Annotated in this window: 53 protein-coding genes, 1 tRNA gene and 1 pseudogene (2 of these 55 only partly in view); 26 read left to right on the forward strand and 29 right to left on the reverse strand. The window is 64.1% G+C overall.

What is annotated here, in order from left to right; translation table 11 throughout:
* Positions 1-410 carry the 5' portion of a rhodanese-related sulfurtransferase gene (locus ACQ651_RS14985; RefSeq protein ID WP_430449713.1) on the reverse strand. Its footprint begins 499 nt before the window's first position, so only the first 410 of its 909 coding nucleotides appear in the window; the start codon lies at positions 408-410; its stop codon lies beyond the left edge, outside the window.
* Positions 411-547: 137 nt separating this feature from the next.
* Here ACQ651_RS14985 and pncA point away from each other — a divergent pair, with 137 nt between their 5' ends.
* Complete coding sequence (gene pncA / locus ACQ651_RS14990) at positions 548-1153, forward strand: bifunctional nicotinamidase/pyrazinamidase (RefSeq protein WP_430449714.1); 606 nt, start codon at positions 548-550, stop codon at positions 1151-1153.
* A 66-nt stretch (positions 1154-1219) separates the two neighbouring features.
* A complete protein-coding gene (gene pncB, locus ACQ651_RS14995) occupies positions 1220-2512 on the forward strand; it encodes a nicotinate phosphoribosyltransferase (RefSeq protein WP_430449715.1) in 1293 nt (430 codons plus the stop codon).
* Between the two features lie 13 nt (positions 2513-2525).
* On the opposite strand, the gene ACQ651_RS15000 is transcribed toward pncB, so the two are convergent.
* The 10 genes from ACQ651_RS15000 to dapA form a co-directional block, all read right to left on the reverse strand.
* Positions 2526-3683 (reverse strand): Fic family protein, encoded by a 1158-nt coding sequence (locus ACQ651_RS15000; RefSeq protein WP_430449716.1) that lies wholly within the window; start codon positions 3681-3683, stop codon positions 2526-2528.
* Positions 3684-4091: 408 nt separating this feature from the next.
* Positions 4092-5021: an L-lactate dehydrogenase gene (locus ACQ651_RS15005; RefSeq protein ID WP_375551308.1), complete on the reverse strand. Its 930-nt coding sequence runs from the start codon at positions 5019-5021 to the stop codon at positions 4092-4094.
* Positions 5022-5242: 221 nt separating this feature from the next.
* Positions 5243-5659, reverse strand: coding sequence for an alternative ribosome rescue aminoacyl-tRNA hydrolase ArfB (gene arfB / locus ACQ651_RS15010; protein WP_227285842.1), 417 nt, complete (start codon positions 5657-5659; stop codon positions 5243-5245).
* Positions 5660-5952: 293 nt separating this feature from the next.
* The gene (locus ACQ651_RS15015) at positions 5953-6576 is read right to left on the reverse strand and encodes a queuosine precursor transporter (protein WP_375551307.1); all 624 of its coding nucleotides are present in this window, start codon (positions 6574-6576) and stop codon (positions 5953-5955) included.
* A gap of 148 nt (positions 6577-6724) precedes the next feature.
* Entirely contained in the window at positions 6725-7909 is a 1185-nt protein-coding gene (locus tag ACQ651_RS15020) for an aromatic amino acid transaminase (protein WP_430449717.1), read from the reverse strand.
* Positions 7910-7919: 10 nt separating this feature from the next.
* Positions 7920-8489: a GNAT family N-acetyltransferase gene (locus tag ACQ651_RS15025; RefSeq protein ID WP_430449718.1), complete on the reverse strand. Its 570-nt coding sequence runs from the start codon at positions 8487-8489 to the stop codon at positions 7920-7922.
* A complete protein-coding gene (sseA, locus tag ACQ651_RS15030) occupies positions 8486-9337 on the reverse strand; it encodes a 3-mercaptopyruvate sulfurtransferase (RefSeq protein WP_227285838.1) in 852 nt (283 codons plus the stop codon). Before sseA ends, ACQ651_RS15025 begins: the two co-directional genes overlap by 4 nt.
* A gap of 78 nt (positions 9338-9415) precedes the next feature.
* Entirely contained in the window at positions 9416-9889 is a 474-nt protein-coding gene (gene smpB, locus ACQ651_RS15035) for an SsrA-binding protein SmpB (RefSeq protein WP_227285837.1), read from the reverse strand.
* Positions 9890-9908: 19 nt separating this feature from the next.
* The gene (locus tag ACQ651_RS15040) at positions 9909-10391 is read right to left on the reverse strand and encodes an SAM-dependent methyltransferase (RefSeq protein ID WP_430449719.1); all 483 of its coding nucleotides are present in this window, start codon (positions 10389-10391) and stop codon (positions 9909-9911) included.
* Positions 10384-11265, reverse strand: a complete 882-nt coding sequence (dapA, locus tag ACQ651_RS15045) for a 4-hydroxy-tetrahydrodipicolinate synthase (protein WP_375551301.1) — start codon at positions 11263-11265, stop codon at positions 10384-10386. Before dapA ends, ACQ651_RS15040 begins: the two co-directional genes overlap by 8 nt.
* A gap of 140 nt (positions 11266-11405) precedes the next feature.
* Here dapA and ACQ651_RS15050 point away from each other — a divergent pair, with 140 nt between their 5' ends.
* Positions 11406-13340, forward strand: coding sequence for a lytic transglycosylase domain-containing protein (locus tag ACQ651_RS15050; protein ID WP_227285834.1), 1935 nt, complete (start codon positions 11406-11408; stop codon positions 13338-13340).
* Here ACQ651_RS15050 and ACQ651_RS15055 read toward each other — a convergent pair.
* Both ACQ651_RS15055 and mnmD read right to left on the reverse strand, forming a co-directional pair.
* On the reverse strand, positions 13327-14196 hold the full coding sequence (locus tag ACQ651_RS15055; protein WP_227285833.1) for a DMT family transporter: 870 nt from the start codon (positions 14194-14196) through the stop codon (positions 13327-13329). The genes ACQ651_RS15050 and ACQ651_RS15055 overlap by 14 nt on opposite strands.
* Positions 14193-14861 carry a tRNA (5-methylaminomethyl-2-thiouridine)(34)-methyltransferase MnmD gene (gene mnmD, locus ACQ651_RS15060; RefSeq protein WP_430449720.1) on the reverse strand — a complete coding sequence of 223 codons (669 nt, stop codon included), beginning with the start codon at positions 14859-14861 and terminating at the stop codon, positions 14193-14195. The genes ACQ651_RS15055 and mnmD overlap by 4 nt, the downstream gene beginning before the upstream one ends.
* A 58-nt stretch (positions 14862-14919) precedes the next feature.
* Here mnmD and ACQ651_RS15065 point away from each other — a divergent pair, with 58 nt between their 5' ends.
* Positions 14920-15975: an NAD(P)/FAD-dependent oxidoreductase gene (locus ACQ651_RS15065; RefSeq protein WP_430449721.1), complete on the forward strand. Its 1056-nt coding sequence runs from the start codon at positions 14920-14922 to the stop codon at positions 15973-15975.
* Positions 15976-16006: 31 nt separating this feature from the next.
* Here ACQ651_RS15065 and ACQ651_RS15070 read toward each other — a convergent pair whose 3' ends face one another.
* Positions 16007-16555: an NADPH-dependent FMN reductase gene (locus ACQ651_RS15070; protein ID WP_227285830.1), complete on the reverse strand. Its 549-nt coding sequence runs from the start codon at positions 16553-16555 to the stop codon at positions 16007-16009.
* Positions 16556-16622: 67 nt separating this feature from the next.
* Positions 16623-18014 carry a mechanosensitive ion channel family protein gene (locus ACQ651_RS15075; RefSeq protein ID WP_227285829.1) on the reverse strand — a complete coding sequence of 464 codons (1392 nt, stop codon included), beginning with the start codon at positions 18012-18014 and terminating at the stop codon, positions 16623-16625.
* Positions 18015-18262: 248 nt separating this feature from the next.
* Here ACQ651_RS15075 and leuC point away from each other — a divergent pair, with 248 nt between their 5' ends.
* Positions 18263-19669: a 3-isopropylmalate dehydratase large subunit gene (gene leuC / locus ACQ651_RS15080; RefSeq protein ID WP_227285828.1), complete on the forward strand. Its 1407-nt coding sequence runs from the start codon at positions 18263-18265 to the stop codon at positions 19667-19669.
* 297 nt (positions 19670-19966) lie between these two features.
* Here leuC and ACQ651_RS15085 read toward each other — a convergent pair.
* Both ACQ651_RS15085 and ACQ651_RS15090 read right to left on the reverse strand, forming a co-directional pair.
* Positions 19967-20938, reverse strand: a pseudogene (locus ACQ651_RS15085) (MFS transporter); the annotation flags it as partial.
* A 27-nt stretch (positions 20939-20965) separates the two neighbouring features.
* Positions 20966-22096, reverse strand: coding sequence for a HupE/UreJ family protein (locus tag ACQ651_RS15090; RefSeq protein WP_430449722.1), 1131 nt, complete (start codon positions 22094-22096; stop codon positions 20966-20968).
* Between the two features lie 13 nt (positions 22097-22109).
* On the opposite strand from ACQ651_RS15090, the gene ACQ651_RS15095 reads away from it, so the two are divergent.
* The 4 genes from ACQ651_RS15095 (at position 22110) to ACQ651_RS15110 (ending at position 26028) form a co-directional block, all read left to right on the forward strand.
* A complete protein-coding gene (locus ACQ651_RS15095) occupies positions 22110-22913 on the forward strand; it encodes a DUF4198 domain-containing protein (RefSeq protein ID WP_430449723.1) in 804 nt (267 codons plus the stop codon).
* A 377-nt stretch (positions 22914-23290) separates the two neighbouring features.
* Entirely contained in the window at positions 23291-23896 is a 606-nt protein-coding gene (gene leuD, locus ACQ651_RS15100; protein WP_430449724.1) for a 3-isopropylmalate dehydratase small subunit, read from the forward strand.
* 252 nt (positions 23897-24148) lie between these two features.
* Positions 24149-24991 (forward strand): hypothetical protein, encoded by an 843-nt coding sequence (locus ACQ651_RS15105; RefSeq protein ID WP_430449725.1) that lies wholly within the window; start codon positions 24149-24151, stop codon positions 24989-24991.
* An 11-nt stretch (positions 24992-25002) separates the two neighbouring features.
* Positions 25003-26028 carry an endonuclease/exonuclease/phosphatase family protein gene (locus ACQ651_RS15110; RefSeq protein ID WP_430449726.1) on the forward strand — a complete coding sequence of 342 codons (1026 nt, stop codon included), beginning with the start codon at positions 25003-25005 and terminating at the stop codon, positions 26026-26028.
* On the opposite strand, the gene ACQ651_RS15115 is transcribed toward ACQ651_RS15110, so the two are convergent.
* Positions 25972-26880 carry an epimerase gene (locus ACQ651_RS15115; RefSeq protein WP_430449727.1) on the reverse strand — a complete coding sequence of 303 codons (909 nt, stop codon included), beginning with the start codon at positions 26878-26880 and terminating at the stop codon, positions 25972-25974. The genes ACQ651_RS15110 and ACQ651_RS15115 overlap by 57 nt on opposite strands.
* A gap of 99 nt (positions 26881-26979) precedes the next feature.
* Between ACQ651_RS15115 and ACQ651_RS15120 the strand changes: the two genes are divergently transcribed.
* From ACQ651_RS15120 to ACQ651_RS15135, 4 genes are all read left to right on the forward strand, one after another.
* Entirely contained in the window at positions 26980-27876 is an 897-nt protein-coding gene (locus tag ACQ651_RS15120; protein WP_430449728.1) for a LysR family transcriptional regulator, read from the forward strand.
* A 56-nt stretch (positions 27877-27932) separates the two neighbouring features.
* Positions 27933-29036 carry a 3-isopropylmalate dehydrogenase gene (gene leuB, locus ACQ651_RS15125; RefSeq protein WP_430449729.1) on the forward strand — a complete coding sequence of 368 codons (1104 nt, stop codon included), beginning with the start codon at positions 27933-27935 and terminating at the stop codon, positions 29034-29036.
* A gap of 75 nt (positions 29037-29111) precedes the next feature.
* On the forward strand, positions 29112-30113 hold the full coding sequence (locus ACQ651_RS15130; RefSeq protein ID WP_227285818.1) for a DMT family transporter: 1002 nt from the start codon (positions 29112-29114) through the stop codon (positions 30111-30113).
* A gap of 107 nt (positions 30114-30220) precedes the next feature.
* Positions 30221-30297, forward strand: a tRNA-Pro gene (locus tag ACQ651_RS15135).
* Between the two features lie 142 nt (positions 30298-30439).
* On the opposite strand, the gene ACQ651_RS15140 is transcribed toward ACQ651_RS15135, so the two are convergent.
* From ACQ651_RS15140 to rpsO, 3 genes are all read right to left on the reverse strand, one after another.
* On the reverse strand, positions 30440-31051 hold the full coding sequence (locus ACQ651_RS15140) for a L,D-transpeptidase (RefSeq protein ID WP_227285803.1): 612 nt from the start codon (positions 31049-31051) through the stop codon (positions 30440-30442).
* 161 nt (positions 31052-31212) lie between these two features.
* The gene (pnp, locus tag ACQ651_RS15145) at positions 31213-33348 is read right to left on the reverse strand and encodes a polyribonucleotide nucleotidyltransferase (RefSeq protein ID WP_430449730.1); all 2136 of its coding nucleotides are present in this window, start codon (positions 33346-33348) and stop codon (positions 31213-31215) included.
* Positions 33349-33647: 299 nt separating this feature from the next.
* Complete coding sequence (rpsO, locus tag ACQ651_RS15150) at positions 33648-33917, reverse strand: 30S ribosomal protein S15 (protein WP_227285801.1); 270 nt, start codon at positions 33915-33917, stop codon at positions 33648-33650.
* A 437-nt stretch (positions 33918-34354) separates the two neighbouring features.
* Here rpsO and ACQ651_RS15155 point away from each other — a divergent pair, with 437 nt between their 5' ends.
* On the forward strand, positions 34355-35989 hold the full coding sequence (locus tag ACQ651_RS15155; protein ID WP_430449731.1) for a calcium-binding protein: 1635 nt from the start codon (positions 34355-34357) through the stop codon (positions 35987-35989).
* Between the two features lie 345 nt (positions 35990-36334).
* Positions 36335-38155, forward strand: a complete 1821-nt coding sequence (locus tag ACQ651_RS15160) for a calcium-binding protein (RefSeq protein ID WP_430449732.1) — start codon at positions 36335-36337, stop codon at positions 38153-38155.
* A gap of 85 nt (positions 38156-38240) precedes the next feature.
* Here the strand turns inward: ACQ651_RS15160 and ACQ651_RS15165 are convergent, their stop codons facing one another.
* The 5 genes from ACQ651_RS15165 to rbfA are packed head-to-tail and all read right to left on the reverse strand — an operon-like array spanning position 38241 to position 41776.
* Positions 38241-39134, reverse strand: a complete 894-nt coding sequence (locus ACQ651_RS15165) for an alpha/beta fold hydrolase (protein WP_430449733.1) — start codon at positions 39132-39134, stop codon at positions 38241-38243.
* 48 nt (positions 39135-39182) lie between these two features.
* Positions 39183-39695 (reverse strand): DUF1643 domain-containing protein, encoded by a 513-nt coding sequence (locus ACQ651_RS15170; RefSeq protein WP_227285797.1) that lies wholly within the window; start codon positions 39693-39695, stop codon positions 39183-39185.
* The gene (truB, locus tag ACQ651_RS15175; protein ID WP_430449734.1) at positions 39692-40594 is read right to left on the reverse strand and encodes a tRNA pseudouridine(55) synthase TruB; all 903 of its coding nucleotides are present in this window, start codon (positions 40592-40594) and stop codon (positions 39692-39694) included. Before truB ends, ACQ651_RS15170 begins: the two co-directional genes overlap by 4 nt.
* Positions 40595-40628: 34 nt before the next feature.
* Complete coding sequence (locus ACQ651_RS15180) at positions 40629-41375, reverse strand: phosphodiester glycosidase family protein (RefSeq protein ID WP_227285795.1); 747 nt, start codon at positions 41373-41375, stop codon at positions 40629-40631.
* Positions 41372-41776, reverse strand: a complete 405-nt coding sequence (gene rbfA, locus ACQ651_RS15185) for a 30S ribosome-binding factor RbfA (protein ID WP_121897398.1) — start codon at positions 41774-41776, stop codon at positions 41372-41374. The genes ACQ651_RS15180 and rbfA overlap by 4 nt, the downstream gene beginning before the upstream one ends.
* Positions 41777-41890: 114 nt before the next feature.
* Between rbfA and dapB the strand changes: the two genes are divergently transcribed.
* A complete protein-coding gene (gene dapB / locus ACQ651_RS15190; protein WP_430449735.1) occupies positions 41891-42703 on the forward strand; it encodes a 4-hydroxy-tetrahydrodipicolinate reductase in 813 nt (270 codons plus the stop codon).
* A 57-nt stretch (positions 42704-42760) separates the two neighbouring features.
* The gene (locus ACQ651_RS15195; protein WP_227285793.1) at positions 42761-43114 is read left to right on the forward strand and encodes a dihydrodipicolinate reductase; all 354 of its coding nucleotides are present in this window, start codon (positions 42761-42763) and stop codon (positions 43112-43114) included.
* 217 nt (positions 43115-43331) lie between these two features.
* Here ACQ651_RS15195 and ACQ651_RS15200 read toward each other — a convergent pair whose 3' ends face one another.
* On the reverse strand, positions 43332-43523 hold the full coding sequence (locus ACQ651_RS15200; RefSeq protein ID WP_227285792.1) for a DUF1674 domain-containing protein: 192 nt from the start codon (positions 43521-43523) through the stop codon (positions 43332-43334).
* Positions 43524-43595: 72 nt separating this feature from the next.
* On the opposite strand from ACQ651_RS15200, the gene ACQ651_RS15205 reads away from it, so the two are divergent.
* The 9 genes from ACQ651_RS15205 (at position 43596) to ACQ651_RS15245 (ending at position 55143) form a co-directional block, all read left to right on the forward strand.
* Positions 43596-44846 carry an RsmB/NOP family class I SAM-dependent RNA methyltransferase gene (locus tag ACQ651_RS15205; RefSeq protein ID WP_430449736.1) on the forward strand — a complete coding sequence of 417 codons (1251 nt, stop codon included), beginning with the start codon at positions 43596-43598 and terminating at the stop codon, positions 44844-44846.
* Positions 44847-44905: 59 nt separating this feature from the next.
* Complete coding sequence (locus ACQ651_RS15210; protein WP_430449737.1) at positions 44906-46672, forward strand: heparinase II/III family protein; 1767 nt, start codon at positions 44906-44908, stop codon at positions 46670-46672.
* 16 nt (positions 46673-46688) lie between these two features.
* Positions 46689-48278, forward strand: a complete 1590-nt coding sequence (gene purH, locus ACQ651_RS15215; protein WP_430449738.1) for a bifunctional phosphoribosylaminoimidazolecarboxamide formyltransferase/IMP cyclohydrolase — start codon at positions 46689-46691, stop codon at positions 48276-48278.
* Positions 48279-48299: 21 nt separating this feature from the next.
* Positions 48300-48773 carry a signal peptidase II gene (gene lspA / locus ACQ651_RS15220; RefSeq protein ID WP_430449739.1) on the forward strand — a complete coding sequence of 158 codons (474 nt, stop codon included), beginning with the start codon at positions 48300-48302 and terminating at the stop codon, positions 48771-48773.
* Between the two features lie 44 nt (positions 48774-48817).
* The gene (locus tag ACQ651_RS15225) at positions 48818-49330 is read left to right on the forward strand and encodes a DUF3035 domain-containing protein (RefSeq protein WP_227285787.1); all 513 of its coding nucleotides are present in this window, start codon (positions 48818-48820) and stop codon (positions 49328-49330) included.
* A gap of 96 nt (positions 49331-49426) precedes the next feature.
* Positions 49427-50797 carry a M16 family metallopeptidase gene (locus ACQ651_RS15230; RefSeq protein WP_430449740.1) on the forward strand — a complete coding sequence of 457 codons (1371 nt, stop codon included), beginning with the start codon at positions 49427-49429 and terminating at the stop codon, positions 50795-50797.
* Positions 50794-52104, forward strand: a complete 1311-nt coding sequence (locus tag ACQ651_RS15235) for a M16 family metallopeptidase (RefSeq protein WP_430449741.1) — start codon at positions 50794-50796, stop codon at positions 52102-52104. Before ACQ651_RS15230 ends, ACQ651_RS15235 begins: the two co-directional genes overlap by 4 nt.
* A 46-nt stretch (positions 52105-52150) precedes the next feature.
* Complete coding sequence (mutL, locus tag ACQ651_RS15240) at positions 52151-53980, forward strand: DNA mismatch repair endonuclease MutL (protein WP_430449742.1); 1830 nt, start codon at positions 52151-52153, stop codon at positions 53978-53980.
* Entirely contained in the window at positions 53977-55143 is a 1167-nt protein-coding gene (locus tag ACQ651_RS15245) for a DNA recombination protein RmuC (RefSeq protein ID WP_430449743.1), read from the forward strand. The genes mutL and ACQ651_RS15245 overlap by 4 nt, the downstream gene beginning before the upstream one ends.
* Here the strand turns inward: ACQ651_RS15245 and ACQ651_RS15250 are convergent.
* A complete protein-coding gene (locus ACQ651_RS15250) occupies positions 55140-55592 on the reverse strand; it encodes a GAF domain-containing protein (RefSeq protein ID WP_227285783.1) in 453 nt (150 codons plus the stop codon). The two genes, ACQ651_RS15245 and ACQ651_RS15250, sit on opposite strands and share 4 nt — an antisense overlap.
* Positions 55593-55673: 81 nt before the next feature.
* Positions 55674-56152: the 3' portion of a thiolase family protein gene (locus tag ACQ651_RS15255; RefSeq protein WP_227285782.1), read on the reverse strand. The gene runs 700 nt beyond the window's last position; 479 of the gene's 1179 nt are visible here — the last part of the coding sequence; the start codon falls outside the window, past its right edge — the gene reads right to left on this strand; the stop codon is at positions 55674-55676.

The following is a 56152-nucleotide window of genomic DNA, read 5'->3' on the forward strand; positions in this document are numbered from 1 at the left end:
GCCACTTCATAGGCGTTGCGCGTGTCGATGACCGCCACATCCGGGCTCTGGATCAGCGCGTTCCAGTCAGCGGGCTCCACATAGCGGCCCACCGCGCAGGCCGGGTCCACATCCGGCTGCCCCATCGTCACGATCTCGCGTTTCAGGCGCACCTTCAGCCGCCCGAAGGGCATTTCGGCGGCCGGGCTTTCCTTCCACTCCAGCGTTTCGAACCCGGGCAGGCCACGAATATGGGCCAGCACCGCCTGCACGCCCTCATGCGGCCCCGCGATCGTGCCGTTGATCCCTTCGCGGGCCAGCAGAAGCGAGCCCTTCACGCCGCCGGCCTCGCAGATGCGCCGCAGGGGCGCGCGCAAGCCATCGGGCTCCGCGACCGGTGTGAAATGATAAAGTGCCGCCACAGTGAACATGACCGCCGATGTAGTCTCTCGGTCCCCGCTCTTGCAAGCCGTCATGCAGGGCCGGATGTCGCCGTAGCGCCGTAGCCCGGTGCATTGACCCCGCGCCGCCTGCTCCGTAACCATTCGGCAAGAGCGAAAGGACCCCCATGCACGACGCAACCCACGCCCTGATCGTGATCGATGTCCAGAATGACTTCTGCCCCGGCGGCGCGCTGGCCGTTCCGGGCGGCGACGAAATCGTGCCGGGCATCAACGCGCTGATGGCGGAGTTTCAGGCCGTCATCCTGACGCAGGACTGGCACCCGGCGGGACATTCCAGCTTTGCCTCGCAACATGCCGGGCAGCCCCCCTATTCCGTCGTCGATTTCCCCTACGGCCCGCAGGTTCTCTGGCCCGATCACTGCCTCCAGGGCTCGCCGGGCGCGGCCTTCCACCCCGGGTTGCACACCGATCCGGCCCAGATGATCATCCGCAAGGGCTTCCGCCCCGCCATCGACAGCTATTCGGCCTTTTTCGAGAATGATCACACCACCCCCACTGGCCTTGACGGCGCGCTCAGAAGCCGCGGCATCACCCATCTGACCATGGTGGGCCTCGCCACAGATTTCTGTGTCAATTACTCCGCGCAGGATGCCGCCCGCCTCGGCTTCGCGGTCGAGGTGCGGACCGATCTCTGCCGCGCCATCGATCTGGACGGATCGCTCGGGGCCGCCGAAGACGGCATGCGCGCCGCCGGCGTCACCCTGCGCTAGCCCGGCTGGACTCCCCTCCGCCCGCTTGCTTTAACCCAAAGGACCAGTTGAGGGGAGACCACACGCATGGTCGACATCGCCACCCGCGTCTACAACCACAAATGGAAGATCGACCCGATCGTCCGCTCCCTGATCGACACGGATTTCTACAAGCTCCTGATGTGCCAGTCCGTGTTCCGCAACCGGCCCGACACGCAGGTCACATTCTCGCTCATCAACCGCACCACGCGCATCCCGCTGGCCCGGCTCATCGACGAGGGCGAGCTGCGCGAACAGCTCGACCATATCCGCACCCTGCGCCTGCGCCGGGGCGAAAGCACATGGATGCGCGGCAACACCTTCTACGGCAAGCGGCAGATGTTCTCCCCCGCCTTCATGGAATGGTTCGAGAACCTGCAACTGCCCCCCTACCATCTCGAACGCGTCGGCGACCAGTACGAGCTGACCTTCGAAGGCGCTTGGCCCGAGGTCATGCTCTGGGAAATCCCCGCCCTCGCCGTGCTCATGGAACTGCGGGGCCGCGCCGTGCTCTCCACCATGGGCAAGTTCGAGCTGCAGATCCTCTACGCCCGCGCCATGACCAAGCTCTGGGAGAAGATCGAACGGCTCAAACCCATCGACGGGCTGCGCATCGCCGATTTCGGCACCAGACGCCGCCACTCCTTCCTCTGGCAGGACTGGTGCGTGCAGGCCATGCAGGAGGGGCTGGGCGACGCCTTCCCCGGCACGTCGAACTGCCTCATCGCCAAGAACCGCGACCTTGAGGCGATCGGCACCAATGCCCACGAACTGCCCATGGTCTATGCCGCGCTGGCCGGGGATGACGCGAGCCTCGCCGCCGCCCCCTACGATGTGCTCTCCGACTGGCACGAGGAGCATGACGGCAACCTCCGCGTCATCCTGCCCGACACCTACGGCACCAGGGGCTTTCTCGACCGCGCGCCCGACTGGCTGGCGGGCTGGACCGGCATCCGCATCGATTCAGGTGACCCCGCCAAGGGCGCCGAGATCGCCATCGACTGGTGGAAAAGCCGGGGCGAGGACCCGCGCGAGAAGCTGGTGATCTTCTCCGACGGTCTGGACGTCGACAAGATCGAGACGCTGCACGCCCAGTTCTCCGGCCGTGTCCGGGTGAGCTTCGGCTGGGGCACGCTTTTGACCAATGATTTCAGGGGGCTGGTGAAAGACGACGCGCTGGCGCCCTTCTCTCTGGTCTGCAAGGCCATTGCGGCGAACGGGCGGCCTACGGTAAAACTCAGTGACAACCCGGAAAAGGCGATGGGGCCGGAAGCCGAGATCGAGCGCTACAAGCGGGTGTTCGGGGTGGGTGAGCAGGAACGGGTGGAGGTGGTGGTTTAGCGTTTGCACGGAGTCAGGCGTCGTCCTCCAGTATTCTCAACAAAGAAGGATATGCGTACAATCCGGGTGCTCGACCGGAAGGGGGAACCATTGTTTCAAGTAACCCCTCTCTGACCAAACGCGGAGTAAAATTCCTCAATGTCGATTTAGGCCCGGCGGCCGCGTCGACAAAATGATTGTTCCAGAAGACCGGGTAGTTGAACACATAGTCGACCGCAGAGTGAAAGTATTGTGACCGCAGAACATGGCGAAACTTTTCTTTTGTGTCTTCGTAGTGCGCTTGGATTTTTTCGACCGTGTCCATATTTTTTTCGGCCTGCGCTGCTAACCCCGACAAGAAGAAACCACACCAAGCTGACCAGTCGGCCGTTTTCGAGATTTGGTGCAACATATATACATAAGTATCTTTATTTCTTTCAAAATAATCGCTCACGAAAAAATGCGGCGCGCTGAGAATATCATATTCCCAAAGCAACAGCGGGATGAGCATGCGTCCTACACGCCCGTTCCCGTCTTCAAATGGATGAAGGGCCTCGAATTCTGCATGTGCTATCGCGGTTCGCACCAACGGATGCTGCGAATCGTGCCTGATAAAATCAACGAGGCGTTTCATGCCGTCAGGAAGGTCGTTTGGTGAAATCGGGATGAAATCAACTCGTCGCTGCGCTTTGTCACCGACATAGTTCTGCTCTTCCTTGTATTCTCCCGGTCTTTGCTTGGCATCTCGTCCTGCGCTCAAGAGCGTTCGGTGGGCATTCTTTATGAGCATCTCCGAGATGGGGTGCCCATCGCGTATCTGGCTTTCGGCTTGTCTGAGCGCGCGTGCATACAAAGAAACCTCAAGTGTTTCGTTGCGCGTCGTTCCTTCGCTTCTACCGGCGTTCTCGCTGGCTTCGAGGCGCAGCACCTCTTCAAGCGTCGAGATCGTTCCTTCCATCCGGGACGAGACCACAGCATCACGCTGACGCAGTGGAGCGAGAAGAAGTTCGGAGTTTTGAAGATGTTTTAGCTTTTCGTCGTAACGGGTGAGTTGTTGCAGAGCGCTTGCAAGCGGATCAAAGACCGCTGAGAGGTCTACCGGCTGAGGAGGAAACCCGGCGTAATGGTAGCTGACAGCGTTGGTGCGGTCATATGTTGTGTTGTTGATAACAAGAGTCTGCGCTGTAGCCATAAAGAGTTTTGTATCAAACCTGCAGGAGATAACAAGCTTTGTTGTTGGCAGAACCTGATTCTGTAGACACAAACTAGGTTATGTCCATACTACTCGCATCAAGTGAGGTTGTTACGAGCGGGTGAGTGCTGCCATCGAAACACATCTTGACGTCTTCACTACAGAATTCCCGCTCTAGGAGACCGCTTCGCCGGTCCTTTGGCAAGCAGTGATGAGCAGTGGCCAGTTCCGCTAGCGCCATACAAGACCAAAGCCCCTCATGCCTCCCTTGACGGGATCGCCCGGGCCGGGCCGATCTTCTGCGGGCCCGTGTCATGTCTCCGGCCCGGAGGCCGCCCGGTATCTCAGGTGGAGATACCGGATATATACCGCGGATATACCGGTTCTATATCCCCGGTTTGGGGGGGGTCAGTCGCCCAGTTCCTCCACCGCCGTTTTCAGCAGACGGGCCGAGGCGCGCAGCCCCTCGCGCTCGTCCTCGGACAGTCCGGGCATCAGTTCGGCCACCACGCCCGCGCGCCCCACGACCCGGGGCAGAGAGCAGGCGACCCCTTGAACATCCAGCACATCCGACACGCAGCTGACCGACAGGACCGCCTGTTCGTCCGCCTCGATCGCCGCCACGATCCGGGCCAGCCCCGCGCCGATCCCGTACCATGTGGCGCCCTTGCCCTCGATGATCGTGTAGGCCGCCCGACGGACCCCCTTGTCGATCCGCGCGCGCACGTCAGCCGTCACCGCCGCCGATATTTGTGCCGCGAAATCAGAAAGTTGAAGGGAGCCCACGCGCACGTTCGACCAGGCCAGCACCTCGCTGTCGCCGTGTTCGCCAAGCACGTAGCCATGCACCGAACTCGGCGCGATCCCCAGATGACGCCCCAGAAGCCAGCGGAACCGCGCCGTGTCCAGGATCGTGCCCGAGCCGATCACGCGCCCCGGCGGCAGGCCCGAGATCTGCTGCGTGATCTGCCCCATGATATCCACCGGGTTCGACGCGACCAGCAGGATCGCCTCGGGCGCAACCTCCATCACGCGGGCCACGACCTGCTGGAACACGGCGCGGTTGCGCGTCAGAAGCTGTAGCCGCGTTTCCCCCGGTTTCTGCGACACGCCCGCGGCCAGAATCACAACCTCGGCCCCCCTCAGATCCGCATAATCGCCCGCCTCAACGACCACCGGATGCGCAAACGGCACCGCATGGGCAATATCCTCCGCCTCGGCCCGCGCGCGTTTTTCGTCAAGATCGACAAGCACGATCCGCGATCCGATCCCGCGCATCACCATGGCGAAGGCCGCCGCCGAGCCGACCATGCCAGCACCGACAATTCCGATTTTCATGAGAGCCTCCTGTCCACATATATGCCGTCGGGGCCAGACTTGCCGCAACTCCGGCCCGGCAAAAGAGGACCATAGGTCGCTGAGCGGGAAGGCGGGCGGCGGGCGGCATCAAGCCATGGCGACGCGTAGGCGGTTTCACGCGGGCAAAAGCCTATGTACGCGCCCCCCCGGATTTGGCGGCCCAAAGTCGCCAGCGCGCGCCCTCATAAGCCACGGGCATGTCACTCCACGCGTCCGCGCTTCGCCTTGATCTCGCCCCGGACCTTCTTGGCTTTCAGCCGACGCTCCACCGACCCGCGCGTCGGCTTTGTCGGGCGGCGGCGTTTCGGTACAACCGTCGCCTTGCGTACAAGATCCGCCAGCCGGGTCCGCGCGATCTCCCGGTTGCGGGACTGGGTCCGCGTCTCCTGCACGAAAATCACCACCGCCCCGTCCTTGGTCCAGCGCGATCCCGCCAGCCGCCGCAGCCGCCGTTTCACCGCATCGGGCAGGTTGGGCGAGCGTTCGGCCTCGAACCGCAATTCGACCGCTGTCGAGACCTTGTTTACATTCTGCCCGCCCGGGCCGGACGCACGGACGAAATGCTCGGTCATTTCCCAGTCTTCAATGGTGATCTGGTCGGTGATGGTGAGCGGCATGGGCAGGTCTCGCAAGCACGGGTGTGTGAGGCCTGTGTACAGGATGTGGACGGGCCAGCTCCAACTAAAAAGGGCCGCCCAATGGACGACCCTTTCGAGAAATCAGGAGGTGGGCGCGGTCAGAACCAGCGGCTCACCTGGGATGGGGTTCGCCCCCTAGGATTGCCTAAAGGCGTACCTCCCAAGTTGTCCCGACGCCATTCTCCAATACCTCTCTAGACACTGGATCACCTCCTTTCGATTTGTTGCGATTGAGGAGATGCTGCCACAGATTTTGTGGATGTCAAAAGGTTTTATGCGACATGTGCCAATAACCTCTTCGTGAGGATCCGGAAAGGGACCAGCGCAAGGATTGCCAGAGACAGCTTCACGCCCCAGTCCGCGACAGCCAGCGAGACCCAAAGCGGAACCTCCGGCCCGACGCCCAGAAGCGGAAGGATCTCACCGGCCCAGCTTACGTCATTGCCAGGTTCGATGAAGCTGAGCGAGGCTGAAAAGGCGATGGTGAAGAACAGCGCGGTATCGACCGAAGAGCCGATGATGGTCGAGACGATCGGCGCCTTCCACCAGACGCCATCGCGCATTCTGTCGAAAATCGCCACGTCCAGAAGCTGCGCGGTGAGAAACGCCACACCCGAGCCGATCGCGATACGGAGTGTGACCAACGGGCCGAACTCGCCCATGATCTGCGTACCGATCAGGGAACAGCCGACGCCGACCAGAAAACCCACAAACACCACGCGGCGCGCGGCGGCAACGCCGTAGACGCGATTCATGACATCGGTGACGAGGAAGGCCAGCGGATAGGTGAATGCGCCCCATGTCAGCCATTGGCCGAAGAGGAATTGGACAAGAATGTTCGAGGCGACGACAATGGCCGCCATGGCAAGAATGCCAGGCAAGTGAGTGCGGGTCATATTGGGTTCCGTTTTGACAAGGTGGTCGGAGACTTGGCCCGGATCGGGCGATGGCGCGGGATAGACCCGTTCGCCACGTGAGGCAAGGGCGGAGTTACGGGCCGTGGCGCGGCAGCAGGCCGTCAGCCGGCGCAACCGGGATGTGCGGCTAGGCCAGCACCTCCGCCATGGCTCTTGCCACATGCGGGATCGCATCGGGGGTCAGGCCCGCGACATTCATCCGGCCATCTCTCACGACATAGATCGCATGCTCCTCCCGCAGCCTGTCCACCTGCTCCGGCGTCGCGCCGATCAGCGAAAACATGCCCCGGTGACTGCCCAGAAACCCGAACCTGTCGGAGCCCGTTTCGGTGCGCAGCGCTTCGGCAAGCGCCGCGCGCGTGGCATTCATGCCGTCCCGCATCCCGCGGAGTTCCGTTCGCCAGACATCGGTCAGGATCGGGTCGCCCAGAATCGTCTCGACCACACGCGCGCCGTGGTCGGGGGGAAAAGAGTAATTCTGCCGGTTGAAGTAGGCCAGCATCGCCTGCGCCGCGCCCTGCGCAGTCTCGTCGGATGTCACCGCAATGGCGATCCCCACCCGGTCGCGGTAAAGGCCGAAATTCTTCGAGCAACTGGCCGCGATCAGGGTTTCCGGCAGCATTCCTGCCAGCAGGCGCGTGCCGGCGGCGTCATCCTCAAGACTGTTGCCAAAGCCCTGATAGGCCATATCGATGAAAGGGATCGCGCCGGTGGTCTGCAAGGTCGCGCCGATGGCCTGCCAATCCTGCAGGCCCAGTTCCACCCCCGTCGGATTGTGGCAACATGCATGCAACAGGACCAGATCGCCCGGAGCTGCGGCGGACAGATCGGCCATCATCCCGGCGCGGTCCAAACCGCCGGTTTCCGCGTCGTAATACCGATAGTTGCGAATGGTCAGGCCCAGATAGCGGGCAATGGAGGAATGGTTGGGCCAGGTCGGGTCGCTGAGCCAGACCGCCGCGTCGGGCGTGAGCCGCTTGGTCATCTCAAGGATCTGCCGTATCGCACCGGTGCCCCCCGGGGCCGCCGCCGCCGCAACCCGCCCGGCCGGGACGGCATCGGCCAGCACAAGATCCCGCATCGCGCCGTGAAATGCCGGATCGCCGGCCAGACCGACATAGCTCTTGGTGTCCTGGTTCTGCCAGATCCGTTGCTCGGCCTGTTTCACCGCCGCCATGACCGGGGTGCGCCCATCCGGGGTGCGGTAGACGCCGATGCCGAGATCGACCTTCATCGGCCTGTCATCGGCAGCATAAATCGCCATCAGACGCAGAATCTGGTCGGTTTCGGGAAGGCTGACGGCGTCGAACATGGATCTGGCCTTATGCGGGGAGGCGGGAAGGATCGCGGTCGCGGTGCAACACGCGTGTCCGTGTCTCGGTATCCACCGGGACGAACCCGTGCTTCTGATAAAGTGCAAGCGCCCGGGGGTGATCCAGTTCGCAGGTATTCACGCTCATCATCTTCATGTCCTCCCGCGCCCATGCCCTTGCAATCGCGGCCTTCAGCAATATGCCGCCGAGACCGTGGCCCACAGCCTCGGGCACCATGCCGAAATAGGCCAGATCGCATTCGCCCGGCTCGGTCCAGTCCAGTATGAAGAAGCCTTGCGGCCATCCATGGCGATAGGCGACCCACATTTCGACATCCGGGCTCTCGACAAAGGCCCGAAGCGCATCGGGGTCGTCGATTTCCTGCTGAAACCGGTCACGCCACTCATAATCCCGCCCAACCGCGTCATACACCGCCAGAAAGAACCAGACCGGCGAGCGCAGGGCTTGTTCCAGACGCGTGTCATCCGGAAGAGCCGGGACATCGAAATCCGGCCTGGTCCGCATTTCCAGATAGGTCGTGATGAAGGACACCTCCGTCCCCGCGGGGATCAGGGTCATCCGGTGGCCACCTTCAACTGTTCGAACTGGCCCCACTCCGCCCAGGACCCGTCATACAAGGCCACATCGCGGTGGCCGAGACGTTCCAGACCAAGCATCAGGATCGCCGCCGTCACGCCCGACCCGCAGGTGGTGATCACCCGTTTTTCCAGATCCACGCCCGCGCCTTCGAAGGCCGAGCGCAACGCATCGCCGGATTTCATCGTGCCATCGGGGTTGAGAAGCGTCGCGTAATGCACATTCATCGCGCCGGGGATATGGCCCGCGCGCAGGCCGGGGCGCGCCTCGGGCTCTTCACCCCGGAACCGGGACGGAGAGCGGGCATCGACAATCTGCCAGTCCCCCAGTTTGGAGGCGGACGCCACCTGCGTGACGTCCTTCACCAGATGGGCCTGACGCTGCACGGTGATGTGCCTGTCGCGCAGAACCGGCGGCATGTCCTCGGTCTCGCGCCCTTCGGCCTGCCATTTCGGAAAGCCGCCATCCAGAACCGCGATATCGGTCTTGCCCATCAGCCGGAACAGCCACCAGACCCGCGCCGCCGAAAACAGCCCCAGACCGTCATAGACAACCACCTGATGGCCGTCCCCGATCCCCATCGCCCGCATGCGCGACATGAACTTTTCCACCGGCGGGGCCATGTGCGGCAGCTTGCTGCGATGATCGCTGATTTCGTCTATGTCGAAGAACCGGGCCCCGGGAATATGGGCCGCCTCATACTCGGCGCACGCATCCCTGCCCATATCGGCCAGATAGTAGGAGGCGTCGATCACGCGCAGATCCGGGTCGTTCAGATGCGCCGCCAACCAGTCGGTGGAGACCAGGGTTTTCGGGTCATCTGCGGACATGGACCAAGCCTCGCTCTCGGGATTTCGTATCTAGCACATAGCCCTACGCATATGGTCCTGCGCTGGCAAGAGGCGTGGCTAGCCCTCGCGCAGCAGCCGCGCCTTCTGCCGCTGCCAGTCGCGCTTGGCCTCGGTTGCGCGTTTGTCGTGGTTTTTCTTGCCCTTGGCGATACCGATCTTCATCTTCACCAGACCGCGATGGTTGAAATACATCACCAGCGGCACCAGCGTCATTCCCGCGCGCTGCGTGGCATTCCACAGTTTCGACAATTCCTTGCGGCTGCACAGAAGCTTGCGCCTGCGCCGCTCTTCATGGCCGAAGGTCTTGGCCTGCAGATACGGCGCGATGTAGCTGTTGACCAACCACAATTCTCCGTCATCTACGGTGGCGTAGCTTTCCGCGATGTTCGATCCGCCCGCGCGCAGCGATTTGACCTCGGACCCCTGCAGGACGATCCCGACTTCCAGATCCTCCTCGATGGCATAGTCGTAGCGCGCCCGCCGGTTCTCGGCGATCACCTTGTAGTTCGGGTCTGATTTCGTCTGTGCCATGGGGGCGGGATATAGGGGCTTAACCGTCGCCGCGCCAGCCCGGGGGCACATCGACCGAGGCGATCCAGGGTTTTATGTCCAGCAGGGGCGTTCCGTCATAGGCATCGATGGCGTCGATGCCGACGGTCGCGCCCTCGATCCCGGTGATCACCACGGTGGCCAGCGCGATCGGGTTCGGGCGCACGGGCGAGCGCAGGGCGAAGGTGCCGCGCGGGCCGTCCGCATGGGCCGGGCTTTGCACGATCAGCTCGCGCTCCCCGCGATCGACCCAGTAAAGCACCTGTACCGCCTGACCGACGGAGAGGCCCGCCAAGGCGGGGGCATAAGCCGGGTCCAGCTCAAGGCTTGCCGGCTGGTCGCGCTCGCGCGCCGCCCCGATATTCCTGGGCGCGGTACCTTTCGCCCAGGGGGAGCGGATCCGGCCGATGAAGCAAAGCCCCGCTTCGGCCCGATCTGCCGGATCGAAGGGCAGCGCAATCTCGCCCGCGCGCCGGTCAGCCATGTTGGTCGATCAGCCCGGCATGGCGCATCGCATCGCGGATCGCGGATTTGGTGCGGTCTTCCAGAACGGTCAGCGGCAAGCGGACCTCCTCGGAACACCGGCCCAGAACCGACAGCGCGTATTTCGCGCCCACCAGCCCGGGCTCGATGAAAATCGCCTCGTGAAGCGGCATCAGGCGGTCCTGATAATCCAGCGCCTTGGCGTAATCGCCCGCAAGCATCGCCGCCTGGAACTCCGCGCAAAGCCGGGGCGCCACATTGGCCGTGACAGAGATACAGCCGACCCCGCCATGGGCGTTGAACCCAAGCGCCGAAGCGTCCTCGCCGGACAGTTGGATGAAGTCCGCGCCACAGGTGGCGCGCTGTCTGGACACACGGGTGATATCGCCGGTTGCGTCTTTCACGCCGATGATATTGGGCAGTTTCGCCAGTTCGCCCATGGTCGCGGGCGTCATGTCGATGACCGACCGGGGCGGGATGTTGTAGATCAGGATCGGGATGCCGACCGCGTTCAGCGCGGTGTAATGCGCGATCAGCCCGCGCTGAGTGGGCTTGTTGTAATAGGGCGTGACCACCAGTGCTGCGGCCGCCCCCACATCGCGGGCGTGCTCGACGAAGCGGATCGCCTCCACCGTGTTGTTCGACCCGGCCCCGGCAATCACCGGCACGCGGCCGCGGGCCGCCTCGACCACGCAGGCAATCACCTGCTCGTGCTCCTCGTGGCTCAGGGTCGGGCTTTCGCCGGTCGTGCCGACGGGGACGATCCCGCTGCTGCCCTCGGCCACATGCCAGTCGACGAGTTTCTTCAGCGTGTCGAAATCCACCGCGCCGTTTGCGAACGGCGTGACCAATGCGGGCATCGAGCCTTTGAACATCACACGCTTCCTTATCTGTGGTGGGCCTGGATCGGCGAAATCGCGCGGACCCTATCTCCGCCGACCGGAATTGCCAAGTTCGTGTGTTGCATGACGACCGGCGGCGCCTATCCTTTAGAGGCCTGTGCCCGGAGACACTCATGCGTGCCATATTCCTTTCCGCTCTGCTGGCCCTGAGCCCGCTATCCGCGAACGCCAATTCCGACGCGATCGGCATTGCGCTTGCGGCCATCGGTGCGCAGGATTTCGAGCTTGCAGCCCAGGCCAGAAGCCAGATCGAGGACGATGTGGGCCGCGATGTCGTCACCTGGGCGCAGCTTCGCGCGCGCCAGGGCAGCTTTGCGGAGTATGTGGATTTTCTGGAGCGCAATCCCGACTGGCCGGGCCTGCCCCTGCTGCGCGCGCGGGGGGAACGCAACATTCCTGAGGGCGCGGACCCCGCCACCGTGATCGCGTATTTCGCGCCGCAACCGCCTGAAACCGGCACCGGCAGCCTGCGGCTGGCCGAGGCGCTGAGAGCCCGCGGCGATATCGAGGCCGCCCATGCCGAGATCGTCCGCGCCTGGACCACGATGACGCTGACCAGCAGCCAGTTCGAAACGATGCTCGCCGAATACGGCCCGGTTCTGGCAGATCATCACGTCGCGCGGCTCGACAATCTTCTGTGGCTGGGGGAGCAGGACCGTGCGCGGCAGATGGAGAATTTCGTGCCCGAGGAGTGGCGGGCGCTGTCCGAGGCACGTGTCGCGCTGAGAGAGCGCCGCCCCGGCGTCGATACGCTGATCGAGGCGGTGCCCGACGCTCTGCAATCCGATCCGGGCCTGGCCTATGAGCGATTCCTCTGGCGCGTGCGCTCGGGCTTCTGGGACACCGCGGCGGATCTGATGCTTGCCACCAGCACATCGGCCGAGGCGCTTGGCAGGCCCGCGGCCTGGGGCAGCCGACGCGCGTCGCTCGCGCGCGATGTGCTGCGCGAGGGCGAGTTCGCGCGCGCCTATGCTCTGGCCTCCGGCCACTTCATCGACCCCGATGAAGACTATCTGGATTATGCGGATCTGGAATGGATCGCGGGATATGCGGCGCTGCGGATGGGCAATGCCGATCAGGCCATCACCCATTTCACCAGTTTCCGAAGCGTGGTGTTCAGCCCGATCAGCGTCGGACGGGCAGGGTACTGGCTGGGCCGCGCCCATGAAGCCGCGGGCAATGCCGATCAGGCCGCCGAAGCCTATGCCCTGGGCGCGCAGTTTCAGTCCAGTTTCTACGGACAGCTTGCCGCCGAACGCGGCGGGCTGCCGACGGACCCGCATTTCCTTGGAGACGAGGTGTTTGGCGACTGGCGGACCGCCTCTTTCATGGGGTCGTCCGTCCTGCGGGCGGCGCTGGTGCTCTACGAGGCCGGCCAGACCGAACTGGCCGAACGTTTCATGACCCATCTGACCGAGAGCCTGAGCCGGCAGGAAGCCGGGCAACTGGCCGATCTCGCCTTCGACCTCGGCAATCCGCATATCGCCTTGATGATCGCCAAACGCGCCGCGCAACAGGGATACGAGATCATGCGCGCCTATTATCCCGTGACGGATCTGGCGGAGGCGGAGCTTGCCGCTCCCGCCACCCTCAATCTGTCAATCGCGCGGCGCGAATCGGAATTCGACCCGAACGTGATCAGCTCCGCCGGAGCGGTCGGGCTGATGCAGGTGATGCCCGGCACCGGCCGGGGTCAGGCCGGTCGTCTGGGGATCGAGTTCAGCGAGGCCAGGCTTCTGAGCGACCCGGCCTACAACGCCGTTCTCGGATCCGGATATCTGGCATATCTGACCGAGGAGTTCGGGTCGAATCCGGTTCTGCTGGCGGCGGCCTACAACGCGGGACCAAGCCGGGCGCGCGCCTGGATCGAGCGGTTCGGCGACCCCCGCAGCGAGCGTGTCGACGTGATCGACTGGATCGAGGCAATCCCGTTCACCGAAACACGCAACTACATCATGCGCGTGACCGAGAGCCTTGCGATCTACGACGCGCAGCTGACCGGGGAGCTGGCACCGCCCGCCCTGAGCGAACGGCTCAAGATGCGGTAGCCCGCGCGCGCCAGAGCGTGAAAAGACCCGCGGCAACCACCAGCCCCGCCCCGATCACCACATTGCTGCGCAGCGTCTCGTCGAAAACGATCAGCCCGAGCGCGGAGGCAAAGACCAGTTGCAGATAGGCGAAGGGCTGCACCGCGCTTGCCTCGGACACGTCGTAGACCTTGATCAGCAGCCAGTGACCAAATGCGCCGGTGACGCACAGAGCGGCCATCCAGCCCCAGTCCGGCGCGCTCATGGGTTCCCAATACCAGCTGCCGATCGCCGTCATCACGACCGCGCCCATCGTGCCGGTCCAGAAAAAGCTGGTGGCGGTGCTGTCCTTGCGCGCCGCGTAGCGTGTCAGCAGCCCGTAAAGTGCGAACATCAGCGCGGCCGCCAGCGGCACCAGCGCCTCCACTTCGAACACGCGCACGCCCGGTTGCAGGATGATCAGCACGCCCACGAACCCCACGGCAATCGCGGCCCATCTGCGCCAGCCGACCTTTTCGCCCAGAATGGGGCCGGAAAGCGCCGCGATCAGCAGCGGATAGCAGGCGAAAACCGCATGGCTTTCCACAAGGCCAAGGAGCACGAAAGCGCCCACCATCACGCAGATCTCAAGAGAGAGCAGGATACCGCGGAACGCCTGCAGAACCGGCTGCTTCGTTGCTGCGGCCCGCCGGAGGCCGCCCGCCTGCCGCCCGGCGATGGTGATGACGAAGGCCGCGAAGAACCAATAGCGGATCATCACCACCATCAGCACGTTGTATTCCGCCGCCAGATGCCGGCTGATCCCGTCCTGCATGGCGAAAACGAAGGTGGTGGCCACCATCAGCCAGATACCAAGGCGCGTGTTCTGCTCGGTCATCGCAGCCGCCCGACGGTCATGTGCCGCTTGCGCCCGAACCCCGGAACGCGGGCAACCTCGAACCCCGCATCGCTCAGCGCGCGGCGCACATGGCCCGCCGCCGTGTAGGTCGCGAAACTCCCGTCTTTTGCGGTATGGCGCGCAACCTCCGCCATCAGACCCGGTTCCCACAATTCGGGGTTCTTCGCGGGCGAAAACCCATCCAGAAACCAGGAATCCGCGCGCCCCGGCCAGAGAGGCAGCGTCCGGCGCGCATCGCCATGGATCACGCACAGTTCGAAATCCGCGCCCCTGACCTGTTCAAGGCGCGCGCTCACCGGTCCGGCAAGGACATCCGCCGGCAGGTCGGGAAACCGCGACAGCGCCTTTTTCATCTGCTCTACCGGCATCGGGAAGGCTTCGAAACTGGTGAAATGCAGGATGCCGCCCACAGCGGCGCGCCGAAACGCATCAAGTGCCGTCAGGAAGTTCAGCCCGGTTCCGAAGCCCAGTTCCGCAACCCGGAAACCGGGGGCAAACCGGGCCGGCAGATCATTGCCCGCCAGAAACACATGGCGGGTTTCGGCCAGCCCGTCTTCCAGCGAGTAATACGGGTCGTCAAACAGCGTGGAGACGGGCACATCGCCGTCCCGCCAGTCAACCGCTTCCGTCTGGCCCTCTGTCATAGCCTGCCCTAGAACGATGAAATCGCCCGGACTCTGGGCAAGCCTCAGGGGATTGGCAATGGCAGATGTGACAGTCCACGGGGCGGGTATCTTTGGGCTCACCGTGGCATGGGCCTGCGCGCGGCGCGGTGCCTCCGTCCGGGTGATCGACCCGATGGGCCCGGGTGCGGGGGGCAGCGGCGGGCTGGTGGGCGCGCTTGCCCCGCATGTGCCGGAAAACTGGAACGCCAAGAAACAGCTTCAGTTCGACAGTCTGGTTATGGCCGAAGCGATGTGGGCCGAGGTGGCGCGGCTTGCCGGAACCGACCCCGGCTATGCGCGATCGGGCCGGTTGCAGCCGATACCGGACGAGGCGGCACTTGCCCTTGCGGAGGCCCGCACCGAGACGGCGAGGGAGCTTTGGCAGGGGCGGTTCACTTGGGACATCGTTCCGCAAGACGGGTATGCCCCCTATGCCGCGGCACCCACCGGCCTTCTCATCCGCGACACGCTCAGCGCCCGGCTCCATCCGCGCAGGGCCATCGCGGCGCTGGCACGGGCGCTGGCCAATCTGGGTGTCGAGATCTGCAAGGACGGGGCCGCGACGGGCCGTCAGGTCTGGGCCACCGGCACCGCGGGGCTGGAAGAGATATCGGGCGTCCTCGGCGCGGATGTGGGCAATGGCGTCAAGGGTCAGGCCGCCCTGCTGGATTTCGACGGGCGCACCCTTCCGCAGCTGTTTGCGGACGGTCTTCACATCATCCCGCACGGCGACGGAACGACCGCGATCGGCTCCACGTCCGAGCGGGACTATACCGATCCGGATGGCACGGATGCGCGGCTTGATGCGCTGATCGAAAAGGCGCGCGCCTTGTGCCCGGTTCTGGGCGGGGCGGATGTTCTTGACCGCTGGGCCGGGCTTCGCCCCCGGGCCCGGTCCCGCGCCCCGATGCTCGGGCATCACCCGACCAGACCGGGGGCGTTCATCGCCAATGGCGGCTTCAAGATCGGTTTCGGCATGGCACCGGTGATCGGCGAGATCATGGCCGATCTGGTGCTGGACGGGCGAGACCGGATCCCGGACAGTTTCCGCGCGGCGGGCAGCCTCCCGAAGGAGCGGCCGCCGCAGGAGTGATCTCGCCGATTGCCGCGCGGCAGGGTACGGATCAGGTCTGCGGCAGCCCCGCGGCCACGCGCAGCTCCGCCATCAACTCGTTCAGCGCCTTCAGGTTGAGCTCGTTGACCAGCCTGTCGCCGTCGAACTGTTCGCCGGCCTGCCCGACCATCAGTTCGGGCCCCTGAAGCAGCTTCGGCCGAAACGCCACAAGGCATAGTCGCAGCGCAAACTGCACCCGCTCTCCACCCGCGCGGCCCGCCGCCGCCGACATGATGGCCACCGGCTTGTCACGCCATGGGGCCCCCTTGGTCCGGCTCACCCAATCGAGCGCGTTTTTCAACACACCGGACACGCCTTTGTTGTATTCCGGCGCGGAGATGACGACGGCATCTGCGGCCGCGATCTGATCGGCAAGTTTCTGAACCTCGGCGGGTATCCCCTCCGCCTCCTCCAGATCGCCATCGTAGAGCGGCAGACGCAGATCGCCTACCACGAACTCCGCCGGATCGAAGACCCGCGCCGCCTCATGCATCAGTTTGCGATTGAATGACGCCGCCCGCAGCGACCCCGAAATTCCCAGTAACTTGCCCGATGCCATCCCGGCCCCTTTTGTTCCTAACACTCGATCCGGCCAGACATATGGCGGTTTGCGCCCATGGCAATGCTCAGTCGGCCTGCCGGGTTTCCAGACTCGATCCTTCGAGCACCTTGACCTCGCGTTGCGGGAACGGGATCGAGATGCCGTGTTCGCGGAATGCATCCCACAGGGCCAGATAGACATTGCCGCGGATATTGGTCAGCCCGCCGGTCGGGTCGCGGATCCAGAACCGCAGGATGTAGTCCACGCTGCTGTCTCCGAAGCCAACGATATGGCAAACCGGCGGGCGGAAGCTCAACACCCTGTCCACGCCCCTGGCGGCCTCGATCGCGATCTCGCGGACGCTGTGCGGGTCATCGTGATAGGCGGTGCCGAAATAGATATCGAGGCGGACGAACTCGTTGGAATGCGACCAGTTGACCACCTGATTGGTGATCAGGTCCTCGTTCGGGATCAGGTATTCGCGGCCGTCGCGCGTCACCACGCTGGCATAGCGGGCACCAAGCGTGTTGATCCAGCCGAAGGTGTCGCCAAGGCTGATCACATCGCCGGGCTTGATCGATTTGTCGAGCAGGATGATGACCCCGGAAACGAGGTTGGAGACCACCTTCTGCAGACCGAAACCAAGACCCACGCCGATGGCGCCCGACAGGACCGCAAGCCCGGTCAGATCGACGCCGATCGCGCGCAGCCCGATGAAGAACGCCGCCCCGTAGAGCAACACCTGAACGGCCTTGACGACCAGAACGCGCATCGACGGAGAGATATCCTCGTTCGCCTGCACGCGGGCCGCCGTGGTGCCGGAGATGAACCGCGCGCCGGTCACTAGTGCCGCGAGGATCACGATCCCCTGCACGACCAGCAGGAGCGACAGGCGGACATCGCCCAACTGGAAGCCGACGCTGTCGAGGATCTGCGCCGCTTCGTCCCGGGCATTCAGGATCGCCAGCGTCACGTAAATCCATGCGCCGTACCGGACCAGCGTGCGCATCACCGGCGAGCGGATCAGGCGGGTGACGAAAACCACGAACAGCCATGCGGTCGCGAGTTCGGCGATGATCCCGAGCAGGTAACTTCGGCTTGGCCAGGTGAACTCCCGCATGATCCAGACCGCCAGCCAGATCAGGATGACGAAGAAGATCGGCATCAGGCGGCGGTGGACCACCACCAGAACCCGCATCCGCCATTTCGGCCACCCCTCGCGGGAGGCCATCCAGGCGCGGATGCGTGGACCCAGAAGCCGACGCAGCAAGATCGCGACCAGAACCAGCCCGACCGCGATGCAGAGCTGATAGAAGTTCCATGGCCGCAGCAGGCTGTCGAAGAGGGTCGTGCCCTGTTCGAACAGTTCCTGCCCCAGTTCCAGGGCCTGATTGAGCGCCTCTTCTCCGCCCAGTTCCGGCGGTTCGGGCGGGGCCTCCACCGCGGCTCTGGGATCGTTCTGGTCTGCGGGCTCCATTCCGGTCCTTTCCTTCGGGCTCAGGCCACTCTATCGCCTGTAATGGCTCCGGCAAGGCGCAAGACTTGCGGGTGCCCGCGCCCAAGTGTATCTGGCCTGTCATGACACGGGTTTTCGACATGGATGACCACGCACGCCTGCCCTGGCGGTTCTTTGGGCAGCGCGGTGCGATACGGGCACGTCTGATCGTCATGTGATCCCGTTTCCCGCCTTTCCGATTTTTCCCTCAGACCCGAGGATCGCACGACATGACCGCCCCCAAGACGCTTTACGACAAAATCTGGGATGCCCACCTGGCCCATGAGGCCGAGGACGGGACCTGCCTTCTCTATATCGACCGCCATCTGGTGCATGAGGTCACCAGCCCGCAGGCCTTCGAAGGGTTGCGCATGGCCGGCCGCAAGGTTCACGCCCCCGACAAGACCATCGCGGTACCGGATCACAATGTGCCGACCACGGCAGACCGGCTGAGCGGCGGCATGAACGAAGAAAGCCGGATCCAGGTGGAGGCGCTCGACAAGAACGCGCGTGATTTCGGCATCCACTATTACCCGGTGAGCGATATCCGTCAGGGCATCGTCCATATCGTCGGCCCCGAACAGGGCTGGACCCTGCCGGGCATGACCGTGGTCTGCGGCGACAGCCACACGGCGACCCACGGCGCCTTCGGTGCGCTGGCCCACGGGATCGGCACCTCCGAGGTGGAGCACGTGCTTGCCACGCAGACGCTGATCCAGCGCAAGGGCAAGAACATGAAGGTGGAGATCACCGGCAAACTGCGCCCCGGTGTCACGGCCAAGGACATCACGCTCAGCGTCATCGGCGAAACCGGTACCGCCGGCGGCACCGGCTATGTCATAGAGTATTGCGGCGAGGCGATCCGGGCGCTGTCCATGGAAGGGCGGATGACCGTCTGCAACATGGCGATCGAAGGCGGCGCGCGGGCCGGCCTGATCGCGCCGGACGAGACCACGTTCGACTATGTCATGGGCCGCCCCCACGCCCCGAAAGGCGCCCAATGGGAAGCCGCTCTTGCCTGGTGGAAGACGCTTTACTCCGACGACGATGCGCATTGGGACAAGGTGGTGACGATCCGCGGCGAGGACATCGCCCCGGTCGTCACCTGGGGCACCTCGCCCGAGGATGTCCTGCCGATCACCGGCGCTGTGCCCTCGCCCGAAGACTTCAAGGGCGGCAAGGTCGAAGCGGCGAAGCGCTCGCTCGACTACATGGGCCTGACCCCCGGCACGCCGCTTTCCGAAATCGAGATCGATACGGTCTTCATCGGCTCCTGCACCAATGGGCGGATCGAGGACCTTCGCGCGGCCGCTGCGATCCTGAAAGGCAAGAAGATCAAGGCCGGCCTGCGCGCCATGGTCGTCCCCGGCTCCGGCCTCGTCCGCGCCCAGGCCGAGGAGGAGGGGCTGGCCGACATTTTCAAGGAGGCGGGCTTCGAGTGGCGCCTTGCGGGCTGCTCCATGTGCCTTGCGATGAACCCCGATCAGCTATCTCCGGGCGAACGCTGCGCGGCGACATCGAACCGCAACTTCGAAGGCCGTCAGGGCCGCGGCGGGCGCACCCACCTGATGAGCCCCGCCATGGCCGCCGCGGCGGCGGTGACCGGGCGGCTGACGGATGTGCGCGAGATGATGTAGCGCCCGGCGGTGTCTCCCCCCGGCTGCGGATCGCGCTAAGGGATCGGCACCGAGGGAGACCGCCGCTCCGCCGTCAATCGACGCAGGACGAGGCCCATGGCTGCAGCCAGCAGCAGGCACCACAGCCCCATGGCAATACCCTGATCGGGGAACGGAATGCCCCAGTCGATCAGCGCGCCGGTGATCCCCGGCCCGATCGCGGTGGAAAAGACCATCAGCGCAATCACCATCGAGCGCACCGCCCCCAGATGATTGGTGCCGTAAACCATCGGCAGGAACGCCCCCCCAAAGCGTTCCGACCATGCCTTGGGTAAGCGCCAGAACCGCAAGCGTCAGCATCCAGTGGGCGGGTGTTTCGGCTGGGCCGATCAGAAACATGGACAGGCCCATGGGCACCAGCACGACCGGCAGGAATTTGTCCGCGCCGAACCGGTCCGCTGCCCATCCGGCGATCAGCGACGTGACCACGGTGACGGTGGCGAATACCGGATAGGCCGGGGCCATCTGCGCCAGCGACCAGCCCTTGATTTCCGCGATATGGACCTGATGAAAGAACACCACGGTGCCGATGAAGCCCGGTGTCAGCATGAGCGGGATCAGCGCGGGGAAAAGCCAGTGCCGCAATACCTCGCCTCGGCGCCAGTGACGCCCGCCGAGTCCGGTGCTGCCCACGGCTTCGGTCTGGCCGCTTGGAACGCGGTCCTGCGCAAGCAGCAGCATCAGCACCGGCAGGATCAGCAGACCGATTACCGCCGCCGTGACGCCCCATGTGGCGCGCCACCCGATGCCGCTGATCAGCATCACGACCAGAAAGGGCAGCACCATCTCGCCCATCGGGTAGCCCAGCCCCTTGATCGCAACCGCCTTGCCGCGCGTGGCGACGAACCAGCGGCCCATCGCGGTGGCCGCCACATGGCTGAACATGCCCTGCCCGCAAAACCGCAACAGAAAGACCGCGATGCCCAAAGCCCAGATCGAGCTGCCGAACGCCATCGCCAGCGCCGCGACCGCAAACATGCCCGCAACCAGCGGCACCAGACGCGAGAAGGGGACCGTATCGGCCAGAGACCCGCGGCTGAGCAGCAACACGGCCGAACTGAGCGTGGCAAGCGTGTAGAGCGCCCCCCATTGCCCGTCGGTCAACCCGTATTCCGCACGGATCTCGCCCGCGAACAGCGAAATGAACCAGGTTTGACCGAAGGAGGAGCCGAAGGTCAGCAGCAGCCCGGTTGCCAGCCAACGGCGATTGTCGATGAGAAAGCGGCGCATGAGATCGCCCTTACGCCTGTCTGCGCATCAGAGCAATGTGCGTTCCACAACCCAATAGGCCCCGACCGCGGCAATCGCGAGCGATGCCGGTACGGCGATGAAGGGCCGGTAGAACTCCTTCTTTCCGAACCAGAGCCCGACGGTCAGAAACGCACCGGCGATCACCGCCAGCTGCCCCAGCTCGACCCCGATATTGAACCCGGCAAGCGCCCAGCCAAACCGCTCCGTCGCGATGCCGAAATCCCCCAATACGCTGGCAAATCCAAGCCCGTGCAGAAGACCGAAGGCAAAGACAAGCGCGGTTCTGGCCCGCATGTTGCCGCGCCCAAGCGTATTTTCGATGCCGACATAGACGATCGAGGCCGCGATCAGCGGCTCCACGACGCTGGCGGGAACACTGACCACACCTGTGGAGGCGAGGGCCAGCGTGATCGTATGGGCCAGCGTGAAGGCGGTGACCTGAAACAGCAGCGGGCGTATGTGCATCGAAAAGAAGAACAGCCCCAGCACGAACAGGATATGATCAAGTCCCTTCGGGATGATGTGGTCGAACCCGGCCACGATGTAGCGCAGAAAGACGGCACCGGCGTCTTCGGTCAGAACGTCCCCGCGGGGCAGCGCAGGCGTCAGCTCGCCCCCGTCAAGAAAGCCCTCATATGCATCCTCTCCGCCACCCACCTGGCGAGGTATGAAGGTGCCAAGGGCGGGCGAAAGACCAACCCGCACGCCGGCGTCCCCCGGGGGCAGATCGGCCGCGATGGTCAGGAAACTGTCGCGCAGCAGGTCGGTATCGCCCGTTTCTGGAATGTCGACGCTGACGATTTCAGGGGTCAGCCGTGTCCCATCCACCTCGATGATGAAGCCGTCGGCGATCCGGGGCCACGCCACGCGGAACGCGGCCTCCAGATCCGCAGGCGCCATTGCGCGCAGCCGATCGTAGAGGGCGGCTTCGGGCGCATCGTTGGTGTCACTCACCGCGCCGAGATCGATATCGGCCACCAGCGCCTCCAATGCCAGGCGCAGACTGAGGGTCGCTTCTGTCCGGGTGACGGCGATATCGCCGATCGTCGGGCGGATCTCATGCGCCGCCGCCGGCCATGTCGTGATCACAAGCGCCATTGACACAAGAACAACGCGCAACATGCTGAATGGAGACATGGAAGGATATCCGATGGCGAACTGGTTGGCTTTGGCGACACTCGCCCTGTTTCTCGTGGCAGGCAAGGCCGGGGCACATGAATTCTGGATCGACGCCGAGGACTACGCGGTCGCGCCCGGCGAAACGCTCACGGCACATCTCAGGGTCGGGCAGGCGTTTTCAGGCGGACCCATATCCTATCTGCCGCGCAATTTCGTGCGCTTCGACGTGTTCGCGGGCGGCGACATCCGGCCGGTGGAGGGGCGCTTTGGAGATATCCCTGCGCTGTCGATGGGCGACCTGCCCGGCGGGCTGGCCGTTATCGTCCATCAGACCACCGAAAACCGGCTGACATGGTCCGAATGGGAGCGGTTCCTTGCTTTTGCGGAGCACAAGGATCTGGGCGATGTCACCGCCATGCATGAAACCCGCGACCTCAGCCGGGAGAATGTCCGCGAGATCTATATCCGCTACGCAAAATCCATGGTTGCCGTGGGCGACGGTGTCGGCGCGGACAGCCGTGTGGGGCTGAGGGCCGAGCTTGTGGCGCTGGCCAACCCCTACACCGATGACGTCGGCGGCGGCATGCCCATTCAGCTATGGTATGACGGCGCGCCTCAGGCCGACTACCAGGTGGAACTCTTCGCCCGGGATGCGGCCGACGAGGTGACGATCACCTATCACCGGACCGATGCCAACGGGGTGGTGGTGCTTCCCGTCCGGTCCGGCATGATCTACATGGCGGACGCCGTCTTCCTCGAACCCCTGGAGCCCGAGGCGGAGGGCGATGCGATCTGGGCCACCCATTGGGCGAACATGACCTTTGCCGTGCCGTAGCCGCCGCACCTTGGTAGTGCGGGGGGTATCGCCACTTGTCGCAAAGCGTCCCAAACCATCTTGTCTGCATGCCTCTTGCCGTGGCCCAACACCCCCTTCCATCGATTGCGGTGTCCCGGACCACTGACCCGCATAAACAGCCCGTCGCGACAAGCCTTCCCTGCAAACGCCAAAAGGTAAGGTAGTGGCTGACCGATCTGTTCTACAACGCAGAGGGCGGGGTCGAGCCCTATATCACCGAGGAAACCCGGGTCGTGCATCTGTTCAGCGATCAAATCCGCAAATGTAACAAGAACCGCACCCCGCCGGAGGGTTGTTTCCTGGACCAATATATTAAACAAAGCGGCTTCATACCCTAAGCCCGTTCGGAGCGCCCCATGGACAAGTTCACCAAGCTGATCGGCATCGCCGCCCCCATGCCCCTGATCAATATCGACACCGACATGATCATCCCCAAGCAGTTCCTGAAAACGATCAAACGCTCGGGCCTTGGCGTGAACCTCTTCGATGAGATGCGCTATGACGACGATGGCAACGAGATCCCCGATTTCGTGCTCAACAAGCCCGCCTATCGTGACGCGGAGATCCTCGTGGCAGGCGATAACTTCGGCTGCGGCTCCTCACGCGAACACGCGCCCTGGGCGCTGCTGGATTTTGGCATCCGCTGCGTGATCGCACCCAGCTTCGCCGATATCTTCTTCAACAACTGCTTCAAGAACGGGATCCTGCCCATCGCGCTGCCGCAAGAGCAGGTGGAAGTTCTGATGAAAGACGCGGAAAAAGGCTCCAATGCCAGGATGATCGTCGATCTCGAAGCGCAAACCGTCACCTCATCGGATGGAGAGGTGTTCGCGTTCGAGGTGGACGCGCACAAGAGGCATTGCCTTCTGAACGGTCTCGACGATATCGGCCTGACAATGGAAAAATCCGACGCGATCGCCAGCTTCGAACAGCGGGCACGCGCCGAACGCCCCTGGGTCTGAGAGCCCGGCACACCACATCTAGCGGGCGATCCGAGATCGGTGTCTAACCCCGATTGCAGGTGATGCAATCGGGAGACACCCCTGAGCTCAAAAACGCCGTTTCGATTCCATGCATGGAATCAGAAGCTTGCTTCACGATCTGAATGTGCGCAAGATTGCGGCTATTGAGGCACCCCAAAGACAGATTGGGGCGAATACATGAAAAAAAGGACCTGCACGAACAGGTTCAGTCCAGGTCGAAGGTAAAGGGCAGTGATCTCACAGCTTGCAGGCGCTGTGGTTCGGGCGATCGTCGTATTGGTCGTCATTTCCACACCATCCCTGCTGATACCGGGCACCAGCCTGGAGACGACCCAGATCGTCACGCTGATCGGTCTCTTTGCCGGGATCTTCACCTTTTCCGAATACGCCTCGACCTACCCGGGCCTGATCGAGTTTCGCGACGCGCCGCCCTATAACCGGGTTCGCGTGATTTCGCTTTTCGTCACCCTGTTTCTGCTGAGCGTGGTGGTCAGTTCCGCCGACAGTGCGTCGACCATGTCGCTGGTGGTGAATGCCACGGGCCTTGTCATCGGCAAGGCCATGGATTTTCCGTTCAGCCCGCTCAGCCTGTTTGTTGCGCAGCTTCCCCCCGATACCGACATTCAGTTGGTCCTGCAGCTTCAGATCATGGCCGGCCTGTCGGCGCTGATCGGGCTTCTGACCCTCTCGATTTTCGCGATCCTGGTGCGCCTTCAACAATGGCCGAACCGGCAATCGGCCTTCAATGTCTGGGTCAATCTGCCCACATTCGATCCGACGACCGGCGGCGATGTGGTCACCCGCCTGATGCGCGACTCCCGGATTAACATTTTGTTAGGTTTCCTGCTGCCTTACTTCATGCCGGTTATCCTGCGGATCGGTTCCACGCATCTCGAAATGTCGCTGGTGACATCGCAGCAAACCATGGTCTGGATGGTCGCGCTATGGATGTTCTTTCCGATAACGGTGTTCATGCGCGGGATGGCCATGGCCCGCGTGGCCGACATGATCACTGCAAGACGCAAACGCCTTATCGCCGGTTTCGAGCCGGAAGACAGGTTCACGCCTGCCTGATCGCGCTTGCGGTGCTGGGCACACCGTCCGGTCTGGCCGCCGAAACCCTTCGCCTCGCCACCTTCCATACAAGCCTCTCCCGGGACGGCCCGGGCCTCCTGCTGGCCGACCTGCTGGATGAGGACCCCGACACTCAGATCCGCGCGACGCTCGACGTGCTCATTGCCGCCGATGCGGATGTTCTGCTGCTTCAGGATGTGGATTACGATGCCGCCGGTCATGCCCTGACCGCCTTCGCAAACCTGCTTGAAGACCGTGGGCTGTCCTACCCCTATCGCGTGATGTTGCGCCCCAATACCGGGCAGCCCACCGGGCTGGACATGGATGGCAACGCGCGCCTCGGGGAGGCCCGCGATGCGCAAGGCTATGGCCGGTTCAACGGGCAGGGCGGCATGGCGCTCCTGTCGCGCCAGCCGGTCGATGCCGGCGCTGTGCGCGATTTCTCCGGGCTCCTCTGGGCCGATCTGCCGGGCAACGCCGCGGCCGATGTTCTGACGGCAGAGGCCTTGGCGATACAGCGGCTGGCGTCGGTCGCAATGTGGGACGTCCCTGTTGCCCTGGACAGCGGCGCGCGGTTCCACATCCTCGCGCTCCACGCAACGCCGCCCGTTTTCGACGGGCCCGAGGATCGCAACGGCTTGCGCAACGCGGATGAATTGCGGTTCTGGCAGTTGTATCTCGAAGGCTGGTCCCCGGACGGACAGCCTTTCGAAGCCGGGGCCTTTGCCCTGATGGGCACGCTCAACGTGGATCCGGAGCGGGGCGAGGGACGGCAGGGGCCTTTGCGCGCGCTGCTGGAGCATGTGGCCCTGCAAAACCCGGCCCCAGTCAACATGGCGGGCCGTAGCGAGACCGCCGATTGGGACGATCCCGTGCCCGGCGATCTGAGGGTCGACTACATTTTGCCGGCCGCCAATCTCCGCGTCATCGCCAGCGGCGTGATCTGGCCCGGCGAGGAGCCGGAGGATGGGCTGACGGCGTCAACGGTTGCCGCCGCTTCCGACCACCGGCTGGTCTGGGTCGATCTGGACCTGTAGCGCGCGGCGCAGCGCCTGTTCCGTTGGCGTCTTCGGAAGATCCGGCAAGATCGTGGCCAGCGCGCTACCATCCACCCGGTGCGGCTGATCCCAGAGATACCGCATCTCCAGCAGATGCTTCGCCTCCGCCCAGAAGGGGCGCGCAAGCTGTATCGGCAGCCACGACATCGAAGAGATTTCCATGCGCCGACCCAGAGCCGCGCCGCACGCCTCCGCAAGCTCCTGTCCGGTCAGGGTGAAGCCTGAAAACGCCAGATCCGTGAACTGACCAAGCTCCCGGCGCATCTCCGCCAAACGGGGCAAGGCCGCCGTCATGTCCGGCAGATAGGCCCAGGCATGGGGCCGGTCCAGGGTCCCGGGATAGACGAGTTTTCCTTTAGCCCAGTTCTTTGCGATGATCCGGTCGAACCAGCCCACGGACGGTTGATCATCCAGAAAATCGCCGCCCCTGAGCAGGATCACCTGTATATCCGCCTCGCGGAAGCGCCGCTCCATGTCAATTCTCAGGCGGCCGAGGGGGTTCGTGGCGCGCTGGGGCACATCGGGGCCGACAATTGCGGGCATCGCCTCGCGAAACCCATACACGTACACATTCGCGGGTTGCATCACCGTGGCGCCGCCCCCCCGGGCGGCGGCGATCACCTGCGCAGTAAGCTCCGGCAATTGCGCCGCCCATTTGCTGTAGGGCGGGTTCCAGCCATTCACGATCACATCGGCGCCTTGCGCCATGCCCGGCAAATCGCCATGCCTCCGATCATACTGCTTCACCTGCCATCCGGCCCTGGCAAAGGCCTTGCCTGCGTGGCGGCCAAATCGGCCGGTGCCGCCAAGGATAAGGACTGTTCCGGTCATCTGCGTGCTCCATCAAGGACTGTGTCTCTCAACCACAATCTTTCATTCACAAGCTTTATATCCATTCCCCAAGACTTAATATCTGCTATTCACTTGTGAATGGCCATACCTCTGCAAGATCTCGACTGGTCCCTGATCCGCGCGTTTCTGGCGGTGGCGCAAACGGGATCGCATTCTGCCGCGGCGCGCTCTCTTGGGGTTTCCCAGCCGACCCTTGGGCGTCAGATCCGCACGCTGGAAAGGGCCGTCGGCGGCACCCTTTTCGATCGCCACGCCAAGGGCTTTGCGCTGACCGCGTTCGGCCAAGCCCTGATACCCGCCGCACAGGAAATGGCCGCCGCTGTCGGTCGCTTCGGCCTCGTCGCAAGCGGCCATGACGGCGCGCTTGCCGGATCCGTCCGGATCACCGCGTCGGCCTTTGTGTCATGCTATCTGCTCCCGCCAATCCTGACCGCCCTGCATGGCGCGCATCCGGAGATCACCATTGAACTGGCCCCTTCGGACCGGACCGAAAACCTGCTGTTTCACGAAGCCGATATCGCCATCCGCATGTACCACCCCGAACAGCTCGACATGATCACCCGGCATCTGGGCGACCTTCCTCTGGGTCTCTACGCCCATGAAAGCTATGTCGCCCGCCATGGGAAGCCGGACGTCTTCGATGATATCCTGGCCCACACGGTTCTGGGTTACGACCGGGACGACCGGATCCTGCGCGGGTTCCGCAACGCGGGGCTTGACGTCGACCGCTCTTTCTTCGCACTGCTTTGCGACGATCAGATCACCTATTGGCAACTTGTGCTGGCGGGGTTCGGCATCGGTATCGGCCAGCATGCCGTCGCGGAGCGAAGCCCCGGCATCGTGCCGATCCTGCCCGAGGCACGGCTGCCCGCCCTTCCCGTCTGGCTGACCTGCCACGAAGCCCTGCGCCACACCCCCCGTGTCGCGCGGGTTTGGGATGGTCTGTCGAAGGGTCTGGCGCGCGTCGTTTCTTGACCCTTCCGGACGCAGCCGTTACCGCCAAGACAACAGATTTCCGAAGGATACGCTCCATGACAAACCCCTCTCTCCTGATTCTGCCCGGCGACGGCATCGGTCCCGAAGTTATGGCGGAGGTGCGCAAGATCATCGACTGGTTCGGAACCCGGGGGCTTGCCTTCAACGTCTCCGAAGATCTGGTCGGGGGGGCAGCGTATGACACACATGGCACACCTTTGCACGATGACACCATGGCCAAGGCGCAGGAGGTGGACGCGGTGCTGCTTGGTGCGGTCGGCGGCCCCAAATACGACGCACTCGATTTCAGCGTGAAACCGGAACGCGGCCTCCTGCGGCTGCGCAAGGAGATGGATCTCTTCGCCAATCTTCGCCCCGCGCAATGCTTCGACGCGCTTGCGGATTTCTCCTCCCTCAAGAAGGAGGTCGTGTCCGGCCTCGACATCATGATCGTACGGGAGCTGACATCGGGCGTCTATTTCGGTGAACCGCGCGGCATCCACGTGGAAGGCAACGAGCGGGTCGGTATCAACACGCAACGCTACACGGAATCCGAGATCGACCGCGTGGCGCGCGCAGCGTTCGATCTGGCGCGCAAACGCGATGGCAGGCTTTGCTCCATGGAAAAGGCCAATGTGATGGAATCGGGCATCCTCTGGCGCGAGGTGGTGCAGGCGGTCGGCGACAAGGATTACCCGGATGTGGAGCTTAGCCACATGTATGCGGATGCCGGTGCCATGCAGCTTACCCGGTGGCCGAAACAGTTCGACGTCATCGTGACCGACAACCTGTTCGGCGACCTGCTTTCGGATCTCGCCGCGATGCTGACCGGATCGTTGGGCATGCTGCCCTCCGCCTCGCTCGGTGCGCCGATGGAAAACGGTCGGCCCAAGGCACTTTACGAACCGGTCCACGGCTCCGCGCCCGACATCGCGGGTCAGGGCAAGGCCAATCCGATCGCCTGCATCCTCAGCTTCGCCATGGCCCTGCGCTATTCCTTCGATCGGGGCGCAGAGGCGGATCGTCTGGAAAAAGCGGTGGAAGACGTGCTGGCCGATGGCCTGCGGACCGCGGACTTGCTGGGCGAAGAGGGCGCGACACCTGTCAGCACGGCAGAGATGGGCGATGCAATTGTGACCAAACTGGCGACATCTGCCTAAAGCATCACCGGATGCGGTGTTTGCAGTTCGCCCGGCCTTGAGGCGCGGGCCCAATAGAGTATCGGTGGTATCACCATGACTGAAAACCCCGCCAACACGAACCTTCGCGGTGCACTTCTTGCACTTCTGGCCTTTGCGGTCTTCGCCAGCCATGACGTGGTCATCAAGTATCTGGGCGGATCCTACTCACCCTTCCAGATCGTGTTTTTCAGCGTCCTTTTCGGATTTCCGATCGTCACCTTCCTGCTGATGCGCGATGCGTCCGAGGGCAATCTGCGTCCGCGCCATCCTTGGTGGACGGCCGCGCGCACCTTCGCGGCGGTGCTGACCGGGGTTGGCGCCTTCTACGCCTTTTCCACGCTGCCGCTGGCGCAGGTCTACGCGATACTCTTCGCCGGACCGCTCCTGATCACGCTGATGGCGATCCCGATGCTGGGCGAGAAGGTGGGCTGGCGCCGGGGTCTTGCGGTCCTGGTCGGCCTCGGTGGCGTGCTGGTCGTGCTGCAACCGGGTTCGACCGAGTTGCAGGCCGGCCATGTGGCAGCGCTTGGCGCGGCCTGCACCGGCGCCTTCGCCTCGGTCGTGGTGCGCAAGATCGGGCAGGACGAGCGCAGCGTGGTCCTGATCCTCTATCCCATGATGGCGAATTTCGTGTTGATGGGGGCCGCGTTGCCTTTTGTCTACGAACCGATGCCGCTCGTGGATATCGGCGCCTCCGCCGTGATTGCCGCACTGGCTTTGGTCGGAACGAGCTGCCTGATCTATGCCTATCGACACGCGCAAGCAGTGATCGTGGCGCCAATGCAGTACTCGCAGATCATCTGGGCCAGTCTTTATGGCGTACTGCTGTTTGACGAGAGCCTCGACCGCGCGACGCTGATCGGCACCGGGATCATCGTCGCCTCGGGCATCTACATCGTGCTCCGCGAGGGGCGGGGCGGCCACTCGCTCAACACGCCTGTTCTGCGGACCAGATCGCGAACAGGAACGCCCGTCGCCCCCCGGATCGGTCAGTTCCTGTCACCGGAGCAGCGCAGGCCGGGAGGCGGATCCGCCGCTGACCGGAAAGCGGATTAGCCCGCGGGCGGTGCCACCCGTGCAGTTCCCGCAACCGACCCTTGCAGAGCGCTCTGCATCAGCCCTCTTGCATTGCTCCGCCAGCCCCGCTATCCCGCGCGCACGGTCGGAGTGTAGCTCAGCCTGGTAGAGCACTGTCTTCGGGAGGCAGGGGTCGGAGGTTCGAATCCTCTCACTCCGACCAGTTTATCAATGAGATGGGCGAGATCTGAAAACGTGGTTCCACCCACGGGACCAGATGGCCTCATGGCGCGGTTCAGCTCTTATCCGGACAGGTTCGGCAACGGCGCGAATCCCGCGCTCCAGCCGTCCGACCGCTGCGTCAGTCAGACAGGGGCGTGCAGCGTGACGCGGGTGCCCATCGGAACGCGCGGGTAAAGGTCAATCACATGTTCATTGACCATGCGCACACACCCCGATGAGGCCGATGTTCCGATGGACCAAGGCTGCGGCGTGCCGTGAATCCGCAGATAGGTGTCGCGGTTGCCTTCATAGAGGTAGAGCGCACGCGCGCCGAGCGGGTTGTCCGGGCCGCCTTGGACGCCATCGGCGTATTGCGCATAAACCTCGGGTTCGCGCGCGATCATCGCGTCGGTCGGGCGCCAGTTGGGCCATTCCACCTTGCGGCGAATGGTGTAGGTTCCCGGGCTTTGCAGGCCCGAGCGACCGACGGCCACGCCATAGCGCAACGCCGTCTGTCCGTCTTCGCGGATCAGGTAAAGATATCTCGCAACGGGATCAACGTGCAGATCACCGGGGTTCAGCCCCGCGCGGGCCTGCACCACGGTCGGCATGAAGCGTTCATGCAATCCCCAGGGGTTAGGGCCTTGAGCAGGCCGGCGGACCACCGTGTCGTCGAAACCGACGGCGTCCTGCCCGAAAACGGGCGTCGCAGCCATCGCGGCGGCGGTCATGATGAAATGGCGGCGGGTAAGCATGGGTCGACCTCAATAAGCGACTGGGTAGCGTCAATCAGGGCATATTCACGATAATCGTGCGTCTGGGCAAGGCTCCGGCACGTCACTTTTAAGTCAGTGCGGCAAATGGAAAACCCCGGCACGCGGCCGGGGTTCCCAGTTCTTTGCAATGAATCTGCACGCTATTCTGCGGCATCTTCCTTGGCTTGTTCCTCGCCGGTTTCCTGATTGACCATCTTCATGGCCAGACGGACCTTGCCGCGATCGTCGAAGCCCAGAAGCTTGACCCAGACCTCCTGGCCCTCTTTCAGGACGTCGGAGGGATGGTTCAACCGGCGGTTTTCGATCTGGCTGACATGAACCAGCCCGTCGCGCTTGCCGAAGAAGTTCACGAAAGCGCCGAAATCGACGATCTTGACGACCTTGCCCTTGTAGACCTTGCCTTCCTCAGGCTCGGCCACGATCGAATGGATCATGTCGTAGGCCTTCTGGATCGAGTCGGCATTGGCGGATGCGATCTTGATCACGCCGTCATCGTTGATGTCGACCTTGGCGCCCGAGGTTTCCACGATCTCGCGGATCACCTTGCCACCCGATCCGATCACTTCGCGGATCTTGTCCGTGGGGACGGTCATCGTTTCGATGCGGGGCGCATGGGCGGAGAACTCCTGCCGGCCCTCGGTCAGCGCCTTGGCCATCTCGCCCAGAATGTGCAGCCGACCCTCCTTGGCCTGGGCCAGCGCCTTCTCCATGATCTCGGGCGTGATGCCCGCAACCTTGATGTCCATCTGCAGGCTTGTGATGCCGTTCTCGGTACCGGCCACCTTGAAGTCCATGTCCCCCAGATGGTCCTCATCGCCGAGGATATCCGTCAGAACCGCGTAGGAGCCGTCATCTTCGAGGATCAGGCCCATGGCGACGCCCGCAACCGGCGCTTTCAGCGGCACACCCGCATCCATCATCGACAGCGATCCGCCACAGACGGACGCCATGGAGGAGGAGCCGTTCGATTCCGTGATCTCCGAGACCACGCGGATGGTGTAGGGGAAGTCGGTGGGGGCGGGCAGAACCGCCTGCAGGGCGCGCCATGCAAGCTTCCCGTGACCGATCTCACGACGGCCCGGAGGGCCCACGCGACCGGCTTCACCGACCGAATAGGGCGGGAAGTTGTAATGCAGCAGGAAGTTCGACCGGTAGGTGCCGTTCAGCGCGTCGATCATCTGCTCGTCGTCGCCGGTGCCAAGGGTGGTCACGACGAGGCCCTGGGTTTCCCCGCGGGTGAAGAGCGCCGAGCCATGGGTCCGCGGCAAAAGGCCAACCTCGGAGACGATCGGCCGCACGGTATCGAGCGCGCGCCCGTCGATGCGCTTGCCGGTCTTGACCACGTCACCGCGAAGAATGGCCGCTTCGAGCTTTTTCAGCGCCGAGCCAAGGTTCGGGTCTTCAAGCTGCTCTTCGGTCAAGGCGTCTTTGATCGCGGCCTTGGCGTCGGAAACTGCGGTGGTGCGCTCCTGCTTGTCCGTGATGGCATAGGCGGCGCGGATCTTGTCCTCGCCGGCTGCTTTCACGGCGGCGTAGAGCTCGGAGTAATCCGGCGGCTGGAAGTCGAAGGGCTCCTTGGCCGCGTCTTCCGCCAGTGAGATGATCAGGTCGATCACGGGCTGGATCTGCTCATGGGCGAAATTCACCGCGCCGAGCATTTCAGCCTCGCTCAGCTCGTAAGCTTCGGATTCCACCATCATCACCGCGTCCTTGGTGCCGGCAACGACAAGGTCCAGACGCTGATCGGGGTTCATGCGCAGCTGGTGCATGTCATCGACCGTCGGGTTCAGGATGTATTCACCATCCTCGAAGCCCACACGGCAGGCCGCGATCGGGCCCATGAAGGGCGCCCCGGAAATGGTCAGCGCCGCGGAGGTGGCGATCATCGCGACCATGTCGGGGTCGTTGACCAGATCGTGGCTGAGCACGGTGCACATCACCAGCACTTCATGCTTGAAGCCCGGAACGAAAAGCGGGCGGATCGGGCGGTCGATCAGGCGGGCGGTCAGCGTCTCTTTTTCGGTCGGACGCGCCTCGCGCTTGAAAAAGCCGCCGGGCACCTTGCCCGCGGCATAGTATTTTTCCTGATAGTGTACGGTGAGCGGGAAGAAATCCTGCCCCGGTTTGGGTTCCTTGGCGAAGGTCACGTTGGCCATGACCGAGGTTTCACCAAGCGTGGCGATGACGGAGCCATCTGCCTGACGGGCGACCTTGCCCGTTTCCAAGGTGAGGGTCTCTTCCCCCCACTCCATCGATTTCGTCGTTACATTAAACATCTACGGTTCCTGTTTTGGCCCAGTGGCCATTGCATAGGGGGCGAATTCCCCCTGACCCCGGTATCTTCTTTGTCGGGCGCTGGGGTCCGGGCGCCGGATTTCAGATTCTGCGGCCATACAGGAGAACGCCCGCTTTGGGAAGGTGCGTCGCCCGAACACCGGGGCAAGGACCGGCCCGAAGGAGCTTCGGCGGGGATTCAACCCGCGGATCGCCTGAGTTTCCAGGCCCCAACGGAGAAAAGAAAAACCCCGCGACCGTTCTGGTGCGGGGCATTCCGGTACTTGTCGAGAGGGCCGGTCTAGCGGCGCAGGCCCAGGCGTTCGATCAGCGACTGATAGCGCGCCTCATCCTTGGACTTGAGATAGTCGAGCAGCTTGCGGCGCTGGGCGACCATCATCAACAGACCACGGCGGGAATGGTTGTCCTTCTTGTGGGTCTTGAAGTGCTCCGTCAGCGTCGCGATCCGGGAGCTGAGGATAGCAACCTGTACTTCGGGCGATCCTGTGTCGCCGTCCTTGGTGGCATATTCGCCCATCACGCGGGCTTTTTCTTCGGCTGTAATCGACATCGGGGTCTCCTTGAAGGCTAGGGAAAAAGGAATGGCGCAAGCCGGGATGTCGTCCAGCAGGGCCCGTGGAGATGTAGCCACCCGTCCGGATGGATGCGCGCATATAGGCGGTTTTCCATGGAAAGGAAAGTGCCAAGTCGAACCGCGGCCGAGCATCGCGATATCGGCGGATGGATTAACCAAACTGAAAGAAACTCCGCCGACTATCGGCGAAGTTAACGTAATTGATCTTCAAATGCGCTAGAGATTCTCTTTGGCCCTTCAGGGTTTTGAAATGGTGTCCCGGACAAAGTGACAGGTGCTGTTGTGGTGCTGCCGGTCGCTTCGTCGACACTGGCCTATGCGATACGTCGCGCCCCCTGCATGACATCGCCAGAACGGCGAACCTTCTCTCTTTCCTGTCCGACTTGGTGATGGTTCCGTCCAAGGATAAAACGATGTTGTTTGCTACTGGTTTGATTGCCCTTCTTTGCTCCGGCGTGGCCGTTGGCGGCTTTCTGGCGGATCAGGACGATGGCGATCGGGACAAACCGACCCCGGACGGTGGTACCGACACGTCGGAAAGCGACGCCGCGACCTCCGACGACGGGGATTTCATCCGCGAGCCGGATGGCGATACCACCGGCGCGGACGCCACGGATGGAAATGATTCGATCCATGGGTCCCGGCTTGGCGATCTCCTTCGCGGACTTGGCGGCAATGACGACATGTTCGGCCGCGACGGCGACGACACACTGGAAGGCGGGGCCGGGGATGACGTGCTGGAGGGCGAAGACGGCGATGACAGCCTTTCCGGCGGGCAGGGTATGGACTGGCTCAATGGCGGAGAGGGCGCCGACAGTCTGGACGGCGGCGATGGCGACGACGATCTGGTTCTGACCACGGGCGACACAGCCACGGGCGGAGATGGAAGCGATCGCTTCTACACCGTCTTTGACGCGGACGAAGACCCGGATCAGCCCGCGCCGGAAATCGTCGATTTCCAGCCGGGCGTGGACAGGCTGGTGCTTGAGTTCGACGCTACAGCCGACGACTTGCCGGATATCACGCTGGACACGGACAGCATTCCCGGCAGCACCGTGGTCGGGTCGGCCGATGTGGTCATGGCGGTTCTGAACGGCACCACCGGGGTCAGCATGGATGACATCGCGCTGGTGGCCCTCGATGCCGGGGGCGAGACCATAGTGGACGGCGACGGCCATCTGCCGGGCGAGGAGGACGGCGCGACACCGGATGCCGCTGAAGGCGACGACCTTATGGATGGCGGAACGGCGAACGACATGCTGCGCGCCCGCGAAGAATTGTCTGACATCTTCGGGCGCGGCGGACCCGATGCGCTGACCGGCGGGCCGGGCGACGACCGGCTTGTCGGTCACTCTGGGAACGACGCGATTTTCGGAGATAACGGCGACGACAGCCTGGAGGGTGCCTCAGGGCATGACGAACTCTACGGCGATGCGGGCAACGATGTGCTGCGCGGCGGCGCGGGCCGCGATCTGCTGGCCGGAGGTGACGGGGACGACGACGCCGCAGGCGGCGCGGATGACGACATGCTCTTCGGCGGCGACGGAGACGATGCGCTGCAGGGCGACGACGGAGACGACCACCTGCAAGGCGGCTTTGGCGCCGACACGCTGGAAGGTGGCGCGGGCAACGACCGGCTCGATGGTACTTTTTCCAGCGAAAGCAACATGTTCGGCCCGTTCGACGAGGATGAAGGCGATGTGCTGGACGGTGGCGCGGGGGATGACATCATCATGGCCGGGACCGACGACCTGATCTTTGTGGGCGCAGGTGCCGACACGGTCACGACAGGCGCCTATATCGACCCGGATGGGGAGGCTCCGTTGATATCGGATTTCGACCCGGCCGAAGATGTGATCGAGGTGATGTTCGACCCCGCTCTGACGCCGGATCCCGTCATTACGGTCGTCGATTTTCCCGACGGCAGCGGCGCCGATATTCTGTTGAACGGCGAACTTGTTCTGAAGGCCAATGGTGCCCAAGGGCTTGACCCTGGCACCATTGCGTTGCGTCAGATCGACTTGCCGCTGGCCTCGCAAGGGGTCTGAACAGCACAGAATCAGCAGCCCGAAAATGGCCGGGTTGCCCGCGATTTCGTGACGCCGGATCGGGGAGGCCCGACGCCAATCCGGGACAGTTTTTCGCCGCCCACAATATTGACGTCAATAAGGAAACGATAGGGCCGAGTTATGGTGCCATCCGCCTGGTTTTTGCCGTTTTTGATCTTAACTCTTTGTTAATCCCTGATAGGTTCCCCCTGCCCGACCTGCGTCGATGCCAATCTGCAAGCCGCAGGCCCGGGCCAGTCTTGGAGCGCAATGCGACCATCGCGATTTGCACATGCGTCTGCACCATCCTTGGCTGTTTCTGTTGTAACGAGGAAGGGATTTATCATGTTGGGTGCTGGCGGATTTCTGTCGCTCTTGTTGGTCGGGTTTCTGGTCAGCGAGGTCTTTTCAGGCGATGATGACAACGACAATGAAACCTCCGACCAGAACAACGGGAGAGGCCCCGACCTGAACGCACCGGAGACCGGCGGAGATATCAGCGGCTCCGACCTTTCCGAGCGCATCTTCGGCTCGGACGGCTCCGACAAGATCGAGGCCGGCGGCGGCAGCGATACCGTCTTCGCCGGAGACGGCGATGACGGCATTCTGGGCGAAACCGGCAATGACAGCCTGAATGGCGGGCTCGGCAACGACACGATCGATGGCGGGCTCGGCAATGACAGTCTTGGTGGAAGTCTGGGTGCCGATGTGATGTTCGGCCGTCAGGGTGCCGACGAAATGCGCGGCGGGTTCGGCGAAGACACCCTTCTGGGCGGCACCGGCGATGACACGATGAACGGCAATGGCGGGGATGATTCGCTTCAGGGCGACGGCGGTGCGGACCTGATGAACGGTGAGGCCGGCGATGACAGCCTGTTTGGCGGGTTCGGCGACGATACGCTGAACGGGGGCGAAGGCGACGACACCCTGAGAGGCGGCGCCGCGAATGACCGGCTCGATGGCGGCGAGGGGGCCGACAGTCTTTTCGGCAACGATGGCGATGACCTTCTGGTGCTGGGCAATGGCGATGTGGCCTCCGGCGGATCGGGTGCCGACGATTTCTTTGCCGATGGAACGATGATCGCAGGCAGCGGCGAGCCGGTTCCGGTGATCCGCGATTTCGAACCGGGGACGGACCGTCTGGCTCTGAGATTTACCGGCGACAACACGAACCCGGTCATCACCTTCGATGAAGAGACCGACCCCGGCGATACCCGCGTTCTGGCCGACGGCGTGCAGATCCTGCAACTCTCCGGTGTGACGGGGCTAAGCCTGTCCGATGTGATCTTGGCACCGGACGGTCCGGGCACCACGCCGGGAACCGGCCCGGATATCAGCGCGCCCGGCGATGATGGCGAGATTACCGGAACCGACTTTGCGGAACGTATCTTCGGCACCGACGCGGCCGACAAGATTGCGGCAGCCGATGGCGATGACACGGTATTCGGCAGCGATGGCGACGATGGCATTCTGGGCGAGGCCGGCGATGACAGCCTGAATGGCGGGCTCGGCAACGATACGGTTGATGGCGGGCTTGGCAATGACACGCTCGGCGGCAGCCTGGGCGACGATGTGATGTTCGGCCGCCAGGGCGCGGATGAAATACGCGGCGGGTTCGGTCAGGATACGCTTCAGGGCGGGACAGGCAATGACGTGATCGAGGGCAATAACGGCGACGATACCCTGCTGGGTGAGGGCGGCGCCGACAGTCTGAACGGGGGCGCCGGCGATGACAGCCTGTCTGGCGGGTTCGGCAACGACACGCTGATCGGTGGGGAGGGCGATGACACATTGAAAGGTGGTGCCGCGGATGACACGCTGATCGGGGGTGAGGGTTCGGACACGCTGAAAGGCAATGATGGCGATGACCGGATCGAGATGACCGAGGGCGATGAAGCCACCGGCGGAGCCGGCGCGGACAGCTTCGTTTCCGGCGATTATGTCGAAACCTCTGCCGATGCACCCGTGGTCACCGATTTCGACCCGGCAGAAGACAGCATCATCCTTGAATATGACCCCGCCGTCTCCGCCAACCCGGTCGTGACCGTTGTGGATTTCGCCGATGGTACAGGTGCCGATATCCTGCTGGATGGGGAGATTGTGCTGAAAGCGGTCGGCGCGCAGGGTCTGACCCCTGCCGAGATCACGCTGTCGGCCGTCGCCTAGGCCGCCCGACGCCCGACGCCCGGCGCGCGATACGGCGCTCCGGGATACCGGACTGGCGCGGCCTCCCCTGCGGCTTTGGCGGCTTTCAGGCCCGGAAATGGGGCAGGATGGCGTCCAGCACGTCATCCGGCACCTCCTCCATAGCGAAATGGCCGCAGCCTGTGATTTCCTGCCCGCTCACCGTCACGGCCCAGTTCCTCCAGATCCCGAGCGGATCGCCCGTGCGGGCGGGAAAACCGCCGCGCGCCCAGACAAAGCAAAGGGGTGCGGCGATCTTGCGGCCTGCGGCGCGGTCGGCCTCATCCAATACCCGATCGAATGTGGCCCCGGCGCGGTAATCATTGCACATCGCGGCCACGCGGGCCGGGTCCGCCGCCTGCCGGCGATAGCTGGCCAGCGCTTCCGCGGTGAAGGGCGACAGATCGCCCGCATGGGTCCAGCTTGACAATGTCCAGTCCGTATAGGCCGGGCCGTCTGAACTGATCATCCGTTCGGGCAGCGGGGAAGGTTGGGCCAGAAAGGTCCAGTGATAGCCTTTCATCGCCAGATCCGCGCCCCAATGGGCCCAGAAATCCCCGGTCGGAACGATCTCGATGATCCCGAGCCTGTCCACGCGATCCGGGTGATCGAGCGCAAGCCGATAGCTGACGCGCGCGCCCCGGTCGTGGCCGAGGATATGTGCGCGGGGCAGATCGAGCGCATCCATCAGACCGACGATATCCAGCGCCATCTCGCGTTTGGAATAGGCGCGGTTTTCGGCATCGTTCGGGGGAATGTCGCTTTCGCCGTAACCGCGCAGATCGGGGATGATGACGTGGAACTCCTCGGCCAGCGCCGGGGCGATCTTGGCCCAGCTCATGTGGTTTTGCGGATATCCGTGAAGCAGGATCAACCGCGCGCCCTGGCCTGCCTGATGAACGGACAGGCGGGTGCCATTGGTGGCGATCATCGAACGGGTGAAGCCGGGAATGTCTGACATGTGCGCCCTCCTGATTTGGTCCAAGCCTGCCGATCAGATGAACGCCGGTCAATCACCAGGCCATGGCACGGGCTGCACCGCATAGCCGATGTAAAGCGGGTGTTTCGGGTGGCCGCCCTTCGACAGGCCCAGATGATGCAGCGGCGTGCCCGTGGCGCGCAGCATCGTTTCGACCTCCGGGCCGCGGTTCAGAAATGCGCCGTGCGTGCCCCATGCGGCAATCGTCTGATCGGCCCAGGGCAGACTTTCGAGGATTGCCGCATCATTCGCCGGACCGATCGGATCGGTCGCAGCCCGCATGTGGCGCGGATCGGTGTCGCGCCATGCAAAGATGTTCAACACGCGAAAGGCGCCGAAGCCAAGGGTGCGGGCCCGCCGCTCGCAGCGTTCGACGGTGGGGTCGTTTTGCACTTCGGTCGCGGTAGAAGGGTTCAGCATGATGAACAATGCGCGCCGCCCGGCAGGATCCCAGACGCGGGTCAGCGAATAGCGGTACCGCTCACAATCGGAATAGACGGCAACGGACTGCGCGTCGCCTTTCTGGAAGCTGCGCGTGATCACAGGTTGAAAACCCGGCTCGGGTGCAACATTCCACCGCGGTAAATCCCCACGGCCACCGGGGTTCCGTTATGCGCGGCCCAGCATTCCTCGCCATAATCCGCCGCGGTGACGACCTCTCCGGGATTGCCGTTTTTCAGCTTGGCCGCTCCCATATCGGTACAGAGGAGGCGCGGCAGATCGGACAGGCCGGTCTCCACCGGCAGCAGCAGCGCGTCAATCTCCGTGGTCCGGGCAAGCGTCTCGATCCGCTCGAAACGCACCGCCTCCTCCACATCGAACGGGCCAGACCAGATGCGGCGCAGCACCCGCACATGGGCGTGACAGCCAAGGGCCTCGCCCAGATCCCGGGCAATCGCGCGGACATACCCACCCTTGCCGCAGACCAGTTCCAGTTCGGCATGATCCGGCTCGGGGCGGTTCAGCAGGCTCAGGCTTTCGACGTAAAGCGGCCGGGCGGCAAGCTCCAGCTCCTCGCCCTCGCGGGCAAGCTTGTAGGCGCGCTGCCCGTCGATCTTGACGGCGGAGTATTGCGGCGGAACCTGTTTGATATCGCCTTCGAATGCGGGCAGGGCGGCAATCAGATCCTCGTCGGACGGGCGCAGATCGCTTGTGGAAATCACCTCGCCTTCCGCATCGTCGGTATTGGTGGCCTGCCCGAAGCGGATCGTGAATCGGTAAGCTTTCAATGCATCGGTGACATAGGGCACAGTCTTTGTTGCCTCCCCGAGGGCCACGGCCAGCACGCCAGTCGCATCGGGGTCGAGCGTGCCCGCATGACCGGCTTTCTTCGCCTCGAATGCCCATTTCACATTGTTCACGACAGCGGTGGAGGTCAGCCCGGCGGGTTTGTCGACCACCAGCCAGCCGGAGATATCCCGTCCCTTGCGCGTGCGCCCCATGAGTGTTCCCGTCCTCCCGGTGAAGGCCGGTCTGCTACCCGCCCGGCGCGGCGTCGTCAACAACCGTGCCCAGAATCGGCCCGATGGGAAAGCCCAGATCGCTGCGGCCGACACCCGGGGCATAGAGGCGCGAGACACGACCATCGAGGAAGAGCGCGTTCGGCACCCCCAGACCATCGCGGAACAGGCGCGCGAAATGGTGGAAGTTCACCTGATCGTCGGAAATGGCCATGAAGATACGGGTGCCGGTCTCGTCGACCCCCACACCGTTCCTGATATTAAGACTGTCGCTGTCTTCGATGAAGCGCGGGTGCAGCGCGCCGTCGATGACCAGCATCGGCCCCGATTGGGTCGCATAGCGGCAGTTAGGCGGGTCCGCGGCATAGGCGCGGCTTTCGATCACCTGCGCGCGGTCGTCCTCAAGGCAGAACACGCCATTCGGCAACAGGCCGAAGTTTCCCGGCCCATCCGACGTGATGACGCGCATCTGTTCGACGCCGTCCTCGATGTAGAGGCCCACGGGCGCGCGGTCGTCATGGAACATGCCGGCATTCATGGCGAAGCCAAGCCGCTGCCCCTCCGGCAGGCTTTGATCGACCCGTGTGAAAGAGCCGTAGACCTGTCCCTCCGCGTCGCGCAGAAACAGCCGGATGTCATCCGTTTCGGTATTCATCTCGCAGACCGTGAAGCGCGCGCCGTCGAACGTGACGGCGTTGCAGGCGGCCTCTGCAGGTGTGGCCAGAAGACCCGCGACAAGGGCAAGGATGGCCGGGTGGATCATTCCGGATCACGCTCCAGATCCCGGCGCACCTTCTCCTGCGCGAAAAGGCGGCGGCTTTCATCCATCCGGTCAAATGTCTCGTCGATCACGAAGCGCAGATCAGGGGTGTATTTCAGAGACATTTCGCGGCTGATCGCGCGGCGCAGCTCCGACCGGTTGCGCTTCAGCGCCTCGATCGCCTCCTCCCGCTGACCACCGCCAAGCGGCATCACATAGACGGTGGCGATCTTCAGATCGGGCGAGGCGCGCACCTCCCCCACGGTGATCGACATCGCGTTCAGCTCCGGGTCATGCACATCGCCTTGGTTCAGCACATCGGCCAGCGTGCGGCGGATCAGCTCGCCCACCCGCAGCTGGCGTTGCGACGGGCCCGGGCCGTCATGGAACTTGTTCTTTGCCATTGGCTCAATCCTCTGGCCCCAGCACTTATGGAATCACCGGGCGCGGTGCAAGCAAGCGCTTTGCGATCCGGGTGACCTTCGGTTACATCCAAGCCAAAGCCCGGAGGGACGACTATGAGCGAAACTGTTGGCATCGCGGTGATGGGCGGCCCTGGCCGGATGGGCCGAATGCTCATCGAAACCATTCAGGCCAGCGACAAGGCGCATCTGGTCGGCGTGACCGCGCGGACAGGGTACGCCTGGGTCGGCCAGGATCTTGGGGAGGCGATGGGGGGCGCCCGCAATGGCGTGCCGGTCTTCGACGACCCGCTGGAGGTGATCGCCAAGGCGCAGGCGGTAATCGATTTCACTTCACCGCAGGCCACCGTCGACCATGCGCTTTTGACGGCGCAGGCGCGCTGCGTCCATGTGATCGGGACCACCGGGCTCTCCGCCGCGGATCTGGAGAAGATCGCCGCCGCCGCCCGCCATGCGACGATCGTCCGGGCCGGGAACATGAGCCTTGGCGTGAACCTGCTGGTCCAGTTGACGCGGCAGGTGGCCGCCGCGCTGGACGAAGATTTCGATATCGAAGTGATCGAGGCGCATCACAATCAGAAGGTCGATGCGCCCTCGGGCACGGCGCTGATGCTGGGCGACGCGGCGGCCGAGGGGCGCGGTGTCGCGCTGGATGATGTGGCGGACCGGGGCCGGGACGGCATGGTCGGCGCGCGCGAAACCGGGCGGATCGGCTTTTCGGCCATCCGCGGCGGCGACATCGTGGGGGAGCATGATGTGCTTTTCGCGGGCCCGGGGGAACGGGTTGTGCTCCGCCATTTGGCCACGGACCGGCGGATTTTCGCACGCGGTGCGCTGAAAGCGGCCCTCTGGGGTCAGGGCAAGGGGCCGGGCGAGTTCTCCATGGTGAGCGTTCTGGGATTGCGGTGATCCAGAACCACCGCTGATCCGTATTGCGCTTGTGCACAGGAAACAGGGAGATCCGCGATGCTGCGCAGCATATCATTGGCGGTGACACTGAGTATGACGGCGCCGGCCATGGCCGACGAGTTCAGCATCGTGGACACCCGCGAGAGTTTCGTGAGCCTGGTCGAGGGCCGGGAGCTGACCCGCTTCGGCATTCGCCTGAACGTCACCCCGAGTGGAGAGATCGTGGGCCGCGCCTTCGGCTCCGCGGTGACCGGTCAGTGGGACTGGGATGGCCGGTATTTCTGCCGCGATCTGTTTTACGGCGACGAGGATCTTGGCCCCAACTGCCAGTTGGTTCAGGTGAACGGGAACACCTTGCGGTTCACCTCGGATCGCGGTGCCGGGATTTATGCGGACCTGCGCCTGCGATAAACGCATCCGTACGATGATCAGCAAACGGGATACGATGCCGGAGAGCCGTTGCCGAACCGGTCTTGCCGGCCTCGCGCAAGACACTTTACGCCCCCGGGCTCGCTCCGGAATACATCGTGGATTGCGCAAGGGTGAAACACGCCCGGGAGATCCGTGTCAGCGCCGGCGACAGTCCCGAAAAAGATCATCGGGCACAGTGTCGCGCTGTCTGCTTGCCTCAGAAATCTATCGCAAGGCCCTTTTTTTCCCAATCGCCGTAGCGCACCGGCTCAGGCCCGTCACGCCCGCCCAACTCCGTCGGCAGGACGGGTTCACCGCGCGCCTTGCGGCGCGCTTCCGCTTCGGCCAGGGCCCGTTCCGCCGCGGGCGGCAGGGCCGGCCGGTCCTCTTCTGTCGTGGCGTCGGACATTCCGGGCGCTCCTTGTGTGGCTCCGTTCTGTGATATACGTCCGCAGATCGGCGGAGCAAGAGGATTAGAGGCATGTCGCTCGAAGGGTTGGACGCCCGCCGCGCAGCGCTGGACGCACTTTACGAGGTGCTCTGGGAAAAGCGGCTCCTGTCCCATGTGAACAGGGGCGCACTCCCACTGGCGGATGCGGCGCGCGCTAAACGGCTGACCGCCGAGGTGCTGCGCCATCTGGGGCGGCTCGACGCGGTGCTGCGCCCCTATCTGGCGCGACGGCCCAACATGGCGGTGCAGAACATCCTGCGCCTGGGGGCCTATGAGCTTCTGCTGGATGGCAGCGGCGCCCATGGCATCGTGAACAGCGCCGTGGCGCTGGCAAAACGGCACCCCCGCACCGCGCGCGCCTCGGGCCTCGTCAACGCGGTTCTGCGCAAGGTGGCCGAGGACGGCCCCGCAGCTTGGGAAAAGACCCCGCCCCATCCGCTTCCCGTCTGGCTTCGCAAGCCGATCGGCAAGGCGTTCGGTCATGACGTGCTGCTGGCGATCGAGGCCGCACATCAGGCCGGCGCGCCGATCGACCTGACACCCAAGACCGACGGCGTGACCGTGCCGGGTGCGCAGACACTGCCGACGGGCAGTTTGCGTCTGAGCCACGGGCAGGTTTCCGCGCTGCCCGGATATGCCGAAGGCGCATGGTGGGTTCAGGATGCCGCCGCTGCGCTGCCGGTGCGATTGCTGGGCGATGTCGCGTCCGCCTCGGTGCTGGATCTCTGTGCGGCACCGGGGGGCAAAACCCTGCAACTCGCCGCGCGCGGTGCCGCGGTCACCGCGCTGGACATCTCCGAGGACCGGATGGCGCGGCTCCGCGAAAACCTGGCGCGAACCGCGCTGAGTGCGCAGATCGTGATCGCCGACGCGTTGGAGTGGAACGGCGGACCGTTCGACGCGGTGCTGCTCGATGCACCCTGTTCGGCGACAGGCACCATCCGGCGCCACCCCGACCTGCCATTTGTGAAATCCGCCGAAGAGGTCGAAACCCTGACCCGGCTGCAGATGCAGATGCTGGACCGGGCGAAAGATTTTCTCAAACCCGGCGGGCGGCTGGTCTACTGCACATGTTCGCTATTGCCGAACGAAGGCGAAAACCAGGTGAAAGCCGCACTCAAGCGACATGACGATCTAGAGATGGTACCTGTCGATCCCGTCTCTCTGGGGGGCGAACCCGGGTGGTCCGGCCCCGAAGGCGGGCTTCGGCTGCGGCCGGATTTCTGGGCCGGTCTTGGCGGAATGGACGGGTTTTACATGGCGCTGCTGCAAAGGCGGTGACACTGTCCCCGCGCGCGGGTATCCTGCGCATAAAACAGGCAGAGCAGCACATCGCCATCATGTCAGACCCCTTGTCCCCTGCCCCCGTTGCCCTGCGGGCGCGCCCCGGACGCAAGACGCGATTGCAAAACCGGCTGGCCGCGTGGCGGGCCGGGCTGGGTCAGGCGGCGCGCGGATTCGTCTCGCAGCCCGAACCGCGGACCATAGGCAGCGACACGCGCGGGCGTCAGTTGATGGCCGGCAATCTGATGTTCGCGGGCATCTTTGTCGAAGCCCCCGATACCAGCCCCTGGACCCTGGACCCGCCCAGTGACGCGTTCGAAGACGAATTGCACGGGTTCGAGTGGCTGGATCATCTGGCCGCGGTCGCCGATGGCAGCGGGCGGCCGGTCGCGCAGAGCTGGCTGGCCGAGTGGCTGAAACGGTATGGGCGCGGGGCCGGCCCCGGCTGGACACCCGATCTGACCGGGCGGCGGCAGATCCGATGGATCAACCACGCGCTGTTCCTGATGAACGCACAGGACCGGCTGGTCGGGCGGCTGTTCTACGAAACCCTCGGCCGGCAGACGGAATTTTTGGCCCGGCGCTGGCGGGCCAGTTCGCACGGTCTGCCCCGGTTCGAGACACTGACCGGGTTGATCTACTCCGCCTGCTCCCTGACCGGGATGGAGCGGCACCTGACCCCGGCCTTGCGCGCGCTGGCGCAGGAATGCGCGCGCGAGATCGACGCAAGCGGCGGCATCGTCACCCGCAACCCCGAGGAATTGCTGGAAGTGTTCACGCTGCTCACCTGGGTCTCGGCAATTCTCGGGGAAACCGGCAGGCGCCCCGATCCGGCCGTGAACACCGCGATCATGCGGATCGCACCGACGCTGCGCAGCCTGCGCCATTCCGATGGCAGCCTGGCGCGGTTTCACGGCGGCGGCCGGGGTGCGCCCGGTCGGCTGGATCACGCGCTGGCGCAATCCGGTGTGCGGCCCGGGATCACCAGCGGGCTTGCCATGGGGTATGCAAGGCTTTCGGGCGGGCGTGTGTCGGTGGTGGTCGACGCGGCCCCGCCGATGATGGGCGCCCGCGCCTTCAACGCCCATGCGGGCACATTGGCCTTTGAGCTGTCCTCGGGGCGGCGCCCCGTGGTGGTCAATTGCGGCTCCGGCGCCAGTTTCGGCGCAGACTGGCGGCGCGCCGGGCGGGCAACCCCGTCTCATTCGACATTATCGATCGAGGGATACTCCTCATCCCGGCTTGGCCCCCGCGCGTCCGATCACGGTGTGGTCAGGCAAAGCCTGATCGACGGACCGGAAACGGTGGAGGTACAGCAATCGCAAAGCGGCGGCGCACGGTCCATTGCGCTCAGCCATGACGGCTATCGCAAGACCCATGGCCTGCTGCATCTGCGCAGCCTGTCGCTGGAGGAGGACGGGCGGCTCCTGCGCGGGGAGGACGGGCTTGCGGCGATGACAGAGGCGGATCGCGATGTGCTGGACCGGGTGATGGCCCGGTTGAGCCCCGACGGTCTTGGCTATTCGGTCCGGTTTCATCTGCATCCCGATGTGGAGGCGAAACTGGATATGGGCGGCAACGCGATTTCGCTGGCGGTGAAAGGCGGCGAAACATGGGTTTTCCGCCATGGCGGCGAAGGGCAGATGCGGATCGATCAGTCCGTTTATCTTGAAACCGGGCGGCTCAAGCCACGCGCGACAAAACAGATCGTTCTCTCCGCCCGGCTAAACGATTATGGCAGCGCGGTAAGCTGGAGTCTGGCCAAACCCACCGATGCACCGCGTCGGCACCGGGATTACGAGCAGGACGATCTCTGGCACTGACTTAGATGGAGCGACCATGACCGAGCTTGTCCCGCTGCGCCGCGCGCTGATCTCCGTATCCGACAAGACGGGGCTGGAGGACCTGGGGCGCGCCCTGGCCGAACGCGGGGTGGAGTTGCTCTCCACCGGCGGCACGGCGGAGGCGCTGCGCAAGGCCGGGCTGAAGGTCACGGATGTGGCCGAGGTGACGGGCTTTCCGGAGATGATGGACGGGCGCGTGAAAACGCTGCACCCGAATGTCCATGGCGGATTGCTCGCCCTGCGCGACAATCCGGACCATCAGGCCGCACTGGAAACCCACGGGATCGGGGCGATCGATCTTCTGGTCGTGAACCTCTATCCGTTCGAAGAAACCGTGGCCAAGGGCTCGGACTACGCGGAATGCGTGGAAAACATCGACATCGGCGGCCCGGCGATGATCCGCGCCGCCGCCAAGAACCACGCATTCGTCACCGTGATCGTCGATACGCAGGATTACGGCGCGCTTCTGGCGGAACTCGGCGCCCATGACGGGGCGACACCGCTGGCCTTTCGGCAATTGATGGCACGGACGGCCTATGCCCGGACCGCGGCCTATGACGCCGCGGTGTCGGACTGGATGGCGGCGGCGCATCAGGATCAGACACCCTATCGCCGCGCGTTCGCGGGCGTTCTGGCACAGCCCTTGCGCTACGGCGAAAACCCCCATCAGCATGCGGCGTTTTACGTCGATGGCTCCGCCCGGTCCGGTGTGGCGACCGCCGAACAGCATCAGGGCAAGGCGCTCAGCTACAACAATATCAACGACACCGATGCAGCGTTTGAACTGGTCGCCGAGTTCGACCCGGCGGACGGGCCGGCCTGCGCCATCATCAAGCATGCCAATCCATGCGGTGTGGCCCGTGGCGCGACCCTTGCGGAGGCCTATGGCCGGGCGTTCGACTGCGACCGGACCAGCGCCTTCGGCGGGATCATCGCGCTGAACCAGCCGCTGGACGCCGCCACTGCCGAGGCGATCACCGGCATCTTCACCGAAGTCGTGATTGCACCTGGCGCCGACCCTGCGGCGCGCGAGATCTTTGCGGCAAAGAAGAACCTGCGTCTTTTGACGACCGGTGGATTGCCGGATCCGCGCGCGGCATCGCTCAGCTTCCGGCAGGTTTCGGGCGGGTTTCTTGTGCAGGACAAGGACAATGGCCATATCGGACCGGAAGACCTGCGTGTCGTGACCCGCCGCGCGCCCGAGCCCGGGGAACTGGCCGATCTGCTGTTTGCCTGGAAGGTGGCCAAGCACTTGAAATCGAACGCGATTGTCTATGTGAAGGATCAGGCGACGGTCGGCGTTGGCGCAGGCCAGATGAGCCGCGTGGACAGCAGTCGCATCGCCGCGCGCAAGGCCACCGATATGGCCGGGGTGCTGGGGCTGGCCGAAAGCCCCGCGATCGGGGCGGTGCTGGCCTCCGACGCCTTCTTTCCGTTCGCGGACGGGCTTCTGGCCGCAGCTGAGGCCGGCGCGCGGGCGGTGATCCAGCCGGGCGGGTCGATGCGGGATGACGAGGTGATTGCCGCGGCCGACGAGGCCGGGCTTGCCATGGTCTTCACCGGCATGCGCCATTTCCGGCACTGACCAAAGGGAGCCCTTTTCAGAATGCGCCTTGTTTTCCTGTCCGCCCTGTTCTGGTTCGCCGCCGATCAGCTCAGCAAATGGGCCGTCGTCCACTGGATGCGGCTGGCCGAGATCGGGCATATCGCCGTCTGGCCGCCGTTTCTGAATTTTCACATGGGCTGGAACACGGGCATCAATTTCGGCCTGTTTTCCGGAAGCCCGGATGCAATGCGCTGGATCCTGATCTCCTTGGCCGTATCCATTTCGGCCTGGATATTATGGTGGGCCAAGACCGGGCTGACCCGTCCGGTGGCGCTTCTTTCGGCAGGTGCGATCGTGGGCGGCGCGCTCGGCAATGTCCTTGATCGGGTGATCTATGGCGCCGTGGCGGATTTTCTGAACGTGTCGTGCTGTGGCATCGTGAACCCATTTGCCTTCAACCTTGCCGATATCGGGATATTTCTGGGTGCGTTTGGCTTGCTCATCTTCGCGGATGCGAAGAAGATCACCACGTGACGCCGGGCGTTTGATCGGTTACACCCGGCCCGAAGGAGACGATGATGATGCGGTGGCGCGGTCTGATAGCGACGGGATTGGTGCTGGTCATGGTTGCGGGATGCAGCCGAAGCGACCCGCGTCTGCTGAACATCACGGCAGACGGGGACGGGCCGGACGAGTTTTCGATCCTGCCGACGCGCCCCCTTGAAATGCCGCCCAGCTTCGCCGAACTGCCGCCGCCGACCCCGGGCGGGCCCAACCGCGTCGACCCCAACCCGGAAGCCGACGCCATCGCGGCGCTTGGCGGCAATATCGAACGCGCCAGCCGCGACAATGGCGGGCTGGTCGGTTATGCCGGTCGGTTCGGTATCGGCGCCGGCATCCGCGAGACGCTGGCAAGCGAGGATCTGGAATACCGCCGCGACAATGATGGCCGGCTGCTGGAGCGGGTCTTCAACGTGAATGTCTATCATCGCGCCTATCGCCCGCTGTCACTGGATCAATATGCCGAACTGGAACGGATGCGCCGCGCCGGCATCCGTACGCCTGCCGCCCCGCCCGACCCGGCCGAGTGATCCCCCCATCACAGCCCCGTCAGGACGGTTGATGCGTCTGCTTCGGCGCTTATGTTGCCGTGAACGCCTGTGTTTCCCGCCCTGTCGGAGGTCTTGATGATATTGCGCCGCCTGTTGACGATTGCCCTGACCCTGACGCTTCCCTCCTCACTCTGGGCTGCGGGCGAGGTGACGCAGTTCACGCTTGAAAACGGGATGGAAGCCGTGGTGATCGAGGATCATCGCAGCCCCGCCGTGGTGCATATGGTCTGGTATCGCACCGGTGCCGCGGATGAGCCGCCCGGCGTCTCCGGCATCGCGCATTTTCTGGAACATCTGATGTTCAAATCCACCGACGATCTGGAAAACGGCGAGTTCAGCCGGATCGTGGAGGCCAATGGCGGTACCGACAACGCCTTCACCTCATGGGATTACACCGCCTATCACCAACGGGTGGCCGCCGACCGGCTTGGCCTCATGATGCAGATGGAAGCCGACCGCATGCAGGATCTCGTGATCACCGAGGCCGATGTAGTGACCGAACGCAGCGTCGTGCTGGAGGAACGCGCGCAGCGGACCGACAGCAGCCCGGGCGCTCTTTTCAACGAGCAATTGCGCGCGGCCCTCTACCTCAACCATCCGTACCGGATCCCGATCATCGGCTGGCGGCACGAGATGCTGTCGCTGGATCGGGAAGATGCGTTGGAGTTCTACGAACGGTTCTATGCTCCCAACAACGCCATTCTGATCGTGGCCGGCGACGTGACGCCGGACGAGGTGCGCGCCCTTGCCGAAGAGCATTACGGCCCGCTTGAACCCTCGCCCGATCTGCCGCCGCGACTGCGCCCGTCGGAACCCGATCATATCGCCGACCGCACCGTGCGCTATGAAGACGGGCGTGTTGCCAACCCCTATGTCAGCCGCGCCTATCTGGCCCCGGAGCGCGACAGCGGCGCACAGGAAGAGGCCGCCGCGCTGGCTCTTCTCGCGCAGGTTCTGGGCGGGAGCGGGACGACATCGGTGCTCAGCCGAACCTTGCAGATCGAAGAGGAACGCTCTCTTTTCACGACGGCCTATTATCAGGGGACGAGCCTCGACGACACCAGCTTCACCATTCTGAACGTGCCGGTGCCGGGCGTCAGTCTGGAAGAGGCGGAGGCCGATCTTGACCGGGTTATCGCCACATTCCTCGAAACCGGCATCGACGAGGCGCAGTTCGAGCGGATCAAATTTCAGTACACGGCGTCCGAGATCTACGCACAGGACAATGTGCAAGGGCTGGCCCGCCAGTATGGCGTCGCCCTGACAAGCGGGCTTACGGTGGAAGACGTTCAGGCCTGGCCCGATGTCATCGCGGCCACGACAGTGGAGGATGTGATGGAGGCCGCCGAGCTGATTTTCGGCGGCAACACCCGATCCGTCACCGGATATCTGGACAGGCCTGCTGCGCCAGTGGCCGAGATCGCGACAGAGGAGGGGACCCAATGATCCGCGCCGTGTTCACCGCGATCACCGCCCTGATCCTTGCGCTGCCCGCCTGGGCCGTCGATATCGAAGAGGTCGTCTCTCCGGGCGGCATCTCGGCCTGGCTGGTGGAGGATCATTCGATCCCCTTCGTCGCGCTGGATATCCGGTTTCAGGGCGGCACCTCGCTGGATGCGCCCGGCAAGCGTGGCGCGACCTTCCTGATGACCGGTCTGCTGGAGGAAGGCGCGGGCGATCTGGATGCACAGGGTTTCGCCGCCGCGACCGAGGCACTTGCCGCCGAGTTCGATTTCAGCGCGTATCGCGACAGTCTGGTCATCAATGCGCAGATGCTGACGCAGAACCGGGATCAGGCCGCCGACCTGCTGCGTCAGGCGATCGTGGCACCGAATTTCGACGAAACGGCGCTGGAACGGGTCCGCGGCCAGGTTGTGTCGATCATCGAGTCCGACGCGCAAGACCCCCAAAGCATCGCCGCCACCCGGTTCAACGCGCTGGCATTCGGCGATCACCCGTATGCCACTGCGCAGGAAGGCACTACCGCCTCGGTCAGCGCCCTGACACGGGACGACATGATCGCCGCCCATCGCGCGGCCTTCGCCCGCGATCGGGTTTTCGTGGGCGCGGCGGGCGATATCACCGCCGAGGAACTCGGGCTGCTTCTGGACGCGTTGCTGGGCGATCTGCCGGCCGAAGGCGCCCCCCTGCCGGGCCCCGCCCCCTATCTGCTGGACGGGGGCACGACGGTTGTCGATTTTCCGACCCCGCAATCGGTGGCCTATTTCGGACATCGCGGGATCGAACGGCTTGATCCGGATTTCTTCCCCGCCTTCGTGCTGAATCAGATCATCGGCGGCGGCAACTTCCGCTCCCGCCTGATGCAGGAGGTCCGGGTTGAACGGGGGCTGACCTACGGCATCTATACCTATCTGGCCCTGTCGGACCATCAGCCGATGATGCTGGGGCGGTTTTCCTCGTCCAACGATCTGGTTGCAGAGGCTGTGGCCGTCACCCGTGCGGAATGGGCCGATATCGCCGCGAACGGCGTGACCGAGGAGGAGCTGGAAGCCGCCAAGCTGTTCATGACCGGCGCCTATCCGCTCCGCTTTGACGGCAACAACACGATCGCCGGGATTCTGGCCGGCATGCAGCAGGACGGAATGCCGGTGGACTATATCGCAACCCGAAATGCACAGGTCGACGCGGTGACGATGGAGGATGTCCGGCGCGTCGCAGCGCGGTTCTTGCAGCCGGAGAACCTGCATTTCGTCATTGTCGGGCAGCCCGAAGGGCTGGAACCCGGCAACTGAGCGGAAGCGTTTCCGAATCGGAGCGGGCCATGCTACCCATAGTGGCATGGCCCATCCAGACCCCAAGATAAGCGATATCCCGCGCGCGATCCGCAAACTGGACGAAACCGCGATCAATCGGATCGCAGCGGGCGAAGTCGTGGAACGCCCTGCCTCCGCGGTGAAAGAGCTGGTGGAAAACGCGATCGATGCGGGCGCGCGCCGCATCTCGGTCGACATCGCTCATGGCGGCAAGAGCCTGATCCGGGTGACCGATGATGGCTGCGGCATGGGGCCCGACGATATGCCGCTCGCACTTGCCCGGCATGCGACGTCGAAGATCGATGGCTCCGATCTTCTGAACATCCGATCCTTCGGGTTCCGCGGGGAGGCGTTGCCGTCCCTTGGCGCCGTTGGCCGGCTGACGATCACCAGCCGGGCCGATGGGTACGAGGCGTGCCGGATCCGTGTCAGCGGAGGCGACATGGGCGCGGTGAAGCCGGCGGCCTTGTCCCGTGGCACCGTTGTCGAGCTTCGCGATCTGTTTTTCGCCACACCCGCGCGGCTGAAATTCCTGCGCACCGACCGGGCCGAGATGCAGGCGATATCCGACGTGGTGAAACGGCTTGCGATGGCCGAACCGGGCGTGGGCTTCACCCTGCGCGATGTCAGCGATGCGCCGCGCGTGACCTTCCGTGCGGATGCTGAACAGGGCGAGCTGTTCGATGCCCTGCGCGCCCGGCTGGGCACCGTGATGGGCCGGGAGTTCGTCGACAACGCCTTGCCGATCGAGGCGGAGCGCGACGGCTTGCGGCTGGTGGGCTTTGCGGGCCTGCCGACCTATTCGCGCGGGTCCGCCGTTGCGCAATATCTTTTCGTCAACGGCCGCCCGGTGCGCGACAAGCTCCTGATCGGGGCATTGCGCGGTGCCTATGCGGATTTTCTGAGCCGGGACCGGCACCCCGCTGTCGCGTTGTTCGTCGATTGCCCGCCGGAGCGGGTGGATGTCAACGTACATCCCGCGAAGGCCGAGGTCCGGTTTCGCGAACCGGGCGTGGCACGCGGGCTGATCGTGACGGCGCTGCGCCATGCCCTGGCCGAGGCGGGGCATCGGGCCTCCACCACCGTGGCGGGCGCAACATTGGGCGCCTTCCGGCCCGAAGCCACGGGGGCACGGGTTTACCAGATGGACCGGCCCTCGCAGGCGACGCTTCGCGCACGGGAATGGCAGGCGCCCGGGCTGGCCGACCCGGCGGAGCGCTTTGCGCCTGCAAGCGCCCGGGTCGAAGAGGTGATCGACGATACCCCCGAGATCGCCGCCCTGCCGCTTGGGGCCGCAAGGGCGCAGGTACATGAGAATTATATCCTCGCGCAGACCGAAGACGGCCTCGTGATCGTGGATCAGCACGCGGCTCATGAACGTCTGGTTTACGAAAAGCTGAAACGCCAGATGGCGGAAAACGGTGTCGCCGCGCAGGCGCTTCTGATCCCCGAAATCGTGACGCTTGGCGCCGATGCCGACCGGCTGCTTGACATGGCCCCGGAACTGGCGCGGTTCGGTCTGGGCATCGAGGCGTTCGGCCCCGGCACGGTGGCCGTGCGAGAGACGCCCGCGATCCTGGGGACGGTGAATGCCGAGGCCATGTTGCGCGACATTCTGGACGAACTGGACGAGTTGGGCGACAGCCGGACCCTGCAAGCCCGGATCGAGGCGATCCTGAGCCGGGTGGCTTGCCACGGGTCGATCAGGTCGGGGCGGCGGATGCAGGCCGATGAGATGAATGCGCTTCTGCGCGAGATGGAAGCTACGCCGCATTCTGGCCAGTGCAACCATGGGCGGCCCACCTATGTGGAGCTGAAGCTGAGCGATATCGAGCGGCTGTTCGGGCGGACATGATACAGATTGGCGAAACCGTGATTGATCTGGGCGATCCGCTCACGCTGGCGCTGGTGATCGGCGCGGGTGCATTGCTCCTGATGCTGGTCCTGATCGTGCTGGCGATGCGGGCGGCGACCCGCTCGGCACGCATGATGGAGCCGCTGGTACAAAGCATCGGCGGGCTTGGGCAGCGGGTGCAGTCCTTAAGCGACGGGCAGCACCAGTTGGCGGGCGGGCTGACCCATGTATCAGAGATGCAGGCCAAGGCGCAGAGCCAGATGATCGAGGCGATGGAGCGGCGGCTGGAAGACGTGCAGAAAGGCATGTCCGAAACTTTGCATGGCACATCGACCCGCACCGCGCGATCCCTGGGAGAATTGCAGCAGAAGCTAGAGCAGATCGACAAGGCGCAGGCCAATATCGAGAAGCTTTCGGGCGACGTGCTGAGCCTGCAGGATATCCTGTCGAACAAGCAGACCCGCGGCGCATTCGGAGAGATCCAGCTCAACGATATCGTGTCGAAGGCGCTGCCATCGGACAGCTATGCGTTTCAGGCCACGCTGTCGAACGGCAAACGTGCCGATTGCCTGATCCATCTGCCGAACCCGCCCGGGCCGATCATCATCGACTCGAAATTTCCGCTTGAAGCCTATGAGGCGCTCAGAGCGGCCGACACCGCCTATGAGGTGAACGAGGCGCAAAAGCAGATGCGGGTGGCCGTGAAGGCGCATATCAAGGCGATTTCGGAGCGGTACATTCTGGAAGGCGAAACCGCGGACGGGGCATTGATGTTCCTGCCGTCGGAAGCCGTCTATGCGGAACTGCACGCGAATTTTCCGGAACTGGTCCGCGAAGGTTTCGCCGCACGGGTCTGGATCGTGTCACCCACGACCTGCATGGCCACCCTGAACACGATGCGCGCAATCCTGAAAGATGCGCGGATGCGGGAACAGGCGGGCGCCATTCGCAAACAGCTTGCGATGATGCACCGCGACGTGGAGCTGGTGGTGGAACGGGTGGCGAAGCTGAACACCCATTTCGGGCAGGCGCGCAAGGATATCGACGATATCACTATCGCCGCCGAACGGGCGGGCAAACGCGCGACGAAGCTCGACAATTTCGATTTCGAGGAACTGGCCCCGGGTGCGGAGGAAACCGTGGTCCCGCTCCCCCGGCGCTAGCGCTGGAAGACGGCGGCAAGAATTGCGGCCAGTTTCTCGGCATCGGTTTCGGTGAAGGCAGCGGGTTTGTCGCTGTCGATGTCGAAAACGGCGATCAGATCGCCAGCGGCGTTCCAGACCGGCAGAACAAGCTCCGACCGGGTTGAAGATGCGCAAGCGATATGCCCGGGAAAGGCATCGACATCCGCAACCAGCTGCACCTGCCCGCTGCGCGCAGCGGCACCGCAGACGCCGCGGGAGAACGGGATCTGCAGGCAGCCGTGGCCACCCTGATAGGGCCCGATTTTCAGAAGCCCCGGTTCGGTCACGCGGTAAAACCCGGTCCAGTCGAAGCGCGGATCGGAATGGTGCACCTCGCAGGCGACGGTCGCCATAAGCGCGATCTCGTCGGTTTCGCCATCGGTGAGGCTGTCGATGGTTCGGGAGAGCGTTTGATAGTCGACCTGCATGGTGTTGCGTGCCCTCGGCAAGGGGCGGGCGCGTGGGTTTCGGCCCAACTAGGTCCCGCCATATCTATTAAAGAAAGACGATCATGGGCGTTCGATGGCGATGGCGGTGCCTTCGCCGCCGCCGATGCAGATGGCCGCGACACCGCGTTTCAGGCCGCGTTTTTCCAGCGCGTTCAGAAGCGTGACCATGATCCGCGCGCCGGACGCCCCGATCGGGTGGCCAAGTGCACAGGCCCCGCCATTCACGTTGACCTTGTCGCGGGGCAGATCGAAGGCGCGCATGAAGGCCATCGGCACCACGGCAAAGGCCTCGTTGATTTCCCACAGGTCCACATCCTCGGGCGTCCAACCGATACGGGACAGGAGCTTTTCGGCGGCCGGAACCGGAGCGGTGGTGAACCATCCGGGTTCCTGCGCGTGGGATGCGTGGCCGCGGATATGGGCCCGGATCGGTAGCTCCTTGGCCTCGGCCACGCTTTCGCGGGCCAGAACCAAGGCAGCCGCCCCATCGGAGATCGAGGACGCATTCGCCGCGGTCACCGTTCCGTCCTTGCGAAAGG

The sequence above is a fragment of the Rhodophyticola sp. genome, assembly GCF_965284195.1.
Taxonomy (GTDB): domain Bacteria; phylum Pseudomonadota; class Alphaproteobacteria; order Rhodobacterales; family Rhodobacteraceae; genus Rhodophyticola.

Coding starts and splice junctions, on each gene's coding strand:
- pncA (WP_430449714.1), top strand. CDS start 548: ATGCACGACGCAACCCACGCCCTGATCGTGATCGATGTCCAGAATGAC.
- pncB (WP_430449715.1), top strand. CDS start 1,220: ATGGTCGACATCGCCACCCGCGTCTACAACCACAAATGGAAGATCGAC.
- ACQ651_RS15000 (WP_430449716.1), bottom strand. CDS start 3,683: ATGGCTACAGCGCAGACTCTTGTTATCAACAACACAACATATGACCGC.
- ACQ651_RS15005 (WP_375551308.1), bottom strand. CDS start 5,021: ATGAAAATCGGAATTGTCGGTGCTGGCATGGTCGGCTCGGCGGCGGCC.
- arfB (WP_227285842.1), bottom strand. CDS start 5,659: ATGCCGCTCACCATCACCGACCAGATCACCATTGAAGACTGGGAAATG.
- ACQ651_RS15015 (WP_375551307.1), bottom strand. CDS start 6,576: ATGACCCGCACTCACTTGCCTGGCATTCTTGCCATGGCGGCCATTGTC.
- ACQ651_RS15020 (WP_430449717.1), bottom strand. CDS start 7,909: ATGTTCGACGCCGTCAGCCTTCCCGAAACCGACCAGATTCTGCGTCTG.
- ACQ651_RS15025 (WP_430449718.1), bottom strand. CDS start 8,489: ATGACCCTGATCCCCGCGGGGACGGAGGTGTCCTTCATCACGACCTAT.
- sseA (WP_227285838.1), bottom strand. CDS start 9,337: ATGTCCGCAGATGACCCGAAAACCCTGGTCTCCACCGACTGGTTGGCG.
- smpB (WP_227285837.1), bottom strand. CDS start 9,889: ATGGCACAGACGAAATCAGACCCGAACTACAAGGTGATCGCCGAGAAC.
- ACQ651_RS15040 (WP_430449719.1), bottom strand. CDS start 10,391: ATGGCTGACCGGCGCGCGGGCGAGATTGCGCTGCCCTTCGATCCGGCA.
- dapA (WP_375551301.1), bottom strand. CDS start 11,265: ATGTTCAAAGGCTCGATGCCCGCATTGGTCACGCCGTTCGCAAACGGC.
- ACQ651_RS15050 (WP_227285834.1), top strand. CDS start 11,406: ATGCGTGCCATATTCCTTTCCGCTCTGCTGGCCCTGAGCCCGCTATCC.
- ACQ651_RS15055 (WP_227285833.1), bottom strand. CDS start 14,196: ATGACCGAGCAGAACACGCGCCTTGGTATCTGGCTGATGGTGGCCACC.
- mnmD (WP_430449720.1), bottom strand. CDS start 14,861: ATGACAGAGGGCCAGACGGAAGCGGTTGACTGGCGGGACGGCGATGTG.
- ACQ651_RS15065 (WP_430449721.1), top strand. CDS start 14,920: ATGGCAGATGTGACAGTCCACGGGGCGGGTATCTTTGGGCTCACCGTG.
- ACQ651_RS15070 (WP_227285830.1), bottom strand. CDS start 16,555: ATGGCATCGGGCAAGTTACTGGGAATTTCGGGGTCGCTGCGGGCGGCG.
- ACQ651_RS15075 (WP_227285829.1), bottom strand. CDS start 18,014: ATGGAGCCCGCAGACCAGAACGATCCCAGAGCCGCGGTGGAGGCCCCG.
- leuC (WP_227285828.1), top strand. CDS start 18,263: ATGACCGCCCCCAAGACGCTTTACGACAAAATCTGGGATGCCCACCTG.
- ACQ651_RS15090 (WP_430449722.1), bottom strand. CDS start 22,096: ATGTCTCCATTCAGCATGTTGCGCGTTGTTCTTGTGTCAATGGCGCTT.
- ACQ651_RS15095 (WP_430449723.1), top strand. CDS start 22,110: ATGGCGAACTGGTTGGCTTTGGCGACACTCGCCCTGTTTCTCGTGGCA.
- leuD (WP_430449724.1), top strand. CDS start 23,291: ATGGACAAGTTCACCAAGCTGATCGGCATCGCCGCCCCCATGCCCCTG.
- ACQ651_RS15115 (WP_430449727.1), bottom strand. CDS start 26,880: ATGACCGGAACAGTCCTTATCCTTGGCGGCACCGGCCGATTTGGCCGC.
- ACQ651_RS15120 (WP_430449728.1), top strand. CDS start 26,980: ATGGCCATACCTCTGCAAGATCTCGACTGGTCCCTGATCCGCGCGTTT.
- leuB (WP_430449729.1), top strand. CDS start 27,933: ATGACAAACCCCTCTCTCCTGATTCTGCCCGGCGACGGCATCGGTCCC.
- ACQ651_RS15130 (WP_227285818.1), top strand. CDS start 29,112: ATGACTGAAAACCCCGCCAACACGAACCTTCGCGGTGCACTTCTTGCA.
- ACQ651_RS15140 (WP_227285803.1), bottom strand. CDS start 31,051: ATGCTTACCCGCCGCCATTTCATCATGACCGCCGCCGCGATGGCTGCG.
- pnp (WP_430449730.1), bottom strand. CDS start 33,348: ATGTTTAATGTAACGACGAAATCGATGGAGTGGGGGGAAGAGACCCTC.
- rpsO (WP_227285801.1), bottom strand. CDS start 33,917: ATGTCGATTACAGCCGAAGAAAAAGCCCGCGTGATGGGCGAATATGCC.
- ACQ651_RS15155 (WP_430449731.1), top strand. CDS start 34,355: ATGTTGTTTGCTACTGGTTTGATTGCCCTTCTTTGCTCCGGCGTGGCC.
- ACQ651_RS15160 (WP_430449732.1), top strand. CDS start 36,335: ATGTTGGGTGCTGGCGGATTTCTGTCGCTCTTGTTGGTCGGGTTTCTG.
- ACQ651_RS15165 (WP_430449733.1), bottom strand. CDS start 39,134: ATGTCAGACATTCCCGGCTTCACCCGTTCGATGATCGCCACCAATGGC.
- truB (WP_430449734.1), bottom strand. CDS start 40,594: ATGGGGCGCACGCGCAAGGGACGGGATATCTCCGGCTGGCTGGTGGTC.
- ACQ651_RS15180 (WP_227285795.1), bottom strand. CDS start 41,375: ATGATCCACCCGGCCATCCTTGCCCTTGTCGCGGGTCTTCTGGCCACA.
- rbfA (WP_121897398.1), bottom strand. CDS start 41,776: ATGGCAAAGAACAAGTTCCATGACGGCCCGGGCCCGTCGCAACGCCAG.
- dapB (WP_430449735.1), top strand. CDS start 41,891: ATGAGCGAAACTGTTGGCATCGCGGTGATGGGCGGCCCTGGCCGGATG.
- ACQ651_RS15195 (WP_227285793.1), top strand. CDS start 42,761: ATGCTGCGCAGCATATCATTGGCGGTGACACTGAGTATGACGGCGCCG.
- ACQ651_RS15200 (WP_227285792.1), bottom strand. CDS start 43,523: ATGTCCGACGCCACGACAGAAGAGGACCGGCCGGCCCTGCCGCCCGCG.
- ACQ651_RS15205 (WP_430449736.1), top strand. CDS start 43,596: ATGTCGCTCGAAGGGTTGGACGCCCGCCGCGCAGCGCTGGACGCACTT.
- ACQ651_RS15210 (WP_430449737.1), top strand. CDS start 44,906: ATGTCAGACCCCTTGTCCCCTGCCCCCGTTGCCCTGCGGGCGCGCCCC.
- purH (WP_430449738.1), top strand. CDS start 46,689: ATGACCGAGCTTGTCCCGCTGCGCCGCGCGCTGATCTCCGTATCCGAC.
- lspA (WP_430449739.1), top strand. CDS start 48,300: ATGCGCCTTGTTTTCCTGTCCGCCCTGTTCTGGTTCGCCGCCGATCAG.
- ACQ651_RS15225 (WP_227285787.1), top strand. CDS start 48,818: ATGATGCGGTGGCGCGGTCTGATAGCGACGGGATTGGTGCTGGTCATG.
- ACQ651_RS15230 (WP_430449740.1), top strand. CDS start 49,427: ATGATATTGCGCCGCCTGTTGACGATTGCCCTGACCCTGACGCTTCCC.
- ACQ651_RS15235 (WP_430449741.1), top strand. CDS start 50,794: ATGATCCGCGCCGTGTTCACCGCGATCACCGCCCTGATCCTTGCGCTG.
- mutL (WP_430449742.1), top strand. CDS start 52,151: ATGGCCCATCCAGACCCCAAGATAAGCGATATCCCGCGCGCGATCCGC.
- ACQ651_RS15245 (WP_430449743.1), top strand. CDS start 53,977: ATGATACAGATTGGCGAAACCGTGATTGATCTGGGCGATCCGCTCACG.
- ACQ651_RS15250 (WP_227285783.1), bottom strand. CDS start 55,592: ATGCAGGTCGACTATCAAACGCTCTCCCGAACCATCGACAGCCTCACC.